The organism is Ruegeria sp. F12 (assembly GCF_056533885.1).
The window spans coordinates 279,594-335,658 of the sequence record NZ_JBQFOV010000005.1; the positions used below are offsets into that span (position 1 = coordinate 279,594).

The window sequence follows — 56,065 nt, forward strand, 5'->3', positions numbered from 1 at the left end:
GAAGGGCTACATGGTCATTCCGGTCAATCCCGGACATGCGGGCAAAGTCTTGTTCGGCAATACGGTGCGGGCGTCCCTGTCTGAAATCGACGAACCGGTCGATATGGTCGATATCTTTCGCCGGTCCGAGGCGGTTCCCCCGATCGTCGACGCGGCGTTGGACGCCTTCCCGAACCTGCGCACGATCTGGATGCAGATCGGCGTAGAACATCCCGAAGCGGCCGCCAAGGCGCAGGCGCGCGGGGTTGATGTTGTGATGAACCGTTGCCCCAAGATCGAATACCAACGCCTGTTCGGAGAGCTGCGTATGGGTGGGTTTGCCACCGGAGTGATCTCATCCAAGCTTTGAACTATTCTCCTGCGTAGGGCAGCAGCGCGCCGTATTCTTCGGCACGTCGTTTTTCCAGAACGGTCTCGCGCGGGACCCAGTCATATCGGGTGTCCTCGGGCAGGGGGGACCAGAACAGGACGCCACCATACCGCCAGGGGTCCAGAATCACGCCGTCATACATCGTCTCGCCCTTGCGGCTGATAATCGACGTGCTGTGGTCGATCCGGAACGGGTTGTCGGCATTCGCAATGGCGCGGTGTATCTCAAGTGTTTGGAACTGTTCCTGATCCAGACGGCGTTCAATGTCTTCGGCCCAGTGCCAGCACAGCCCGCGTGGCTTCAGGCCCTTGTTGACCTTGGCATTGTGGATCAACGGAGGATCGGTGATTTCATATTCCTGCGCCAACTGCGCGGTGTAGGCATAGGCGATCTGCGCCGCACGGTTGGCCTCGTCAGGGTCCACACCGGGGCCGAGCCCGCGTATTTCCGCGGCCAGGCGTTGGACATCATCGGCCGATGGAGGCGGAGCCGACGCGCAAGCGCCCAGTACCGCAAGGGTCAGAACGCACAGCAAGGATCTGATCATCGGTGGGCGCGTCAATCTACGGGTCATACCGGCCATCTTAAAGCCGCAACGGGGCAGGCGTCACCCCTTCGGGCGCGCAGCTTTTTCTGCGATGCCACTGATGCCCTGACGGCGAGCCAGTTCAGCCAGCACATCGTCCAGCGCCACGTCGCGGGCCGCCAGCATGACAAGCAAGTGATACAGCACGTCCGCTGCCTCTGACGTCAACTTTTCCACGTCGCCTTTGGTGGCTTCGATGATCGCCTCGATGGCCTCTTCTCCGAACTTCTCGGCGCATTTCTCGGGGCCCTTCGCCAACAGCTTGGCGGTCCAGCTGCTGTCAGGGTCAGCGTCTTTGCGGGCCTCAATCGTGGCGGCCAGATCGTGCAGGATGCTCATGTCAGCCTCATCGGGATGCCTGCGGCGGCCATGTGTTCCTTGGCCTCGCGGATGGTGTATTCGCCGAAATGGAAGATCGAGGCTGCCAGGACGGCGCTGGCCCCGCCTTCGGTCACGCCTTCGACAAGATGGTCCAGATTGCCGACCCCGCCCGAGGCGATCACCGGCACGTCCACCGCATCGGAAATCGCGCGGGTCAGGGGCAGGTTGAACCCCGCCTTGGTGCCGTCGCGGTCCATCGAAGTTAGCAGAATCTCACCCGCGCCCTTGGCGACAACGGTTTTGGCAAACTCGACAGCGTCAATACCAGTGGGCTTGCGACCGCCATGCGTGAAAATCTCCCACTTGCCGGGGCTGACGGTTTTTGCGTCGATGGCGCAGACAATGCACTGGCTGCCGAACTGGTCCGCTGCTTCGGCGATGACAGCGGGGTTGGCCACGGCGGCCGAGTTGAAGCTGACCTTGTCCGCCCCCGCTAGCAGCAGCGCCCGAACGTCATCCTTGGTGCGCACGCCGCCGCCCACGGTCAGTGGGACAAAACACTGTTCCGCGGTGCGCTGCACTACATCGAACATGGTGCCTCGGTTTTCATGGGTGGCGTGGATGTCCAGAAAACAGATCTCATCCGCACCAGCCTCATCATAGGCTTTGGCCGATTCCACCGGATCGCCGGCATCGCGCAGACCCACGAAGTTTACGCCTTTGACTACGCGGCCATCAGCGACGTCCAGGCAGGGAATGATGCGGGTTTTCAGCATGGCGATGTCCTTTGTTGGCGCACCTGTAACGGCAAAGCCCCGCCGATGCCAGACTTGTGATTGTGATCTGCCGCGAAGCCGTGGAAATTAAGGATGAAATTCATGAAAAGGATTATCGAGATGCGACATCTTATTCTGGCTTCAATACTCACATTCGGAGGGGCACTGTCCGCCATGGCAGACGACATCATCAAAGTTGAAACAGACAAATCCGTGACCGAGGCGCTGGACGCGCTCGAGGCTGCCGTTGGCAATGCAGGCGCAACGGTCTTTGCCCGCGTTGACCACGCCGCAGGGGCCGAGAAGGTGGGCACGCCAATTCCAGCCAATCAGGTGCTGATCTTCGGCAACCCTGCGCTGGGCACGCCCGCCATGCAGATCGATCCGCGCGCCGGGCTGTTCCTGCCGCTGAAGGTTCAGGCTTATGAGGACGCCGAGGGGCAGGTCTGGCTGGCCTATGAGGACCCGAAAGAGACCTTGGACGATTTGAATGGCGTCTCTAACGCGCCCGTCGTCGAAAAGATGCGCGGCGCGCTGGCCAAGCTGACCGCCGCTGCCGCACAGTAAGTCACTTTAGAGCGCGAATGGCCTCGTTCAGGTCAATCGCGCCATCATAGAGTGCACGGCCCGAGATGGCGCCATTCAGCTCAACGCCGCAATCGCGCAGGGCGATCAGATCGTCCAACGAACTGACACCACCCGAAGCGATCACCGGGATCGATACGGCGCGGGCGAGGGCGGCGGTGGCCTCGATATTCGGGCCCTGCATCGCGCCGTCGCGGTTGATATCGGTATAGATGATGGCCGCGACGCCTGCGTCTTCAAAACTGCGGGCAAGGTCTGTGACCTGCACGTCTGTTTCCTCGGCCCAGCCTTTGGTGGCGACCATGCCGTTGCGTGCGTCGATTCCCACGGCGACCTTGCCGGGGAATTCGCGCGCCGCTTCGCGGACCAGATCGGGGTTTTCGACCGCCACGGTGCCCAGAATCACGCGAGCGAGCCCCTTGCTGATCCAGGTTTCGATCGTTTTCAGGTCACGAATCCCACCGCCCAGCTGCGCAGGAACTTTACAGGCGGCCAGAATCGCCTCGACCGGAGCAGCATTGACCGGCTCACCGGCAAAAGCACCGTTCAGATCAACCAGATGCAGCCATTCGCACCCGGCATCGACAAAGGCTTTAGCCTGCGCCGCGGGGTCGTCATTGAACACTGTTGCCTTCTCCATTTCACCGCGCAACAGGCGCACGGCCTGGCCGTCTTTGAGGTCGATGGCGGGGTAAAGGATCATATCGGGCCTTCTTTCACTGTCGTTGTGGCGGGATATCGCACAAGGCAGGTAGGGGATGCAACGCGACGCGGGGTCATAGTTGCTCACAGACCGATATTCGGGACAGACTATGGGGGTAAAAGGGAGATTTCTATGAAACACACGATCCTTGCGGCAGCAGCCCTGACGGCACTGGCAACCGTCGCGTCCGCCGATCCTGTAGATGGCATCTGGAAAACAGAGCCCGGTGATGACGGCGAATATCTGCACGTGTCGATTGCCGAGTGCGGCAGCGCAATCTGCGGCACCATCGATAGCGCTTTTGATGCGTCAGGCAACCAGGTATTGAACTACGAGCATGACGGCAAACAGATGATCTGGGACATGATTCCCGAAGGTGGCGGAGCCTATGACAACGGTAAGATCTGGGCACCGGACCGCGACAAGACGTATAACTCGAAAATGGCGCTGAGCGGCAACTCGTTGACCGTCAAAGGCTGTGTCGCGGGTGGTCTGATCTGCCGCGGCCAGACCTGGTCGCGCGTTCAGTAAGCCCTTATGGGGCCCAGGTTAGGAAGTTTCCGATCATGCGCAGCCCCACATCCTGACTTTTTTCAGGGTGGAACTGCATTCCAACCATTGTGTCACGGCCAATCACGGCCGTGACCTCCTGCCCATAGTCCACATAAGCCAGACGCTGCGCCGGGTCGGTGACCCGGAAGTGGTAGGAATGGACGAAATAGGTGTGATCGCCGGATTCCACTCCGTCAAACACCGGGTGATCGCTTTCCAGCACCAGATCGTTCCAGCCCATATGCGGCACTTTCAGCGCGCTGTCTGACGGCTCAATCCGCACAACATCGCCCGCAACCCAGCCCAGTCCGTCGGTGTCAGTGTATTCGTGGCCCGTTGACGCCATCAGCTGCATCCCTACGCAAATGCCCAGAAACGGGCGACCTTTTTGCTCCACCGCTTCAACCATAGCGTCGTGGATACCCTTGTGCCCACGCAGTTCGGCCGCACAGGCCGGAAAGGCTCCGTCACCGGGCAAGACTAACCTGTCGGCGCGCGCTACGACATCTGCATCCGAAGTCACAACAACCTCACCCGCATCCAATTCCCGCGCCATGCGCTGAAACGCTTTTTCGGCCGAGTGCAGGTTGCCGCTTTCGTAGTCGATGATCGCTGTCAGCATTTACAGCGCGCCTTTCGTGGACGGAATCGCATCCGCCTTACGCGGGTCGGTCTCGACCGCCAGGCGGAGGGCGCGGGCGACGGCCTTGAAGGCGGCCTCGGCGATGTGGTGGCTGTTGAAACCGTGCAGCTGGTCAATATGCAGCGTGACGCCGCCATGGGTGCTGAGCGCCTGAAAGAATTCGCGCACCAGCTCGGTGTCGAACGTGCCGATCTTGGGCGTTGGCAGGTCCACGTTCCAAATCAGGAACGGACGGCCCGACAAATCCAGCGCACAGCGCACCTGCGCGTCATCCATCGGCAGATGGCATTCGCCATAACGCCGGATGCCCTTCTTGTCGCCCAGTGCCTGCGTCAGTGCCTGACCCAGCGCGATGCCGGTATCCTCGACCGTGTGGTGGTCGTCGATGTGATAATCGCCCTTGGCGCGGATGGTCATGTCGATCAGCGAGTGACGCGCCAGCTGATCCAGCATGTGATCGAAGAACCCCACACCGGTCTGATTGTCATAGGTGCCGGTGCCATCCAGATTGACCTCGACGGTGATCTCGGTCTCGGCGGTCTGACGGCTGATCTTTGCGCTGCGCATGGGCGAATTCCTTTTGCTACAGGCGCGCTTATAGACGGGGTAGGGCGGCCATATCCAGAGCGCATGCAGCATTCGCCGCAATCTGTTGCAGGGGATTGCACCCCGGCCCGCCCCGTGCCAGCTTGCGAGCAACTCAAACCAACAAGGTCCGGCCCATGTCCACCTGCGTTTTCATCCAGATCCGCTGCAAACCCGGCACCACTTACAAAGTGGCCGAAGAAATCGCTCTGCGCGAAATCCACTCCGAGCTGTACTCGACCAGCGGCGAATACGATCTGTTGCTGAAGCTTTACATCCCCGAGGCAGAGGATGTGGGCCATTTCATCAACGAAAATCTGCTGGTGATTCCCGGCATCGAACGATCACTGACTACAATGACGTTCAAGGCGTTCTAACCCAGTTCAAACGTTGTCACGCCGAAGATCCGGCTGAGGTCGATATCCGGTTCGTGATCGGAATACATCCGCGCGGTTTCGAACACTTTGTCCAATCCCAATTGCTGGGCCATGGCGAATGCCGCCGCATTTGGTTGGGGCATATCGACAAAGACATCGTGATCGCGATGATCCACGGGAATGGCCGCCAAGAGGCTTGCCAGCAGCGCCTGCGCTATCGCGGCGTCGTCGGCAAATAACGGGCCAACCTTGTAGCCCGTCTTGCAGGGGCGCAGAGTGGCATAGCCCCTGATCTGGCCACTCTCGGTATAAACCCGAGAGATATGGCTGGTGGCCCCTAGCCAGCTTTGCAGGAAGCTGTCGCGCGCCGCTGGAAACAGTTGGCGGTCATAGGCTTTGAGGGCGTCGCTGGCGGTCGACAGCGAGGCTACACCATTGCCCAGAACTTGCCCCAGCTTGGGCAGCACATCCCGAACCCGCGCGCCGAAGCGGTAGTTGTTGTAGGCAAATGTGAAGCCGGATTTGCGATAGTTGTCCTGCTGTTCGACCACTCCATCCAGCCCCATATTGCGGCCTTCGCAATGGGCCAGCGCGTGGCCTGCGATTTCAAGCCCGTGACCATGGCTGCGATATTCCGGTCGGACAATGTAGAACCCCAGAAAGGAAAACGCATCGTCGTAATTCACGGCTGAGACCGAAGCGACCATCTCCCCATCCAGAAAACCGCCCATAAATCCGTCGGGGTCTGTGGGCCTGAAACACTCGGCATCGTGGACCCCGGGGTTCCAGCCTTCGCGGCCAGCCCAGTCCACGGCTTGTTTGACTTCCGCCTCGGTAAGAGGGCGGATGGTGTAGTTGGACATAATAACATCCTGCAATCGTTAACGACCTCAGAATGACGCAACATCCCGCAAGACACCAGTAAAGTTTGAAAAAATGCTGTATCTGGAGCGGGCGAGGCGATTCGAACGCCCGACCCTAACCTTGGCAAGGTTATGCTCTACCCCTGAGCTACGCCCGCATCAGATACATATGTTTTGGTCCGGAGACCTCTCAATGGAGCGGGCGAGGCGATTCGAACGCCCGACCCTAACCTTGGCAAGGTTATGCTCTACCCCTGAGCTACGCCCGCGCCGTTGAGTGAGGAGGGATGTATAAATTCCCACGCGGGGCTGCAAGCGGAAAAATAAAAAAAAAGGAAAAATGTTTCGACGGAAATGCCGGTCTGACGTGTTCAAGTCATAGAGCGTTGCAAAACCAACAGGATGGAGCAGAGGATATGACGCGTATAGCAGACATGAAAATGGCGTTGTTAGCCGCATTGATTGTTTTGACATCTGCATTTTGTGTGCAGGACGGTGACCGGTTGGGCGAGGCGGAACCGGAGCTTATGAAAGCTCCGAAGATTGAAACACGCGTTCTGATGGGATGATCCCAGCGACAGCGGCTAAAGCGCCAGAACAAGGTTCGCGAGAGCGGCGACCAGAAGAGCCGTGAATGTCAGCACCATACCAAGCTGTCGAAAGATAACGATCTGCGGGGTTTTGCCGAACCCATAGACATGCAGGACGCGCCCGGCCAGCAAACTCAGCCCCAGCAGATTGACGAGCAGGCCGCTTGCGCCCTGAAGCTCGACCATGGCGATCAGCAGCAGCGCGAACGGGGTGTATTCGACGAAGTTGGAATGGGTTCGGATCGCCTTGAGCATCTCGCTATTACCGGAATCACCGTAAGAGATCTTGTGGCCACGGCGTTTAGTGATGACCCAACCGCTGAGAGCGATGTAGATGAGCGCCAGGACGGCGGCGTAGATAGGTGTGATGGACAGCATGTTTTTCTCCCTGACGCATGAAAAGGGCCGTCCGGATTTCCGGGCGGCCCTCCAGTTGGAAGCTAAACTAGGTCGTTCATTCCAGTTCGACCAGTAGGTCCTTAGCGTCAATCTGACCGCCTGGCTGGACATGGACGGCCTTCACAACAGCGTCGCGTTCGGCATGGATGCCGGTTTCCATCTTCATCGCTTCGATGGTGAGCAGTAGATCGCCTTCTTTTACCTCCTGACCTGAAGTGACGCTGACAGTGGCCACAACACCGGGCATCGGAGCGCCCACGTGGTTTGGGTTGCCCGCTTCGGCCTTGGGGCGAGCCTGTGTGGACGCGGTCACCAATCGGTTTGGCACGCGGATGACGCGGGGTTGCCCGTTGAGTTCGAAGAAGACTTTGACCTCGCCGTTCTCATCTGTCTCGCCAATGGCCTGACACCGGATTTCCAGCGTCTTTCCGGGGTCGATCTCGGCTGTGATTTCTTCACCCGGATTCATACCATAGAAGAAGGTGCGGGTAGGCAGAGTACGGACTGGACCATATGTGCGGTGGCGGCCCATGTAATCCAGGAAGACCTTGGGATACATCAGGTAGCCGTTCAGGTCCTCGTCATCGACCTCTTTGCCATCCAACTGCTTGGACAGATCTGCACGGGTGGCTTCCAGATCGACCGCAGGAACGTCCTTACCGGGGCGCTGGGTGTTGGGCGATTCGTCCTTTAGCACCTTCTTGATGATCGTGTCCGGGAACCCGCCCGGAGGTTGGCCCAGGTTGCCGCGCATCATGTCCACGACTGAATCAGGGAAGGCCACATCCGTATCCGGGCTTTCCACGTCATCGCGGGTCAGGCCCTGGCTGACCATCATTAGCGCCATGTCACCAACCACCTTGGACGATGGTGTCACCTTGACGATATCGCCGAACATCTGGTTCACGTCGGCATACATCTGGGCGACCTCGTGCCAGCGTTCCTCCAGCCCCAAGCTGCGCGCCTGCGCTTTGAGGTTGGTGAACTGACCGCCGGGCATTTCGTGCAGGTAGACCTCGGAGGCTGGGGCCTGCAGGCTGGATTCGAAGGCGGCGTATTGGCCGCGCACCGCCTCGAAGTAATCGCTGATTTCGCGGATGGCTTTGATGTCCAGACCGGTATCACGCTCGGTATGGCGCAGCGCTTCGACCACGGTACCCAGCGTCGCTTGCGAGGTGTTGCCCGAGAAACTGTCCATCGCGCAATCCACCGCGTCCACGCCCGCCTCGGACGCGGCCAGAATGGTGGCGCTTGCGATGCCAGCAGTGTCGTGCGTGTGGAAGTGGATCGGCAGACCGACCTCTTCTTTCAGCGCGCGGATCAGGATTTTGGCCGAGGCCGGTTTCAGCAGACCCGCCATATCTTTCAGGCCAAGGATATGAGCACCTGCATCGCGCAGCTCTTTCGCCATGCCGACATAGTATTTCAGGTCATACTTCGAGCGATCCGGGTCTAGAATATCACCGGTATAACAAACGGTGCCCTCACAGATCTTTCCGTTCTCAACGACTGCATCCATCGCCACGCGCATATTCTCGACCCAGTTCAGCGAGTCGAACACGCGGAACACGTCGATATTCTGCGACGCCTGACGGACGAATTCCTGCACCACGTTGTCGGGGTAGTTGGTGTAGCCAACACCGTTCGCGCCGCGCAGCAGCATCTGGGTCATCAGGTTCGGCATCGCTTCGCGCAGGTCGCGCAGGCGCTGCCACGGGCATTCCTGCAAGAAGCGGTAGGCTACATCAAAGGTCGCACCGCCCCAGCATTCGACTGAGAACAACTGCGGCAGGTTCGCAGCATAGGTCGGGGCCACTTTGATCATATCGATCGAGCGCATCCGGGTGGCCAACAGCGACTGATGCCCGTCACGCATGGTGGTGTCGGTGATCAGCAGCTGGCGCTGCGCTTTCATCCAGTCGGCAACAGCCTGCGGACCTTTCTGTTCCAGCAGGTTGCGGGTGCCCATCTTGGGCTCACCCTTCAACGCAGGTGGGCGCGCGTCTTTCAGATCGGCGCGTGGCATTGGGCGGTCTTTGGTTTCGGGATGCCCGTTAACGGTGATATCCGCGATATAGGTCAGAACCTTGGTGCCCCGGTCACGGCGTTTCTTGAAGGTGAACAGGTCTGGTGTTTCGTCGATGAATTTGGTGGTGTATTCATTCGACAGGAAGGTCGGGTGTTTCAGCAGATTCTCGACAAACGCAATATTGGTCGAAACACCGCGCACCCGGAATTCGCGCAGCGCGCGGTCCATCCGCGCAATTGCTTTCTCGGGCGTTGGCGCCCAGGCAGTAACCTTGGTCAGCAGCGAGTCATAATACCGCGTGATCACCCCGCCCGCATAGGCCGTGCCGCCATCCAGCCGGATGCCCATACCAGTGGCCGAGCGATAGGCAGTGATGCGGCCATAATCCGGGATAAAGTTGTTCAGCGGATCTTCGGTCGTTACGCGCGTTTGCAGGGCGTGACCGTTCAGTTGTACCTCATCTTGGTTGGCTTTGCCGGTGGCTTCGGCCAGTGTCTTGCCCTCTGCGATCAGGATCTGAGCCTGGACGATGTCGATGCCGGTGACTTCTTCGGTGACAGTGTGTTCGACCTGTACGCGCGGATTCACCTCGATGAAGTAGAACTTGCCGGTATTCATATCCATCAGGAATTCAACCGTGCCCGCGCATTCATAGTTTACATGAGCGCAGATGCGGCGACCCAGCTCGCAGATTTCCGCACGTTGTTCTTCACTCAGATACGGGGCAGGGGCGCGTTCCACGACCTTCTGGTTGCGGCGCTGAACTGAACAGTCACGTTCGTATAGGTGATAAATCTCGCCATGCTTGTCGCCCAGTATCTGAACTTCGACGTGGCGGGCGCGGGTGATCATCTTTTCCAGATACCCCTCGCCATTGCCAAAGGCGGCTTCGGCTTCGCGGCGGCCTTCCAGAACCTTTTCTTCCAACTCGTCTTCCGAGTTGATGGGGCGCATCCCGCGTCCACCGCCGCCCCAGCTGGCTTTCAGCATCAACGGGTACCCGATCTCGGCGGCTTCGGCTTTGATCGCGGCCATATCGTCGCCCAGAACTTCCGTGGCGGGGATAACCGGCACGTCAGCGGCGATGGCAACCTTGCGGGCACTCGCTTTGTCACCAAGGGCGCGCATTGTTTCAGCCTTGGGGCCGATGAAAGTGATGCCGTTCTGCACGCAGGCATCCACGAAGTCCGGATTTTCCGACAGAAGCCCATAGCCGGGGTGGATCGCGTCTGCACCGCATTCCTTGGCAACGCGGATGATTTCGTCAATGCTGAGGTAAGCAGCAACCGGGCCCAGCCCCTCGCCAATGCGATAGGCCTCATCCGCCTTGAAGCGATGCAAGCCCAGCTTGTCTTCTTCTGCAAAGACGGCAACGGTGCGTTTGCCCATCTCATTGGCTGCGCGCATTACGCGAATGGCAATCTCGCCCCTGTTGGCAATCAGGATCTTTTTGAAGTCGGTCATTGTCTGTCCCGGTCTTTGTGGTTTGGCCGTGTTGATAGGCGGACAATACGTGCGCGTATATCAGTCGTTCTGGGTAGAACCGGCATGTTAACGCTCGCAAACGCCCTTTTGTGGCGCTTTCTTCATACACATGCTGCGGTGCAGCATCAATCCAACGTTAAAATTGGTGGGATTTCTTCCAGCGTTCGGGCTCCTAGTTGTCCCATATTGGCCTTCAGATCCTGTCGTAATATGTCGATGACATGCGCTGGTCCCGCAGCACCCAGCGCGGCCAGGGCATACATAAAGCCCCGTCCCAACATGACAAAATCCGCTCCGGAGGCGCGCGCACGCAAGATATCGAGGCCGCCTTCAACGCCGCTGTCGAAGATTAGCGGCAGGTCGGTTGCCGCGCGGATGGTGGGCAGCACGTCTATTCCGGCTGGCGCGCCATCAAATTGCCGCCCCCCGTGATTCGAGACCCACAACGCGTCCACCCCCGCTTGCTTCAACGGCTCGGCATCTTCGGGGCGCATCACGCCCTTGACGATCAGCGGCCCGTCCCACGCATCGCGCAGCCAGTGCACATATTCCATGTCCGGCGAAGTTCTGAGTAGGTAACCCACATGCGCCGTCGGAGGCAGGTTGCTTGAGTTGTCGGTATATTTGTCCAAAGTCCGCATACGCGGAGGCCCGCTGCGTGCCATGGCCATGGCCCAAGCCGGGCGTTGTGCGATCTGAGCCAGTAGCTTTGGTGTAAGCTTCGGCGGATTGGTCAGCCCGGAGCGTGTCTGCCGTTCGCGTCTGGACGCAACCGGAACATCTGCGGTCAGTACAAGGGTTGAGAACCCGGCTTGCCGAACCCGGTCCAACAGGTCGCGCCGGATATCCGGGTCTTTTGGCGGATACAGTTGAAACCACGCGTCATTGCCCAGATGCGGGGCGACATCCTCGGGGCTTTGGGCGGCGACATTCGACAGCGTGAAGGGCAGTCTGGCTGCTGCGGCTGCACGGGCCAGCAGCCCCTCGGCGTCCGGCCAGATCAATCCCGCCATCCCGATAGGCGCGACGCCAACAGGCATAGGATAGGTGCGACCCAGAAATTCCACCTGTGTGTCGCATTCGATTGGGCCGTGCAGGATCGAAGGTGCGAACCCCAGGCGATCTAATCCGACACGATTCCTGCGCAGGGTCGCTTCGACTCCCGTGCCACTGTCCAGATATTCCCATACGAAATGAGGGATACGACGCTGCGCACGGCGTTTCAGGTCGGCTATGCCGGGGTAGAGGCTGTGTAGATCCATGCCGTTTGATCTGACCAAACGGGCGATTCGGCAAGGATTTTAAGGTTTTGCTTTGCCCAAAGCGGTTTTCACGGGACGAAGAGCTTCTGGTGCGTTCTGCGCATCGCCGGCCACCTGCACCTGATTGCGCCCTTTGTCCTTGGCCGCATATAGGGCGTCGTCCGCCGCGCGCATCAGGTCCTGCGGCATTGCCCCATGGGCCGGATAATGGGCCACGCCAACCGAAATCGTGATGCGCGGCAACGCCTTTTCACCGTAGCGAACCGTGACCGCCTCGACCGCCTGACGCAAGTGTTCTGCGCGGGTTACCGCATCCTCTGGGCGATTGTCCGGCAGGATCAACATGAATTCCTCTCCTCCGATCCGGCAGGCGACCTCGTCCCGGTCGCATCCTTGCTCCAGCGCCGAGCCAACCGCCCGTAAAACCATGTCACCCGCATCATGCCCATGGGTGTCGTTAAACTTCTTGAAATGGTCCACATCCACTGCAATCAAGCTCAGCGGGGCACCGGTCTGTTGGCTGCGGTTGATGGACTTGCGCAAAGTCTCTGTCATGTGTCTGCGATTGAAAAGCCCGGTCAGCGGGTCGCGGACAGATTGGTCATGCAGTTGATCACGCATACGCACGTTGGCAATCGCCATACTGATCTGTTCGGCGCAAAGTTGAGCCAATTTCTTGCTGGAATGGAAGCAATCTTTACGCCCCTCCAACGCTCGCAAGTGCAGCAATCCGACGGTTTCGCCATGTGCGAGGATTGGAAAGCAGAAATACGGGCGACCATCATGCGGTTCGGCGTGCTCGCAGACGAAATCAATTTCGGACGCGCCGAACTCATAGGTGCGGCCGCGCCGCAGGCCCCAACAGCCTTCGGGATGAATATGCGCCTTATGCTCTGCCCCGTTCCAACTGGCGCAGCCATCCAGCACATCGCGGGAGTTCGAATAAACATAGACGCTCCCCTCGGCCCCGGGCAGGATATGCGTCATAAACCGTGAAACCATGTCGAAAAGCTCATCTAGAGACTGGCTGGATTGCAGCCACTCGTTCAATTCGCCCAGTAACCGAACTTCGCGGGCCAGGCGGAGTTGTTCATCCATCAATTGGCGCTCTTTCACCGCACGCCCGCGTAGGCTACGCATCTGTCGGCGGTTGCTGCGATAGACAACCAGCGTCACGATACTGAAGGCCAGAAGCGCAACGGCACTTAGAATGAAAAGCGACAAGCGAACGCGATCAATGAACAGATTTCGAACATCGGTGATGTCGGAATAGAATTCGATCGCGCCAAGAAACTCACCGTCGCGGATGATTGGCGTATAGATTTCGGCCACATGACGGGTTTCAGGACCAGAGGCGTGAATGGCCGTTCCTTCATAGTCGTCGACTTCGGTCAGAGGTTTTTCTTCGTGTTTGTAATAGATATTTCCCTGCCGGATAACGGATTGAAAATAGGGCTTGGAATTCACGGTTCCCACGTCCGCAGACCGGGTCGACCAGAACACGCCGCCATCCGCATTGAACAGTTTAAATCGGTAGATGTCCGAAGTCGCCGGCAACAGTTCCAGAAACTCCTGGTCATGAATTCCAATAGATCCCGTCTGGAACGTGGCTTCTACATCATTAAGATGAGAGGTGACTTGTTTGCCCAGTTGCGTTGCTTCTTTACGCAGGTCTGCTTCCAGCATCCGATCAACGACCGGCGTTGGTACCGCATAGATTCCCCAGCCGGACACCGCAGTCAGAGCCATCAAAGTCAATATGATGGCGGCCATTTTCAAGCGGGATGCCCCGGTTGTTTCTGTATTGGTTTCCATTTTCGCGCTCCCACTTCTTTGGCTGGAAGCATCAGGTGCAAGCTTTGACGGAAGGTTAACTTTTGTCTGCGCAAATCAGAGGAGTTGATTAGAATTGATTGGAACCTTCTACAAAACTCTTTGCGAACAAGGGGTGAACAAACTCTTTCCCTCGGGACTGATCCGGCGTAGTTTGCGGGTATGAGCAGTTCCGACGAAATGGACGCCTTCGAGGGCGCATCCCTGTCCGCGCGCGCGATGCCGCGCGTCGCTAAAAGCACTGGGCTTTACTTAGCGGACTTGAACCCGTCCCAATTGGAAGCGGTTCAGCAAGTTGAGGGCCCGTTGCTGATATTGGCTGGGGCTGGAACAGGTAAAACGAAAACCCTGATGGCCCGTGTCGCGCACTTGATCGAGCGATACGGCGTAAGGCCAAATGAGATTCTGGCGGTAACGTTTACCAACAAGGCTGCCAGAGAAATGCAGCGTCGCTTGGAGAAAACTCCTTACTGCATTTCAGAACCTGTAAGGTGGCTAGGGACTTTTCATTCAATCAGTGCGAAATTGCTGCGGCGTCACGCGGAATTGGTCGATCTGAAATCGAACTTCACCATCCTAGATACAGATGACCAGTTGCGACTGCTAAAGCAGTTGATTCAGGCAGCCAATATTGATGACAAGCGCTGGCCCGCGCGAATGCTGGCCGGGATCATCGACGATTGGAAGAACCGCGCGCTGTCGCCCGACAAGGTGCCCACTGCGGATGCGGGGGCCTATAACAACAAAGGCGTTGAACTTTATGCGCAGTATCAGACCCGTCTGCGCGAGCTGAACGCCGTCGACTTCGGCGACCTGTTGCTGCACATGGTCACGATCTTTCAGCAGCACGAGGATGTGTTGAAACAGTACCAACGCTGGTTCCGATACATCCTCGTGGACGAATATCAGGACACCAACGTCGCTCAATATCTGTGGCTACGACTGCTGGCCGGGGGGCACAAGAATATCTGTTGCGTGGGCGATGATGACCAGTCGATCTATGGCTGGCGCGGGGCCGAGGTGGGTAACATCTTGCGGTTCGAAAAGGATTTCCCAGGCGCGTTTGTGGTGCGATTGGAGCAGAATTACCGCTCGACCCCGCATATTCTGGCCGCTGCCTCGAATGTCATTCGCGGCAATGAAAACCGTTTGGGTAAAGAGCTTTGGACGGATGCAGAAGACGGCCACAAGGTCAACCTGATCGGCCATTGGGATGGCGAGGAAGAGGCCCGCTGGATCGGCGAGGAAATCGACGCGCTGCAAGGTGGCACGCGTGGGATTCGTCCGATGAATCTGGATGAAATCGCCATCCTTGTTCGCGCCTCGCACCAGATGCGCGCGTTCGAGGATCGGTTTCTGACCATCGGGTTGCCTTACAAGGTGATCGGTGGCCCTCGGTTCTATGAGCGGATGGAGATACGCGATGCCATGGCCTATTTCCGGCTTGTGGTCAGCCCCGGCGACGATCTGGCGTTCGAGCGGATCGTGAACACGCCCAAGCGTGGTTTGGGCGACAAGGCGCAGCAGACGATCCAGATGACCGCGCGCGAAAATGGCGTGTCGTTGGTCGACGGGGCACGGATTGCGGTCGACAATGGGCTGATCAAGGGCAAAGGCGGCAAGGCGCTGCGCGAATTGATCGAGGGGCTGGCGCGCTGGAATGCGATGACGCGCGGGCCGCGGATCGAGGTCGAGGATGACTCGGTCATCGACGACGGCGCGCCGCTGCGGTTTGGTGAGCCCGAGGTCTCGCATATCGAACTGGCGCAGATCGTGTTGGACGAATCCGGCTATACGGCTCATTGGCAGAATGAAAAGACGCCTGAGGCACCAGGACGGTTGGAGAATCTCAAGGAACTGGTCAACCAGTTGGACAATTTCGAGAACCTGCAGGGGTTCTTGGAGCATGTCAGTCTGGTCATGGACAATGAGCAGGACGGCGACGGGGCCAAGGTCTCGATCATGACGCTGCACGCGGCCAAGGGATTGGAGTTTCCCGCCGTGTTCCTGCCGGGGTGGGAGGATGGTCTGTTCCCCTCGCAGCGGTCGATGGACGAATCCGGCCTCAAGGGTTTGGAGGAAGAGCGGCGGCTGGCCTATGTGGGCATCACGCGCGCTGAAGAGGTCTGTACGATTTCCTTCGCGGCCAATAGGCGGGTGTTCGGGCAGTGGCAGAATGCGATGCCATCGCGGTTCATCGACGAATTGCCCGAGGATCATGTGGAGGTGCTGACGCCTCCGGGGCTTTATGGCGGCGCTCAACCGGCGGCGACCATTGAAACCCGCGCGGTAAAGGCAGATGTCTACAACTCACCAGGCTGGAAGCGGATGCAGGCGCGGCAGGGGCAATATGGGATGTCGCAGCCCCGCGAAAGCCGCAATACGGTGATTGATGCGACCGCAGTGGCCAGTTTCACGCTGGGTGAGCGGGTGTTTCACCAGAAATTCGGCTATGGCGCGGTGATCGGTATCGAGGGCGACAAGGTCGAGGTCGATTTCGACAAGGCAGGCGTCAAAAAGGTGGTTGCGCGTTTCCTGACCGCCAAGGACGACGTGCCGTTTTAGCAGTCACAATCCGTCAACCAGAACTAAATTGGCTGAGGCTGTATTCCGCCTGATTTTGGCCAGCTCGATATAGTCGGGGTCGTCTTTCCATGCCTTTGCGGCTTCGAGGCTGGGAAACTCCATCAGAACGATCCCATCTTTTTCCCAAACGCCTTCGATCACTTCGACCGGTTTTGACGAGACCGTCAGCAGGCGCCCTCCGTGTCGATCAAAGATGGGCATGAAGCCCTCCAGATATTTCTGATACCCGTCCGGGTCGTGGATCGAAATCTGAGCGATGAAATACGCGGCCATGGAATGCTCCTGAACTAAGCCAACACTCCACCACCATACAAAATGGGCCAAAAAAAGAAAAACGGCGGTTCCCAGGGAGGAGGAGGGGAACCGCCGTTCTTTGCAACATCAGGGCAGGGAGGAGGAGAGCCCTGATGTATCTGAACCCGGGTCTGATCCCGGTATGTCTAAGTCGCGGCGACACCAGGGAGGAGGAGAGGTGTCGCCGCGCGCTTTCAACATCAGGGCAGGGAGGAGGAGAGCCCTGATGTATCTTCGTCCGGGTCTGATCCCGGTTTGTTTAAGTCGCGGCGACGTCAGGGAGGAGGAGAGACGTCGCCGCGCGCTTTCAACACCGGGAAAGGGAGGAGGAGAACCCGGTGTATCGCGTTCCGGCGTTCAGGGCCGGTATAATCTGCGGCGACATCAGGGAGGAGGAGAGATGCCGCCGCTGAAATACAGGTCCTAAAGGGAGGAGGAAGGACCTGATCTCGGTATATGGTTGCGCTTAAGTGCGCGCGAATTGCTCTTCGGCCGCTTGCAGCGCAAGGCGCCGGATCATCGAGCGGTGCAGGCCCAAATCAGCCAGCTCTCGGTTCGACAATTCGGACAGTTCATTCACTGTCCGACGGTAGACGCGATAGCGCGCGAACCGGATCTTTGCCGCGTCGATCAATGAAGCTATGCCGGTTGCCGGTGAGCTTTTGAGCGCGGTTTGATGTGTTGCTGCGGCCATGAGTAAAACCTGTGTGTTTCCGTGTTGCCGGGCGTTCCGGCGTTTGCTTGAGATTGAAAATAGGCAAATGCTGCGATTGCACAATGGTCCGCGTCGTCAATGCCGCTATGCAGCAAATGCATGGATATCAACCGGTTGGCGTTTTAGGGAAGAAAGTGCCTTAAAAATAAAGGTTTTCAGCTTTTACACTTTTCGGAAGAAATGTCAGCTTGATCCTTGATGCGGGTTTTCTGCGAAATCTTTGTGCGGAGTTTCCGAAATTTGTGCATCCGTTTAGCGATGCTTTTGTAGTCGCGCTGCTGAACTATTGCCCCAGAAGGGCATGGGAATTCATGGGCGAAGCGTTGTTTGCCCAACGGATCTTATGGAAAGCCCGCGATTCATCGCCATCGATTCGTCCCGAAAATCTGTTGCCTAAATGCCGATTTCCTTGAATTCCTGCTTGATTGGAAAGTTTTTTGGGAATTGATGGGAATTCAGGGAAATGCTCCGGAATGTGTATATATCGGCGTGTTATGGGTTATTATAACAACATATTGTGGTGACATCTTATATTTAATCTCGAATTTTGAGGTTTGACTTTAGAATCGCCAATATTGCAGAGAAATTTTTCATTGCTTTCCATAAATTCCCATGGCATCCCTTATTCATCCGATGAGGACGAGGCACATGGGGCACCAAACGACCCCGAACCAATAAAATACAGGTTTCATACAGGCATCTCGCTTTCATCATTTAAGAGATCCGGCGCGCGGGCGAGCAGACATCCCCCCAGGTGGCGCGCGCAGCTGGACTTCCCGCTCAGCGGGCCAATGCGGCGGGTTGATCAGTGGCAGCAGATCAACCCGCCGTTTTTCATCCGGGGGGAACGTGAAGTTCAAGTGGGGCGCAAGCGAAAGGGACAGTCGTCTTGGCGCGCAGGTTTAGAGGTGAAAGCCACCACAAGGTGGATACGAAAGGCAGGGTCTCGATCCCGGCCTCGTTTCGCCGCGTGCTTGAATCCTCTGATCCGAACTGGCAGCCCGGTGACACACCTGAACTGGTGATCGTCTACGGCGACCATCGCCGCAAATTTCTGGAATGCTATACAATGCAGGCGATCGACGAGGTCGATGCCAAGATCGACGCTTTGCCGCGCGGGTCGATGCAGCGGAAGATGTTGCAGCGCATGTTCCACGGGCAGTCCTTTCCAACAACCGTGGATGAAACCGGACGTCTGGTGCTGCCGGCCAAGCTGCGCAGCAAAATCGGTCTCGAGGGCGAGGCCTTCTTTATCGCCGCGGGCGATACATTCCAAATCTGGAAGCCGGAAACATACGAATCCGAGGAACTCGCCGCCGCCGAAGAGTGGTTGGATGATCAGCCGGACGATTTCGATCCGCTGGAATTCCTAGACGGCGCCGGGGACGCGTAACGGCATGGCCGGCGCTACTCCCTCGTCCGAGAAGCCTCATATCCCTGTTCTGTTGCGCCCATTGCTGGCGGCTGTGGCTCCTGTTTCGGGCATCTGGCTGGATGGGACGTTCGGTGCGGGTGGCTATACGCGCGGTCTGCTGGACGCCGGGGCTGACAAGGTCATCGGCGTTGATCGTGATCCGCTGGCCTTTGAGATGGCAGCCGAATGGGCGGGCGACTATGGTGACCGGCTGGTGATGCAGGCCGGTGTATTCTCGCGCATGGACGAATATGCGCAGGATCTGGATGGCGTCGTGCTGGATTTGGGCGTGTCTTCCATGCAGTTGGATATGGCCGAGCGGGGCTTTTCCTTCATGAAGGACGGCCCTCTGGACATGCGGATGAGCCAGGAGGGCGAAAGCGCTGCAGATCTGGTCAATACCGCAACCGAAGCGCAACTGGCCGATATCCTCTTCCATTATGGCGAAGAACGCGCCAGCCGCCGCATTTCCAAGGCCATTGTCAAGGCGCGTACGGAGGAGGCGATCACGACGACCCTTCGTTTGGCCGAGATCATCGAATCCTGCCTGCCGCGCCCCAAACCGGGGCAGTCGCACCCGGCGACCCGCAGCTTTCAGGGGCTGCGGATCGCGGTGAATGCAGAATATGAGGAACTGTTTCAAGGCCTCATGGCTGCCGAGCGGGCGTTAAAGCCCGGCGGGCAGCTGGCCGTGGTGACGTTTCATTCCATCGAAGATCGCATGGTCAAACGGTTCTTTCAGTCGCGGGCGGGTAAAACCGGGCGCGCCAACCGCTATGCGCCCGAGATGGAACAGGAGCTGCCGCAATTCACGCTGAAAACGCGCAAGGCGGTGGGGCCGGACGAGCAGGAATTGCAAGAAAATCCGCGCGCGCGCTCGGCCAAGCTGCGCGTGGCGGTACGGACTGAGGCTCCGGCGGGGGAAATTGAAGCCCGCGCCATTGGGATGCCGCAACTTGGGGGAAAGGCAAAATGAAAAGCATATTGTATGTATTGACCGCACTTTCGGTTTTTGGGCTGGCCTTGTGGGCATATCAGGAAAATTACCGCACCCAGCAGGTGGTGAAGGAAACGCAGAAATTGCAGCGTGAAATCGGTATGGCGCAGGTACGTCTGGCGGTGTTGAACGCCGAATGGGCCTATCTAAACCGTCCGGACCGCCTTCGCGAACTGGCTGACTTGAACTTTGAGCGCTTGGGCCTGTTGCCCTTGCGTGCCGAGCAGTTTGGGCGCGCCGACCAGGTTTCCTACGCCGAAGACCCGGACTTGCCGGGTGTTGATCCTTTTGAGTTGGAAGCGATCACCAATATTCAGGCGCTGGGCGAGGTGCAGATTCCATGACACGTACGCCCCTCCGTCCTCTGGCCCGTATTCTCGACGCCCGCGCCAAGGGTGAGAACCCCAAAGCCATCGAACGCGAGAATATCCGCCAGCGTCACGAAGACATGAAAGACCGCGCCCGTGCGCGGGCCGAAGGGCGCCTTTTGGTGCTGGGTCTGTTCTTTTTCTGCGCCTTTTCGGTCGTTGGTTTTCGCATGGGGATGCTCGCCACCTCCGAGGCGCAGGAACCGCTGGCCAGTGCCCCCGGTGCTGCAATTGCTATGCAGCGCGCCAATATCGTTGACCGTGAAGGGCGCATTCTGGCGACCAATCTGGACACCTATTCTGTCTATGCCCAGCCGCCTTTGATGATTGACCCGGTGGCGGCTGCGGACCAGTTAGTGGCGATTTTTCCTGATCTGGAAAAAGAACGCCTGATCAAGGACTTCACAGGCGACCGTAAATTCCTGTGGATTAAGAAACGGATCTCGCCCGAGCAGAAACAGGCTGTGCATGACATCGGCGATCCTGGTATCCTGTTCGGCCCGCGTGAGATGCGGCTTTATCCAAACGGTAAGCTGGCCGCGCATATTCTGGGTGGCTCGGGCTTTGGGCGCGAAGGCGTAAGCGCCGCCGAGGTGATCGGTGTGGCTGGTGTCGAGAAACAATTCGACGACTATCTGCGCAACCCTGCCAATGGCAACAAGCCGCTGCAACTGTCGCTGGACCTGACGGTACAGGCGGCGGTCGAACAGGTTCTGTATGGCGGCATGAAGATCATGAACGCCAAGGGCGCGTCCGCCGTTCTGATGAACGCTCATACGGGCGAGGTCGTCTCAGCTGCATCGCTACCGTCTTTTGATCCCAATGACCGACCGCGCCCGCCGACCTCGGGGTTCGATCCTTCGGACAGTCCGCTGTTCAACCGCTATGTGCAGGGCGTGTACGAGCTGGGCTCGGTCTTCAAGATTTTCACGGCGGCTCAGGCGGTGCAGCTTGGCTTGGTGAATTCCAACACGATCATCGACACGTCCGGACCAATGCGGATCGGGCGGTTCCCGATTGGCGAGTTCAACGGCAAGAACTATGGGGAGATCAGCGTTGCGGATGTGATCGTCCACAGCTCGAACCGGGGCACGGGACGGCTGGCTTTGCAGATCGGCGCGCAGCGGCAGCAACAGTTCCTCAAGGCGCTGGGCATGTTCGAGCCCACCCCGTTTGAGATTGTCGAGGCCGCAGGTGGCGAACCGCTGAAACCCAAGAAATGGGGCGAACTTAGCACTGTGACCATTTCCTATGGCCACGGGTTGTCGACGAGCCCGATGCATCTGGCGGCGGGTTATGCGGCAATTGCCAATGGCGGGCACTATGTCAGCCCGACGATCTTGCGGCGCAATGGGCCTCAGTACGGTCCGCGCATTATGTCTGACAGTGCGGCGCGCCAGGCGCAGCAGATGTTGCGCAAGGTGGTCACAGATGGCACCGCCAGCTTTGGCGATGTGGCTGGTTATGACGTTGCGGGTAAGACAGGCACCGCCGATAAGCCCAAACCGCGCGGTGGGTATTACGATGACAAAGTGATCTCGACCTTTGCAACGATCTTTCCGGCTTATGATCCGAAATACGTGCTGATCGTCACGCTGGATGAACCTTCAATCGTGGCATACGGCGAAAAGCGCCGTACGGCAGGGTGGACAGCCGTTCCGGTTGCTGCGGAACTGATCGGACGTGTCGCCCCCTTGCTGGGCCTTCGTCCCCGGCTTGAGCCTGAGGCGCGCGCTGCTATAACGCTCACCTCAAATTAGACCGTCCGGCAAAGGGTAGGGCATGGGCATAAGAACAAAAACACTCAGCCAATTGGCCCTGACCGCACGCGGAGGCGCGAATCCCGAAATCACCGGTCTGGCCGTAGACAGCCGCGAGGTGCAGGAGGGCTTTCTGTTCGCTGCCTTGCCGGGCACGCGGGTCCATGGCGGAGAGTTCATCCAATACGCCCTGCGCATGGGCGCGGCAGCGATCCTGACGGATGCCGAAGGGGCCGAGATTGCAGCCGATGAACTGGCCGCATCAGATGCGGCTTTGGTTGTGGTTGAAGACCCGCGTCAGGCGCTGGCTGGATGTGCGGCGCTGTGGTTCGGCGCGCAGCCGCAGACCATTGTGGCCGTAACTGGAACCAATGGGAAAACCTCGGTCGCCACATTCGTGCGCCAAATCTGGATGGAACTGGGCCACGCCGCCGTCAACTTGGGCACCACCGGGGTCGAGGGCGCATGGACCGCCCCGCTAGCCCACACCACGCCCGAGCCGATCACCCTGCATCGCTGTCTAGCTGAGGCGGCCGCAAATGGCGTGACCCACGCCGCGATGGAGGCGTCCTCGCACGGGTTAGAACAGCGCCGTCTGGACGGAGTGCATCTAGTGGCTGCAGGGTTCTCGAACTTCACGCAGGACCATCTGGACTATCACGAAACGTTCGAGGCGTATTTCGCCGCCAAGGCTGGTCTCTTCGACCGGGTGCTGCCGCAAGACGGCACCGTCGTGATCAATATGAGTGACCCCAAGGGGGCCGAAGTTCGCAAGATCGCCAAGGCGCGCGGACAGGAGGTTCTGACCGTTGGGCTTGGCGATGCAGATCTGTGCCTGATGAACCAGCGTTTTGACGCGACCGGGCAGGATTTGCGGTTCTCATGGCAAGGCAAAGTGTTCCAAACTCGCTTGAACCTGATCGGAGGGTTCCAGGCTGAAAATATCCTGCTGGCCTGTGGTCTGGTGATCGCGGGCGGCGAGGACCCTGAGCGCGTTTTTGAAACTTTGCCGCATCTGACAACCGTGCGGGGCCGGATGCAACTTGCGGCGACACGCCACAATGGAGCGGCGGTGTTCGTCGACTATGCCCATACGCCTGACGCTGTGGCCACTGCGCTCAAGGCATTGCGCCCGCATGTGATGGGGCGGTTGATTGCCATCGTTGGCGCAGGCGGCGATCGCGATGCGACCAAGCGGCCTTTGATGGGGCAAGCGGCCGCAAACCATGCCGACGTGGTTTTTGTCACCGATGACAACCCCCGCAGCGAGGATCCGACCACCATACGCGCCGCCGTTTTGTTGGGCGCGCCTGAGGCGGCTGAGGTGGGCGACCGGGCCGAGGCAATTTTGCGCGGCGTAGACGCGTTGCAACCGGGGGATGCTTTGTTGATTGCGGGCAAAGGGCATGAAACCGGCCAGATTGTCGGCGATCAGGTTCTGCCCTTTGACGATGTGGAACAGGCCAGCATCAGCGTGGCCGCGCTGGACGGGAGGGTGGCATGACGCTCTGGACTGCGGCTGAGGCCGCTGATGCTACAGACGGGCGCGTCACCTGTGACTGGTCTGTGAACGGCGTGTCGATTGACACCCGAACCTTGCAACCCGGCGACCTGTTCGTGGCGCTAAAGGCGGCACGGGACGGGCATGACTTCGTGGCGCAGGCGTTGGAAAAGGGGGCAGGGGCGGCTTTGGTGTCCCGCATCCCCGATGGCGTGGCCGAGGATGCGCCGTTGCTGATCGTCGACGATGTACAGGCCGGGTTGGAGGCGTTGGGCCGGGCAGGCCGCGCACGCACCGATGCGCGCGTGGTGGGTGTGACGGGCAGTGTGGGCAAGACTTCGACCAAGGAAATGCTGGCCAATATTCTGGAAACTCGGGGCAAAACCCACGCCAGCGTCGCCAGCTACAACAACCATTGGGGCGTGCCGCTGACCTTGGCGCGGATGCCGCGCGACACCGAATTTGCAGTGATTGAGATCGGCATGAACCATCCCGGAGAGATTGCGCCTCTGGCCCAACAGGCCCGCCCGCATGTGGCGCTGGTGACGACCGTAGCGGCCGTGCATCTTGAAGCGTTCGACTCGGTGGCCGGTATCGCTCGTGAAAAAGCTGCGATCTTTGAAGGGCTGGAACCCGGTGGGGCGGCCATCGTGAATGCTGATATTGAACATGCGGGTATCTTGCGTGAGACAGCGCAAAGCTGTGGTGCCGGCATTGTGGAATTTGGGCGCGTGGCGGCAGACTACATTCTCACGGATGTTGAGCAGAGCGCAGACTCCGTTCACGCGACGGCTCAGGTGGGCGGTGACGCCGTCCGTTTCGACGTGCAATCGGCGGGCACGCATTTTGCGATGAATGCCCTGGGTGCTCTGGCGGCCTGCGTCGAGATGGGGGTCGATCTGGACAAGGCGATTGCCGGTCTGCGCCGCTGGTCCCCAGTCAAAGGCCGTGGCGTGCGCGAGCAAATCGCGTTGGCTGGTGGTGGTCAGATTGAGCTGCTGGACGACAGCTACAACGCCAACCCGACCTCGATGGCAGCGGCGTTGGACGTTTTGGCAGCCGCCGAAGGTTCCCGCCGCATGGCGTTTCTGGGTGACATGAAAGAGCTGGGTGCGCAGGAATTGCCAATGCACGCGGCTATGGCAGATGTTGCGGCGATGGCCAAGGTCGATCAAGTGCATTGCATTGGTCCGCTGATGAAATCGTTGCACGACGCGCTGCCCGACGACAAGCGCGGGCTTTGGACGGAAACAAGCGCCGAGATGGCCAACAAGCTGCCTGACCTGATCCGGTCGGGGGATGTAGTTCTGGCCAAGGGCTCGCTGAGTATGGCATTGGCACGGATTGTTGACGGGCTGCGTGAAATGGGGCAAGGGAGCGCGCTTGAGCCATGATCGCCGCATCAGAAAGGTACTAGGATGCTCTATTGGTTGACCGGCCTATCGGATGGCGGGGATTTCTTTAACCTCTTTCGCTATATCACCTTCCGTGCGGGTGGTGCCTTTATGACAGCGCTGATCTTTGGGTTTATCTTCGGCAAACCGCTGATCAATGTGCTGCGTCGCAAGCAGGGCAAGGGTCAGCCGATCCGTGACGATGGTCCCGAGGGGCATTTTTCCAAGGCGGGAACGCCAACGATGGGGGGCTTGCTGATCGTGGGTGCTCTGGTCACGTCGACGCTGGTCTGGGCGCGGTGGGACAACCCCTATGTGTGGATGGTTTTGTTCGTGACACTGGGCTATGCGGCGATTGGCTTTGCGGATGACTATGCCAAGGTCTCCAAGCAGAACACCAAGGGCGTGTCGGGCAAGATGCGACTGGCTTTGGGTATACTGATTGCGGTTTTGGCTTCGGGCTGGGCAACGCTGCACCACCCAGAGGCGTTGCAGAACCAATTGGCGGTGCCGGTGTTCAAGGATACGCTGGTTAATCTGGGTATTTTCTATATCCCGTTTGCGATTGTTGTGATCGTGGGGGCTGCGAATGCGGTGAACCTGACCGACGGGCTGGACGGGTTGGCGATTATGCCTGCGATGATTGCAGCCTCGACTTTGGGTGTGATTGCCTATGCGGTTGGGCGGGTCGACTTTACCGAATATCTGGACGTGCATTATGTGCCGGGGACTGGCGAGATTTTTATCTTTACCTCGGCGCTCTTCGGCGCGGGACTTGGGTTCCTGTGGTACAATGCACCCCCGGCGGCGGTGTTCATGGGTGACACGGGGTCGTTGGCCTTGGGCGGTGCTTTGGGGGCGATAGCGGTGGCCACGAAGCACGAACTGGTGCTGGCTGTTGTTGGCGGCCTGTTCGTGGTCGAGGCGCTGAGTGTTATCATTCAAGTGCTGTATTTCAAACGGACCGGGCGACGGGTGTTTTTGATGGCGCCGATCCATCATCACTATGAGAAAAAAGGCTGGGCTGAGCCGACGATTGTGATCCGGTTCTGGATCATCTCGCTGATCCTGGCGATGATCGGGTTGGCGACGCTGAAGGTCCGGTAACGCTCCCGCCTGGTTCGGAGGGCCTGCGGCCCGCCTGCCACCAGTTGGGCCCGGCTCGCGCTGACGCGCGAGCCTTTTGCGTCTCTTGCCAATGCTGGTTTCTTCTGCGCAGTGTGGCGGCGCATTTGGCGGCAGAAGAAGGTGGGCGGCATGATCCCGGTCAAAGGGTGTTCAGGACAGAAAATTGCAGTTCTGGGGCTGGGGCGATCCGGGTTGGCGACCGCGCGGGCCCTGCGGGCCGGGAAGGCTGAACCGATCTGTTGGGATGACAACCCAGCAGCCCGAGAAAAGGCCGAAGCCGAGGGGTTCACTTGCGCTGATCTGCGGCGGCAAGGTGCGTTTGACGATATCGTGAGCCTGATCGTTTCCCCCGGCATTCCGCATCTCTACCCTGAGCCGAACCCGGTTGTTGCGGCGGCATTGGAGGCCGGAGTGCCGGTGGACAATGATATCGGCCTGTTTTTTCGGTCTTTCGCCGGGCCGGAGTGGAACAATTACGACATCCCTCCGCGGGTCATAGCGGTCACCGGGTCAAACGGTAAATCAACGACCGCCGCGCTGATCCATCATATTCTGACTGCGGCCGGGCGAGAAACGCAACTGGCGGGCAATATCGGACGCGGTGTGCTGGATATCGAGCCCGGGGGCGATGGCTCGGTCGTCGTGCTGGAACTGTCGAGCTATCAGACCGAACTGGCGCGTGCGCTGACGCCGGATGTGGCGGTTTTTACCAACCTGTCGCCCGATCATCTTGATCGGCATGGCGGGATGGGCGGCTATTTCGCGGCCAAGCGCCGCCTGTTCGCCGAAGGCGGGCCCGACCGCGCGGTGATCGGAGTGGATGAGAAAGAAGGTACGTTTCTGGCAGGCCAACTGGCCGAGGGGCCCGCGGATGACCGGGTCATGCGGATTTCGGTCACGCGCAAGCTGACGGGGCCGGGGTGGCAGTTTTTTGCGCGCAAGGGGTTTCTTTCGGAATACCGCAAAGGCCGCCAAACCGGCGCGATTGACCTGCGTGAGATCAAGGGTCTGCCGGGTGCCCATAACCATCAAAACGCCTGTGCCGCCTATGCAGCGTGCCGCGCGTTGGGGCTGGCCCCGCGCGTGATCGAAGATGCGCTACACAGCTATCCGGGCTTGCCGCATCGTAGTCAGATCATCGCCGAAGTGAATGGTGTGACCTATGTGAACGACTCGAAGGCCACCAATGTGGACAGTGCGCTCAAGGCGTTGCGCGCGTTCAAGAAGATTCGCTGGATTTGCGGCGGGCTTGAGAAGGAGGGCGGGCTCGATGCCCTAAAAGGCGCGAAAGACCATGTTGTCAAAGCCTACGTCATCGGGCGTGAGGCTGCTGGTTTTGCCATGCAGCTTGAGACTGAGGCGCAGGTTTGCACCACCATGGGCGCAGCCGTGGCGCAGGCCTTCGCCGATGCCCAACCGGGTGAGACGGTCTTGTTGGCCCCGGCGGCGGCCAGCTTCGACCAATATGACAACTTTGAAAAACGTGGCGATGACTTCACGGCTGAGGTTCAGAAGCGGCTGGCGGACTAAGGATTTGCAATAGACCGCCGGTTGCGCCAAGCTGCGGTGCCATCTGCTTGACGCACCAGCATTTTTGGTTTTGCGTGCCACCAAATTCAATGTGAGGTTAAGATTATGTCCTACCGTAAAGTCTCTTTAATCCTGCCCGCTCTGCTTGTTGCGGGGGCTTGCACCAATGTGGGTGCCAATTACCAGCCCGTGGTCGATGGGCCCGTGGGTCCGAACTACAACGCGGATCTGGCCCAATGTCAGGCGCTGGCCCGGTCGCAACCGGTGGTGGATGGTAACACGGCAGGGGCTGCGGCGATTGGCGCTGCAGGTGTCGCAGGCACCAAGGCTATCATCGACGACAGCGCCAGTGATCTTGGCCGCGCGGCAGTTGCTGGTGCCATTGTCGGGGCAGGGGCCAGCGCGATCAGCAATACTCAGAACCAGGAAGTCATCGTGCGCAACTGCATGCGCAACCGTGGCTATGCAGTCGTCGGCTAAATCGGCGCAAACTGAAGTGACGGTTATCGCCCTGCGATAGCCGTTGCGGCCGCGTGGCCCGAGGACCACGCCCACTGGAAGTTATAGCCGCCCAGCCACCCTGTGACATCCACCGCTTCACCAATCGCATAGAGGCCGGGGACATCCCTGGCCTCCATTGTTTTGGACGACAGATCATCTGTGTCGATCCCACCCAATGTGACCTCGGCGGTGCGATAGCCTTCGGTGCCCGACGGAGTCAGGGGCCAGTCGGACAGAGCCGCTGTGAGATCGGTCAGGGCGGCGTCGGACTGATCGGCCAAGTTTCCGCTCATCGGAATGTGGTGCTTCAGGTACTCCACCAATCGCGCGGGCAGGTGGCGTGCCAGTTCGGTGGTCAGGGCCTTGCGCCCTCCGACCTGACGCTGATCGCGTAGCAGGTCGAACAGGGGCAAGCCCGGGATCAGGTTGACGCAGATCGCCTCGCCTTCACGCCAATAGGACGACAGTTGCAGCACTGACGGTCCGCTGAGGCCACGATGGGTGAACAACAACGCCTCATCAAAGCTGGTGCGCGCGTTCGACAGGCGCGCAGGTACGGACACGCCTGACAGCTCTTTGAACCGGCCATCCGAGAAGGTGAAGGGCACCAGCGCCGCGCGGGTATCCGTGACCCGCAGGCCGAATTGTCGCGCGATGTCATAGGCCAGCCCGGTCGCGCCCATCTTGGGGATGGACTTGCCACCGGTAGCCAGCACCAGATTGCGGCAGGTCAGGTCGTGACGCTGGCCTTCCCGCTCGACCTCCAACGCGAACTCAGCTTCGGTCTTGCGCAGATCGCGAAGACTAGTTTGCACCCACAGCTCGGCCCCGGCGCGCGCCATCTCATCCAGCAACATCTGGATGATCTGCTTCGACGAGCCGTCGCAAAACAACTGCCCCAGCGTTTTCTCGTGCCATGCGATGCCATGGCGACCAACCAGATCAACGAAATCCCACTGCGTGTAACGTGCCAGCGCGGATTTGCAGAAATGAGGGTTCTGCGACAGGAAATTGCCCGGCCCCGCATGCATATTGGTGAAATTGCATCGCCCACCGCCCGAGATGCGGATCTTCTCACCCGGCGCTTTGGCGTGGTCGATCACCAGAACCCGCCCGCCACAATTGGCCGCGCACATCATGCCAGCAGCACCGGCACCCAGGATGATCGTGTCATAGCTCATGCGCGGGGGATGGCTTGGATCAGGGCGAAAGACAAGGCCCCATACGCTGTGTTGATCCGTGCAGGCTTGCAAATCGCCTGCGAGTTCTCGAATGATATGGGATATTTCCCTGTCATCGCACTCCGGATGGAACCGAAATGAACCCGATCAACCTGCAAGAAAAGCTGGCGCAATTCTCAACACATTGGGACCCGCACGTCGTCGCAGACTACAACCAGAATGATGTCATGGTGGTGAAATTCCAGGGCGAGTTTCCGTTCCACAAACATGACACCACCGATGATTTCTTTCTGGTGCTCGAGGGTGAGATGATCATGGATATCGAAGGCCAGCCCTCGCAAACCGTGCGGGCCGGAGAGATCTTTGTGGTTCCCACAGGTGTCGTGCACCGTCCGCGTGCAGAGCGCGAGGTCAAGGTGCTGCTGATCGAACCGAAGGGAGAGCCGAATTCGGGCGATTCCGACCAGCCCGCGGCACCCAAGCCAAGGCTGTGACATTGGTCGTTTTGCCGATCTGCTGGCGTCTCCGCGCTAAGCGGAGATTTTCCTATCTTTCCCTTATTTCCCTAGCCCAAACGGCAAAACCGCTGTAGAGTCTCAATCAGACCCCGAAAACGGGGCGTGAACGAGGCAGAGAGTGGCGGTATCTCATGACTGAGATGGTGTATGGCGCGGTCCAGGACACGCGCGGCGAACCGATTCTACCAAAGTGGTGGCGCACGATTGATCGCTGGACCATGTCCTGCGTTTTGATCCTGTTTGTCATTGGCTTGTTGCTGGGGCTGGCTTCATCGCCGCCGCTGGCTGGGCGCAACGGGTTCGATCCGTTCCACTATGTCGAACGGCAGGCGCTCTTTGGCGGGTTGGCGCTGGTGGCGATGCTGCTGACCTCGATGATGTCGCCCACACTGGTGCGACGTTTGGCGGTACTGGGTTTTCTGGGCGCGTTTGTGGCGCTGGCTTTCCTGCCGGTCTTCGGGACCGATTTCGGCAAGGGCGCGGTGCGCTGGTATTCGCTGGGATTTGCCTCGTTGCAACCTTCTGAGTTTCTGAAGCCCGGCTTCATCGTTGTCGCCGCGTGGCTGCTTGCGGCTTCGCAAGAGATTAACGGCCCTCCGGGGCGATTGTGGTCCTTTGCGCTCTGTATGGCGATTGTGGCTATGCTGGTGCTGCAACCGGATTTCGGGCAGGCCTGCCTTATCCTGTTTGGCTGGGGCGTGATGTATTTCGTCGCCGGTGCGCCGATGCTGTTGCTGGTCGGCATGGCGGGGGCCGTCGTGTTGGGCGGGATGTTCGCCTATTCGAATTCCGAACACTTTGCCCGCCGCATTGACGGTTTCCTGAACCAAGAGGTCGATCCGACCACGCAGCTTGGCTATGCCACCAACGCGATCCGCGAAGGCGGTCTGTTCGGCGTTGGCGTGGGGGAGGGGCAGGTGAAGTGGTCCTTGCCCGATGCGCATACCGATTTCATCATCGCTGTCGCGGCCGAGGAGTATGGGCTGATCCTGGTGCTGATCATCATCGCGCTTTATTCGCTGATCGTCGTGCGCTCGCTGCTGCGGTTGATGCGCGAGCGTGACATGTTCATCCGTCTGGCAGGCACCGGTCTGGCCTGCATGTTCGGCGTTCAGGCGATGATCAACATGGGCGTGGCGGTGCGCTTGTTGCCCGCCAAGGGCATGACGCTGCCGTTCGTCAGTTATGGCGGCTCGTCCCTGATTGCGGGCGGCATCGCCGTGGGCATGTTGCTGGCCTTCACCCGAACCCGCCCGCAGGGTGAGCTGGGTGACATTCTACGCGGTCGCGGCTGATGCCTTATCTTCTGATCGCGGCAGGCGGCACCGGGGGGCACATGTTCCCCGCGCAGGCGCTGGCCGAGGCGATGCTGCAGAAAGGCTGGCGGGTGCGCCTGTCCACTGATGCGCGCGGTGCGCGCTATACCGGCGGCTTTCCGCATTCGACCGAGATTGTTGAGGCGACTTCGGCCACTTTCGCGCGTGGCGGGCTGGCGGCCAAGGCGCTGGTCGGGCCAAAGATCGCGGGCGGCGTGACCAGCATGGCGATGCAAATGATGCGCGACCGCCCGGACGTGGTGGTTGGCTTCGGTGGCTATCCTTCGATCCCGGCGCTGGGGGCCGCGACGCTGCTGAACATTCCGCGCATGATCCATGAGCAGAACGGCGTGTTGGGTCGGGTGAACCAGCTGTTTGCCAAGCGCGTGGCGCAGGTGGCCTGCGGGGTCTGGCCCACGGATTTGCCCGACGGCGCAAAGGGCGTCCATACCGGAAACCCGGTGCGCGGCGCGGTGCTGGAACGTGCCGCGGCAGGCTATATCCCGCCCGGAGACTACCCGATGTCAGTTCTGGTGATGGGTGGCAGCCAGGGTGCGCGTATCCTCAGTGATGTGGTGCCCGGCGCGCTTGCGGCGCTGCCGGAAGACCTGCGTGCCTATATCCGCGTGGCGCATCAGGCCCGCGACGAAGACGGCGAACGCGTCACCGCGTTTTACGCCGACCATGGCATCAGGGCCGAGGTTCTACCCTTTTTCGATGATGTCCCCCGGCGGATGTCGGATGCGCAGCTGGTAATCAGCCGCTCGGGCGCGTCCAGTGTGGCCGATATCTCGGTCATCGGGAGACCCTCGATCCTTGTCCCCTTTGCCGCCGCTGCGGGCGACCATCAAACCGCCAATGCGCGCGGGCTGGTGCAGGCGGGTGGCGCGATCATGATCCCCGAAAACCTGCTTGACGTTGCCGCGCTGACCGAGCAAATCACCGCCGTTCTGACAAACCCCGAGGCCGCACAAAAGATGGCCCGTGCCGCCCTATCGACCGGAGCCCCGGACGCGACCGAGCGTCTGGTTCACCTTGTCGAAGAGCTGGCGCAAAAGGAGACCCCATGAATCCAGCCACCAAACTGCCGCAAGACGTAGGGCCGATCCACTTCGTTGGCATCGGCGGAATTGGGATGTCGGGCATTGCCGAGGTGCTGCTGAATCTGGGCTACCGGGTGCAAGGCTCGGACCTGAAAGCTTCCAAAATCACCGACCGTCTAGCTGGTCTGGGGGCCGAGATTTTCGTGGGCCAGCGCGCCGAAAACCTTGAAAACGCAGCCGTCGTTGTGGTCTCCACCGCGATCAAGCCGGGTAACCCTGAATTGGACGGCGCCCGCGCGCAGGGCCTGCCGGTGGTGCGCCGCGCCGATATGCTGGCCGAGTTGATGCGCCTGAAATCCAACATCGCCATCGCCGGAACTCATGGCAAGACCACCACAACCACCATGATGGCCGAGCTTATGGTGGCAGGCGATTTCGACCCCACCGTGATCAATGGTGGCATCATCCATGCCTATGGGTCCAACGCGCGAATGGGGCAGGGTGAATGGATGGTGGTCGAGGCCGACGAATCCGACGGCTCGTTCAACCGCCTGCCTGCAACCATTGCCATCGTCACCAATATCGACCCGGAGCATATGGAGCATTGGGGTGATTTCGACCGGCTGCGGGACGGCTTTTACGAGTTCGTCTCGAACCTGCCCTTCTATGGTCTGGCTGTGTGCTGCACCGACCACGCCGAGGTGCAGACGCTGGTGGGCCGCATCAGCGACCGCCGGGTGCGCACCTATGGGTTCAACGCGCAGGCCGATGTGCGGGCCGTGAACCTGACCTATAAGGGCGGCGTCGCGCATTTTGATATCCAACTTCAATACGAAGACACGGTGATCGAGGGCTGCACACTGCCTATGCCCGGCGACCACAATGTCTCGAACGCTTTGTCCGCCGTGGCTGTGGCCCGCCATCTGGGCATGAAAACCGCTGAAATCCGCGATGCTCTGGCCAATTTCGGTGGCGTCAATCGCCGCTTTACCAAGGTCGACGAGGTCGATGGTGTTACCATCATCGACGACTATGGCCACCACCCGGTTGAGATTGCCGCCGTGCTGAAAGCCGCACGCCAAGCCAGTGATGGGCGTGTGATCGCCGTTCACCAACCGCACCGCTATTCGCGCCTGTCGAACCTGTTCGAGGATTTCTGCACCTGTTTCAACGACGCCGACGTGGTCGCAATCGCTGATATTTTCGCTGCGGGTGAAGACCCGATCGAGGGCGCATCCCGCGATGATCTGGTGCAGGGCCTGATCCGCCACGGTCACCGCCACGCCCGTGCTCTGCTGGATGAAAACGATCTGGAACGTTTGGTCCGCGAACAAGCCCGCCCTGGTGACATGGTCGTTTGCCTCGGGGCCGGGACAATCAGCGCCTGGGCCAACGGTTTGCCGGACCGTTTGCAACGTAAACAAGCTGTGTGACGCAGGGAACCAACTTGACGCTCGACTGATTTGAGCGTTTGCAGCCGCGAAACAACGTCCTCGGAGGGGCGCATGGTAAATTCAGTGGTGTTTGCGGGACTTTGGGTGATTGCCTCGACCATCGTGGCGATGTTGCCGTTGCGCCTGCAGTTTCCGCCGGGTGTTGTGCTGTTCGTCAGTGCCCCTGCGCTGATCGTCTGGTTGGGCCATGATTTCGGCTGGTTCGTTTCAGTGCTGGCCTTCGCGGGGTTTGCATCCATGTTCCGTAGACCGATCCGCCACTACTGGCACCGTTGGACCGGGCAGGAGGTTCAGGAATGAATTGGTCAATCGCTCTGGCTGCGTTGTGGGGAATCGCCGCGAATGTGCTGGCGATGATCCCCAGCAAAGACAACCACTGGACCCGCGCCTATGTCCTGATTGCGGTGGGGATTCCGATATTGGGCTATGTCACCTTGCAGAACGGCCCGTGGATCGGACTGTTGGTGCTGGCGATGGGTATGTCCGTGCTGCGTTGGCCGGTGATTTATCTGGGGCGCTGGATACGTCGGATGCTCGGTTCGGCTCAGTGACAGATACGGCTTGCGCGGAGGAAGTAAATCCGCGAAGGAACCCGAATGACATCTCTTCCAGAACCCCGTGGCAAGGTGACCCAGAACCGAGCGTTGAACGACCTGACATGGCTTCGTGTCGGCGGTCCAGCAGATTACTTGTTCCAACCTGCGGATATCGACGATCTGAAAGGGTTTCTGCGCGACCTGCCCGCAGATTTCGACGTGTTCCCCATGGGTGTTGGGTCAAACTTGATCGTCCGGGATGGCGGCTTGCGCGCCGTGGTGATCCGGCTAGGGCGCGGGTTCAACGGGATCGAGATCGCAGGTAACACCGTTACAGCAGGTGCCGCGGCGCTGGATGCGCATGTGGCGCGCAAAGCGGCAGATGCGGGGGTGGACCTCACGTTTTTGCGGACCATTCCGGGCTCGGTCGGTGGGGCGGTGCGGATGAACGCGGGCTGCTATGGCAGCTACACGGCGGATGTGCTGCGCAGAGCCACCATTGTCACGCGCCAGGGCGAGGTCGTGGACCTGACGCCGCAGGACCTGAACTTCCGCTATCGGCAGTCGGATTTGCCCGATGGGGCGGTGCTGATTTCGGCCACGTTCGAGGGACCCGCGGGTGATCCACAAGCGCTGCATGACCGGATGGCGGCGCAATTGCAAAAACGCGATGAGACCCAACCCACAAAAGACCGCAGCGCAGGTTCGACCTTTCGCAACCCAGCTGGGTTTTCCTCGACCGGACGGGCGGATGACGTGCATGATCTAAAGGCGTGGAAAGTGATCGACGATGCCGGAATGCGCGGGGCCACCAAAGGTGGCGCACAGATGAGCGAGAAGCACTCCAATTTCCTGATCAACGCTGGCGGTGCCACTGCCGCTGACCTTGAAGGTCTGGGCGAAGAGGTGCGAAAAAAGGTTTACGAAACAAGCGGCATCACGCTAGAGTGGGAAATCATGCGGGTCGGAGATCCGTTGAAAGAATAAAGCCCCAACCGTCAGACCAAAACAGGCAAATTCAGGCGACGGATCAAAGGCATAAACGCAGTACGGACCACCACATAAGGTCCGGAGACATTGAGGCGCTAAGTGGGTAAGTCGAGCAGGACACACCCCAAAGTGGCGGTATTGATGGGCGGCCCCTCGGCGGAACGCGAGGTGTCTCTCAGCAGCGGGCGCGAATGCGCAGCCGCCCTTAGGGGAGAAGGCTTTAAAGTGGTCGAACTGGACGCGGGTCCCGACCTTTCTGCGCGCCTGTCGGAAATCAAGCCAGATGTGGTTTTCAACGCGCTGCATGGGCGCTGGGGCGAAGACGGCTGTGTGCAGGGCTTGTTGGAATGGATGCGCCTTCCGTACACGCATTCCGGGGTGCTGGCCTCGGCCTTGGCGATGGACAAACAACGCAGCAAAGAGATCTACCAGACCGAAGGCTTGCCGATCGTTCCCAGCGTGATCCTACCCAAGCAACAGGTCGCGGCATCCCACGCGATGGAGCCGCCCTATGTGGCCAAACCGAACAACGAAGGTTCCAGCGTTGGGATCTATATTGTCTCGGAAGGTGCGAATTGCCCGCCTCGTCTGTCCGACGACATGCCAGATCATGTGATGGTCGAGAAATACATCGCAGGGCGCGAGTTGACTGTTACCGTGATGGGCGACCGCGCCTTGACCGTGACCGAGATCATGACCGATGGCGGCTGGTATGACTATGACGCCAAGTACAAGCCCGGCGGCTCGTGGCATGTGCTGCCTGCCGACATCCCGCAGGATATCTTTGACCGCTGCATGGACTATGCACTGAAGGCCCATAGTGCCTTGGGGTGTCGGGGTGTCAGCCGCACCGACTACCGCTGGGATGACAGCATGGGTGCGGACGGTCTGTTCCTGCTGGAAACCAACACCCAGCCGGGCATGACACCGACCTCGCTGGTGCCCGAACAGGCCGAGCATTGTGGCATGAGTTTCGGACAGCTTTGCGCCTGGATGGTGGAGGACGCCTCATGCGACCGCTAAGAGCCACCCGTGCCCCCGTCATTCGTCGGACCACGCAGCCGTCCGGCCCTGATGCTGATTTTGCATCGGGCGAACGGCACGATACGCAGCCCAAGCTGCGGCTGGGCGGGGTTAAGCTGTTTGGCCGTAAATCGCAGAGGTTTGATCCGGCGCCATCGCGGCTGAGCTACCGGATACAACGTTGGATGCTGACACCGAGTATTCGGCGCGGGTTGAAGTACGGCCTGCCTGTATTTGCAATCTGCTCGGCCACTACGCTCTATTTCAGTGCTGAAGATCGGCGCGAGGCCGTTGTGGCCTATGTCAACGACATCAAGACCTCGATCGAGCAGCGACCGGAATTCATGGTCAATCTTATGGCGATCGACGGGGCAGGGACCAACCTGTCCCAAGATATCCGCGAGGTCGTGCCGCTGGATTTTCCGATCAGTTCCTGGGACTTGGATGCCGAACAGATCCGCGACACGATTACCGGGCTTGATCCGGTTAAATCTGCGACCGTTCGGATCCGCCCCGGCGGTATCTTGCAGGTGGATGTGGTCGAACGTCAGCCCGTCGTGGTTTGGCGCACCCGCAGCGGGACCGAGTTGCTGGACGAAACCGGCGCACATGTGGAGCGGATCGCCTCGCGCAAGGATCATGCGCATCTGCCGCTAATTGCAGGTAAGGGCGCGGATGGGCATGTCGACGAGGCGCTCGAACTTCTGACAACCGCTCGCAGCCTTGGCGCGCGTGTGCGCGGGTTGGTACGCATAGGCGAGCGTCGCTGGGATTTGGTTCTGGATCGCGGCCAGCGCATCATGCTGCCCACCGAACGCCCCGTGCGCGCGCTGGAGCATGTGTTGGCGGTGAACGAAGTGCAGGACCTTTTGGAACGCGACGTGGCCGTTGTAGACATGCGCCTCGGCCAGCGTCCGACGATACGAATGACCAAAGCCGCCAGCGAAGACTGGTGGGGCACTAAAACCGATGTGAGTAGCAGGCAGTAACGACCATGATGACCGATCTTTATCAGTCCCAACGGGCCATGCGGCAGATGCGCAGGCAGGCAATGCAGCGCGGTGTCGTGGCCATTCTGGATGTTGGCAGCTCGAAGATTTCCTGCCTTGTGCTGCGGTTCGACGGTGCTGGTCGTCTGCATGAAGATAGCGGGATCGGGTCGCTGGCCGGCCAGACCGGGTTCCGGGTGATCGGCGCGGCGACGACTCGGTCACGCGGGGTGCAATTCGGTGAAGTCACCGCAATGCAGGAAACTGAACGGGCCATTCGGACCGCCCTGCAAGCGGCGCAGAAAATGGCTGAAATTCGTGTCGATCATGTGATCGCCTGTTTCTCTGGCGCGAACCCTCGGTCCTACGGTCTGGATGCGCAGGTCGATCTGGAAGGGCAGGTGGTCAGCGAGGCCGAGGTCGGTCGGGTGCTGAACGCCTGCGATGTCCCTGACTATGGTGCCGGCCGCGAAGTGTTGCACGCGCAGCCTGTGAATTTTGCCTTGGACAACCGCTCGGGTTTGATTGATCCGCGTGGCCAGATGGGGCAGTCGCTGGCCGTCGATATGCATATGCTGACCGTGGATGCGGTTGCGATCCAGAACATCGTGCGCTGCATAAAGCGGTGTGACTTGGAACTGGCAGGGATTGCGAACTCGGCCTATGTGTCGGGGATTTCTGCGCTGGTCGAGGATGAGCAAGAGCTGGGCGCGGCCTGTATCGACATGGGCGGCGGCACGACCAGCGTGTCCATCTTCATGAAAAAGCACATGATTTTCGCCGATTGCGTGCGCATGGGTGGGGATCACGTGACCAGCGATATCTCGATGGGTCTTGGCGTACCTGCGAATGTGGCCGAACGGATCAAGACCTTCAACGGCGGCGTTCACGCGACCGGGGCAGATGACCGCGACCTGATCGACATCGGTGGCGATACCGGCGATTGGGAACATGACCGCCGCACCGTCAGCCGGGCCGAGTTGATCGGCATCATGCGTCCCCGAGTCGAAGAAATCCTCGAGGAAGTCCGCATTCGTCTGGACGCCGCTGGGTTCGACCATCTGCCAAGCCAACAGATCGTTCTGACCGGTGGCGGTAGTCAGATCATGGGGCTGGATGGGCTGGCGACTCGAATTCTGGGCCAGCGCGTGCGTTTGGGCCGCCCATTGCGCGTACACGGCTTGCCGCAATCGGCGACGGGGCCAGGATTCTCATCCGTGGTGGGGCTCAGCCTGTTTGCGGCGCATCCGCAGGATGAATGGTGGGATTTCGAGATTCCCGTCGATACCTATGCCGCACGCCCGTTCAAACGCGCCGTGCGCTGGTTCCGTGACAATTGGTAAACTCCTGATCGCGGCGCTGGTTGCCGCGATTCCGGCGTCTGTCCGCGCGCAGACCCTGATAACGCCCGAGGCGTTTCTGGATGCAGTGCAAGGCAAGACGGTCCGATTCCATCTTCTGCCCGGCGGTGGCCTGGTCGGCACCGAAGAGTTCCTGAGTCCGAGTCTCTCAGTCTGGCGGATGGAGGGTAGAGGTTGTGTCTACGGTCAGATTACCACCCCTGATGGTAAGGTTTGTTTCCTATATGACGACGATCCTGATGGTCTCCCCGTGTGTTGGTGGCCGTTTGTCTACAATGATCGTCTGATGGTGCGTTTGGCGGAAATTACGAACGGTGAAATTCAAGAGGTGCGTAGCATCTCGGACGACAGTCTGAATTGTCCAAGTACTCCTATTGGTTGAAGAATTCCCTTGCGGTGAGGCGTCGAATCCAGCAAGATATCCACAAGGCCCGTCAGAGGCCCTATGCGAGGACCCGAGCAGGTTTCCGCACCCTAAAAAAACGATTCAATCGCAGTCCGCGCAACCGCCTGCGACCCTTGGGCAGGGGTATGCTTTGTGCTGGATTGAGTTCATTCCGCAACATCTGGCAAACAATACGAAATACCGGCGGATTATGCCTTAATTCCTCCATATTTTGTGGAGTCTGACGATTTTTGGCGTGACCTTTGCGGTTTCGGTCGGTAGGATTGTTTAAGGATAGGTAAGAAAAACACCGCGTTGGCGGAGCATATAAACAGGCGGACAGAAGTATGACATTGAATCTTTCGATGCCCGGGCACGATGAACTGAAGCCTCGGATTACGGTATTTGGCGTAGGCGGCGCAGGTGGTAACGCCGTCAATAATATGATTGAAAAAGAGTTGGATGGCGTGGATTTCGTCGTCGCCAACACTGATGCGCAAGCTTTGCAGCAAAGCCAATCCTCGGCACGCGTGCAGCTTGGCGTGAAAGTCACCGAAGGTCTGGGAGCAGGGGCGCGCCCGACCGTTGGCGCAGCTGCCGCCGAAGAGAGCATCGAGCAGATCGTCGATCATCTGGCAGGCGCGCATATGTGCTTCATCACTGCCGGTATGGGCGGCGGCACCGGTACAGGTGCGGCTCCGATCATCGCGCAGGCCGCGCGTGAGCTGGGCGTTCTGACGGTGGGTGTTGTGACCAAACCCTTCCAGTTCGAAGGGGCCAAGCGGATGCGTCAGGCCGAAGACGGTGTTGAGGCGCTGCAAAAGGTTGTCGACACGCTGATCATTATCCCGAACCAGAACCTGTTCCGTCTGGCGAATGAAAAGACAACATTCACCGAGGCATTCTCGATGGCCGATGACGTTCTGTATCAGGGCGTTAAAGGCGTAACCGACCTGATGGTGCGTCCGGGCTTGATCAACCTCGATTTTGCCGATGTGCGCGCCGTGATGGACGAGATGGGCAAGGCGATGATGGGCACTGGCGAGGCCACCGGCGAAGATCGCGCGGTTCAAGCCGCCGAGAAGGCGATTGCCAACCCGCTGCTGGACGAGATCAGCCTCAGGGGTGCCAAAGGCGTGCTGATCAACATCACCGGCTCGCACGACCTGACCCTGTTCGAACTGGACGAAGCCGCCAACCGCATCCGCGAGGAAGTGGACCCCGAGGCCAACATCATCGTCGGCTCGACACTGGATACCGCAATGGAAGGTGGCATGCGCGTGTCGGTCGTGGCCACTGGCATCGACGCCACTGAGAAATCCGAGGACGTGCCGGTTGCGCGCCGTTCGATGTCGGCTCCGCTGACCCGCACGGTTTCAGCCGAAGAAGAAGCGGCTGAAGAAGAAGCCCCGGCAGCGGTTGCCGAACCGATTGAGGCCGAGCCCGTGCGTGAACCGTCGCTGTTCGAGGCGACAGAGGAGCCATCCGAGCCCCGTTTCCAACCTCAGGCTGAACAGGACGATGATGGCCTGCCGCCTCCGGCTTATCAGCCACGTGTCGCCGAATTCGAGCCGACGCCCGAGCCGGTTGAGCCTGCTCCGGAAAGCTATGCGCCGCAGCCTCAGCCTGCAGCAGGCACTCCGTCGCCCGAAGCATTGCAGCGTCTGCAAGCCGCTGTACAGAACGTCCCTACGGGGGATCGCAGCCATATGGCATCGCGTCCGCAGCCCGCTCCGGCGCCGCAATCCGAGGCGGATCGCCCGCGGTTTGGCTTCAACCGTCTGATCGACCGGATGACCGGTCATGCGGCGGATACACCGGCCCAACCGCAGCGTCAGCAGCCCGTGATGCGCCAGTCTGACGCCACGGCTCCGGCCCATGATCAGGCCGATCCCGAGCAGGAACGGATCGAAATTCCGGCCTTCTTGCGCCGTCAAGCCAACTGATCGCGGTAACAAAATACGTAAAAAGGGTCGTCTAGTGGCGGCCCTTTTTCATTTCAAAACAACAGCATGCCCTGATGTAAGCAGGGTTTTGCCGATCTGTTACATTCATGTTTCATTCGGTTACAAAGAGTGAGTTGAGCCTTTCGCCTGCGTTCCTTAACTGAATGCCCAACACGGCTAAAGCAGGCCGGACACCACTCACCGAGGCCCACATTGCAACATACGCTCAAATCTCCGATCACGTTTACCGGTGTCGGGCTGCACAGCGGCAAGCCTGCAAACATGGTTCTCAAACCGGCAGCCGCCGGTCATGGCATTTGGTTCAAACGGACGGATATTGATCTGGGCAATGCGCTGATCCCTGCGATTTACGACGTGGTGGAGCGGACCCCGCTGTGTACGCGTCTGGTGAACGAGGCGGGTGTGTCGGTATCGACGGTCGAACATATCATGGCAGCGCTGGCGGGTTGTGGTGTTCACAACGCACTGATCGAGATTGACGGTCCCGAAGTGCCGATCATGGATGGGTCTTCGATCGAATTTGTACGCGGGATCATGACCAAGGGTGTGCGCCGTCAGGCCAGCCCGGTGTTGGCCTATGAGGTGCTCAAGCCCGTTACTGCCTCGCGTGAGGGGGCCAGTGCGTCGATTGCGCCTGCGGACGGTCTGATCATTGACTTCCACATCGACTTTGAAGATGGCGCCATTGGCCGTCAGACCAAAACGCTGGACATGCGCAACGGATCGTTTGCGCGGGAACTCAGCGATTGCCGCACCTTCTGCCGTCGCATAGATGTTGAAGCGATGCGCGAAAACGGTCTGGCCCTGGGTGGCACGCTAGAAAACGCCGTGGTGGTTCAGGGGAACGAGGTTCTGACGCCGGGCGGGTTCCGTCGCGCAGATGAGGCTGTGCGCCACAAGATGCTGGACGCGTTGGGGGATCTCTACCTCGCGGGCGGTCCGATTCTGGGTCGTTTCACCGGCGACAAGTCCGGCCACTCGTTGACCAACACATTGCTGCGCACCCTCTTCGAGACACCTGGTGCAGTGCGACCGATCCTGTGCACGGCCGAACAAGCCGCGCGTTTGCCCGGTCAGGGCCTGATCTGGGACGAAATCCCGGCTGTCGCCTGATTGGATCAACTCTGCGTACAATTCCGGTGCTGGCTTTACTAAGGCGTTTTGCCCCGGAATTATATGTGCTAAACCAAGCCTAAATCCGGGGTTCGCTCCGACAAGTAATACAACAAGGATAGGCGGAATGGGTGGCACCAGGGCGGCGGTCAGATTCGCGGGCGCGATTCTTCTGACAGCAGTTTTGTCAGCATGTGGCGGCCAAGGGGCCGACCGCAGCCAGAACCTTGAGGGGTTTACCCCCGAGCAAATTTTTACACGCGGTGAGTTTGAGCTGTCGCAGAATCGCTCGGACGATGCGGCGTGGTATTTCTCGGAAGTCGAGCGTCTTTATCCCTATTCGGATTGGGCGAAGCGCGCGCTGATCATGCAGGCGTTCTCGTATCACTCGGACAAGAACTACGAAGAAAGCCGCGCTGCTGCGCAGCGCTTCATCGACTTCTATCCGGCGGATGAAGATGCGGCCTATGCGCAGTACCTTCTGGCGCTTAGCTACTATGATCAGATTGACGAGGTCGGGCGCGATCAGGGTCTGACCTTTCAGGCATTGCAATCTCTGCGCACGGTGATCGAAGTCTATCCGGACAGCGAATACGCGACCTCTGCCGTTCTGAAATTCGATCTGGCCTTTGATCACCTGGCGGGCAAGGAGATGGAGATCGGGCGTTATTATCTACGTCAGGATCACTATACGGCGGCAATCAACAGGTTCCGCGTTGTGGTCGAGGATTTCCAGACCACCTCTCATACCGCCGAGGCGCTTTATCGTCTGATCGAGTCCTACCTGTCCTTGGGGCTGGTGGATGAGGCGCAGTCGGCCGGTGCGATCCTTGGGTTCAACTACCGCTCGTCGGAATGGTATGATGCGGGCTACAAGCTGCTGACATCGCGTGGGCTGAAACCCAGAAGCCTGGGCAACAACTGGCTGAGCCAGATCTACCGCCAGACCGTCAAAGGTGAGTGGTTGTAATCGTCATGACGAACGGCGTGGGACGCTAAGACCCGATGCTGCGCGCCCTTGATATCCGCGACATGCTAATCATCGACCGGTTGGAACTGACCTTCCAACCGGGCCTGAACGCGTTGACCGGTGAAACCGGTGCGGGAAAGTCAATTCTTCTGGATTCGCTGGGCTTTGTGCTGGGCTGGCGCGGTCGCGCCGAATTGGTCCGTCAGGGTGCTGCGCAGGGCGAGGTTGTGGCCGAGTTCGAGCTATCGGACGATCATCCCGCCCACGCCATTCTGGCCGAGGCCGGATTGCCCAGCGGCGAGGAATTGATCCTGCGCCGCGTGAACACCGCCGAGGGGCGCAAGACCGCGTGGGTCAATGACCGCCGCTGCTCGGGCGAGGTGTTACGGACGTTGTCTGAGACATTGGTTGAGTTGCACGGTCAGCATGATGACCGAGGCCTGTTGAACCCGCGCGGGCATCGGGCGATGCTGGATGACTATGCCGGGGTCGCGGATGATCTGGCCTCGGTTCGTGCGGCCTGGAACGGGATGTCGCGCGCGCGGAAAGCGTTGGCCGAGACCGAGGCTGCCTTGGCCGCTATGCGCGCGGAAGAGGAATTCTTGCGTCACGCCGTGGCAGAGTTAGACAAGCTGGACCCACAACCGGGCGAAGACGCCGAACTGGACGCCCGCCGCCGCATGATGCAGGGAGCCGAGCGCATACGAGACGACGTGGTGCGGGCCTTTGACCTGCTGGGCGGAGACGGGGCTGAAGGCGCCATGTCCGACGCAGTCCGTTGGCTGGAAGGCGTATCCGACAACGCGGGCGGTCAGTTAGAGGAACCCATCGCCGCGCTTGGCCGCGCCCTGATCGAACTGGGCGAGGCGCAGGATGGCGTCAATGTCTGCCTACAAGCTTTGGACTTCAACCCCGCAGAATTGGAGCAGGCCGAGGAGCGTCTGTTCGCCATCCGCGCACTTGGCCGCAAACATGACGTGGCCCCCGATGATCTGGGCGCGTTTGCCGATACGCTACGTGAGCGTCTGCACAAACTGGACGCAGGTGATGCCGATCTGGCTGATCAGCGTGCTGCGGTTGAGGCTGCGCAGGCTGCCTATGACAGGGCTGCGACAGCGCTTAGTAATGCGCGCCGGCAGGCAGCGGGGCAGTTGGATGCGGCTGTGATGGCCGAGCTTGCGCCGCTCAAGATGGAACGAGCGGTGTTTCAGACCGAAATATCTCCCACTGATCCCGGCCCCGAGGGCGCCGACGCAGTGGCCTTTACCGTTGCCACCAACCCCGGCGCACCTTCGGGTCCGCTGAACAAGATCGCCTCGGGTGGAGAGCTCAGCCGCTTCCTGCTGGCGCTCAAGGTCTGTCTGACCGGCGAAGATAGCGCCCGCACGATGATCTTCGATGAAATCGACCGCGGTGTCGGCGGGGCAACTGCCGATGCGGTGGGCCGCCGTCTGGCCTCGCTTGCGCAGGGCGGGCAGGTTCTGGTCGTGACGCACTCGCCTCAAGTAGCTGCGCGTGCGGCACATCACTGGCGGGTTCAAAAACAAGTCACCGAGGGGCAAACTCTGTCGACCGTCATCCCGTTGGCTGACCCGGACCGGGTGGATGAGATCGCCCGCATGGTTGCAGGCGACACCATCACGGACGAGGCGCGCGCCGCCGCGCGTGCCCTGTTAGACGCATAGACCTTCTCACCTGCGCGATCCCGCTTTTATCCGTGCCGCCCGTAGCTTAGTAAGGGGTAGGTACTGATCCCCCGAGGGCACATGAGCCAATCAACCCGCACCGTTTTGCGCAACCAGCTGCATCAGGCTTTGGCCGCCATAAAGGATGCATGGCGGGTGATGCGGCGACGCGGACCCAGCCAGTTTCAGTTCTGGCTTATCGCGCTTGTGATCGGGATCGCAGCCGGGTTCATGGCGCTTGGATTTCGCAAGGCGATCCGCGCCTTGCAAGCCTGGGTCTATGATACGGAAAACATCCTACTACTCCACAGCCACGCCGAGATGTTGCCTTGGTTCATGATCCTGATCACCCCCATTGTCGGGGGTCTAATCGTGGGGATCATCCTGCACAGGTTCACCGATGACGGGAGGGTGCGCTCGGTCGCGGACGTGATCGAAGGAGCGGCGCTGACCGATGGTCGGGTCGAGCGGAAGGCCGGAGTCGCGTCTCTGTTTGCCTCGCTGATCACGCTTAGCACTGGTGGCTCGTCAGGGCGAGAAGGGCCAGTTGTGCACATGGCCGGGGTGATCTCGACCTGGGTCAGTAATCGTATCCATGCCGACGGGATCACCGGTCGTGACCTGCTGGGCTGCGCAGTGGCGGCGGCGGTTTCAGCCAGCTTCAACTCACCCATCGCCGGCGCATTGTTTGCGCTCGAGGTCGTGCTGCGGCACTTTGCTGTGCATGCGTTTGCGCCCATCGTGATTGCTTCGGTTGCGGGGACGGTGATCAACCGGCTGGAATATGGCGACGTGACCGAGTTTACTTTGGACACGCCCGGAACGCTGCAATTCTATGTGGAACTGCCCGCCTTTTTGATCCTGGGCCTTGTGTGCGGGCTGGTGGCGTTGCTGCTGATGCGATCGATCTTTTTCGCTGAGGATATCGGCAACCATATCCAAAATCGCCTATCCCTTCCGGGATGGCTGCGCCCTGCGGTGTCTGGGGCGATGCTGGGTCTGATTGCGATCTGGTTTCCCCATATCATTGGCGTTGGATATGAGACCACGATCCGCGCTTTGGCCGGGGATCTGACTTTGTCTGCCGCGATCCTGTTTGCCGTTATCAAAACTGTCGCCTTGGCGATCACAATGGGCGGACGTATGGGCGGAGGGGTCTTTTCGCCCTCATTGATGGTAGGAGCATTAACCGGGTTGGCCTTTGGCTGGATTGCTACGGGGGTGTTGCCGGATGTGTCGGGGACACCGTCGCTTTATGCTTTTGCCGGGATGGGCGCGGTGGCCGCTGCTGTGTTGGGCGCGCCGATCTCGACCACGTTGATTGTGTTTGAATTGACCGGTGAATGGCAGATCGGACTGGCGGTGATGGTCTCGGTCTCGATGTCCACCGCACTGGCCTCGCGCCTTGTGGACCGGTCATTCTTCCTGACACAGTTGGAACGCCGTGACGTGCATCTGGCCGCGGGGCCACAGGCCTATCTGCTGGCGATGCTGCGGGCGGGGGCGGTGATGCGCCCGATTGGCGATCCGCGCTCGATCACCAGGGAAGAGGCGCAGGCGCTGATCCAACAAGGCCTTTGTGTCAAGGCCAGCGCCACGCTTGAGGCGGCGATGCCCTATTTCGACCGGGACGACATTCCCTGTATCCCGGTCGTGATCATTGACGAAGACGGCTGCGAAAACCCGGTCGGCGCGCTGTTCCACATTGATGCGCTGAAAGCCTATAACCGCGCGCTGGCTGCCACGGCGGCCGAGGAACATTCCTAGCCGCGATAGACCGTCGCTGTGTCACCCAGATAATTGTCCCACGCAAACCAGTACGAGATATGTCCGGCCACGCGCGGCAATTCTGTGTCGTCTGGCCCGACCAGCGCCTCTTCGGTCAGGCGCCACTTTCCGCCCTTCTGGTCGACCAGCCCACCATCTGACGCGGTAAAGTGGTTGGACTTGCGCTCATAGGCGCGAACGGCGCGTTTGTCGGGGTTGCCGATCAGCACCAAGGGCCGGTTGGCAATCGCGTCATTGATCACCCGCGTGTTGCTGAACGCATCCAGCGGCCATGCGCGCGCCGCACCGAACTGGCGGATGGCGAAGACATAGTCCTTCTGCCGGTGCTGCGACTGATCGACCAGCGCCGGAAACATCAACTCGGACGAGGCGAAATAGTCGCGATATACCACACCCGACCCATAGTTGCGCCGGTGGCCGGTGCTGAGCGACAGAACCTGGGTCTTGGGATGCGACGCCTTCCAGCTTTGCCATGTGGTGATGACCACAGGGCGCTGTTTCAACTCGATCCCGCTGTCGACCAGAGGGCCGACGACCGGTTTGCCGGTGTATTGGTTCCACAACGAATGGGTCTCGCGGTCAAACATCAGCTTGTTCGAACGGTACAGGAAGCCCGATGAACCAAAGACAAAGGGCTTCCGCCGTCCTTCAACCTGGGTCTCAAACAAGATACCCGACCCGCAGAGCGTACAATAGGCCAGCGCGACCGGGACGCCTCCGATCACTTCGTTGAACATTTCGTGCCAGCCCATAATGCGCAGCGGATAGGCGCGCTCATCCCCGTTGATAGAAACACCAAAGACCAGATCGCCGTCCTTCAGATAATCCGCATCCGAGGCAGAGATCAGCTTGGGATTGTCCAACGAAGGGATGCCGTCCTTTTGAACACCGCCCCATGTGATTTCTTCCAACCGGATCTTCATCTTGTCGCGTTGCAGATATTCGGGCCGCAGGAATTCGTCGAAATTCTGGTCGATGCCCAGCAACACTTCGCGCTTGAACGGGATAAGCGAGGGGTGAGGCACGACTTGCGGGTTCTTTTCCTGCCAGATCATCCAGTCGAACCAGTCGGTACCAATATCTTCGCCGGTGAGGGTGCGCATGACCTGGGTGATGTCATCGCTGCGGCGACGGCCATAGCGCATGGCGGTCAGCAGGGCGGGCACGACGTCAGGGCTGCCGCGCTCGACCAGAAATTTCATGCTTTTCTCGAAATCCGTGCGACTGCTGTACAGCGTGGACCGAACCGCGTCCAGCACAGGGTCCGTTTGCGCAGACAGGGCACCGGGCATGGCCGTTGCGGCCCCAAGTAATCCTACAAAATTGCGGCGCGTTATTGACATTGCATCCTCCGGCTGATGATCGCGCGTATTCTGCCTTGCCGCGACCTAAAATGCATTCAACAGGCGCGTGAACCGGGCGTGAGCGGCGGCTTCCTTGATCGAAAACCGGTTTTGTCGGTAAGATTACGGAAAGCGACCCGGTTTCGATTTGAGAAATACAACCTGATTATTTCCGGGTTTTTGGTGAATTGACGACGCAGAAGTTTGCGCCACCTGATACGACTGATCTGATTTTGTGCCTAAACTCATATAGTTGGAGGCAATACGCGAATGAATTTGAAGAACCTCTCTTTGCGGGTCCCCGTGGCCCCTAACGCACACGTGCGTTGGTTCCGCGATAGTGTGTGCAACCCCTGCTTGTTGTCCGGTCCCTTTGCTGGTGCGCGATGTGTAAGTCCACAGTGATCAGCCCCATCGGCAGAAATTTGCTTGTGATCTTGGGCGGTTGCCCGGTTTCTGTTCCGGGCTGTGATTGTGGTTTGCACCGCTGGGGGCAAGCAGATGCGCGTGTTTGATGTTGCCGTCATAGGGGCGGGACCCGCCGCCTACGCCGCGCTGACCGCAATGCGCGGGCAGGCTTTATCTATAGCGGTCATAACCGGCGCAACCAAACGCTCCAATGTCGAAGGTCCGCCCAAAATTGTTTCGGTCGCCTATGAGCGCCAACAACCTGCGCACCTGACGGAACGCACCGTTGTGTCCGAGGGAGCACCACCACTGTTTTCTTCAGCCGAGATTGGGGGATTGGCCAATTATTGGGGCAAGCAGTTGCAGCTCTATGACAGCGGTGATCCCTGGGGCGACGGCCCTTTTCTTGAAAGCTGGAAGGATTACAGCGCCGCCTGCGATACGGTGCAGGCCGACCTCGAAATAACTGGCGGTGTCCGGCGAGAGCATTTGGATAACGGATTTGAAAAAAGCGCTCCACGGTTGTTGACCGGAACCGCGCAGGCACCGGGGTCCGGGCTTGATGCCATGGCCCTGGCATTCAAGGCGCGTCTGAATGAGCTTGAGCAAGCCGAACCTATTGATGGGCGGGTGCATCGGATTGAGGCCCGCGAGGGGCTGGTCTCAATAGAACTGGACGGAGGCGATGTGCTTCAGGCACGCTGTGTCTTTCTGGCGGCAGGTGTGTGGGGCACGGCCAGCTTGCTGATGCGCAGCGTATCGCAACTCAACCGACTAATGTTTCGCGACCACGCGCCCTACACGATCAACTGCTTTCGACTGGATCGCGCTTTGGGCTCGGCCCGCAGCTACGCGGATCGGGGGAATTTCAATGCGCTGACGTTGAAACACAAGGTGGATGGGCGCTGTGATATGTTCGCCTCAGTCTACGCGGTGTCACAGGCGCCGATCAGTTTGTTGACGGCCACTTTCGGACTGGGGCCGCATCTGAGGGGCAAGCGCATCGGTCGCCTGATCGACTTCGTCCAACCCGTTCGGATATGGACCCCCAGAACACAGGTTCAATTGCGCTATGATCTGCACCATACAACGGTCGAAGCTGTTCGACTACCTGACCCTGACGGTGACACGCAGCTGCAGCGCCTGTTGGATTGGCTGTCAGCGCATAGGGTGCGCCACACGCTTGGGACAACTGCACCGGGTCAAGGGTTCCACTACCACGACCTGACTTTCGGCCCGAAAGAAGACCCAGTCGATGATGTGGTGCGATCGGCATTTAGCGGTTTAGTTCGGGTTGTCGACGCCTCATGTTTGCAAAGGATCGGATGCCCTCCGCATACATTGACGTCGATGGCACAAGCTTTTGCACGGGTACGGCACGACCTTCAGGCAAACCAAGCAATGCGGAGGGCGATTTAGCCCGGTCGTCCTAGATTTGTTCGACCTTGACTGACTCGAGGCGATAGAACGCGATGTGATCCTTGATCTCGGCCACGGCTTGGATTGGGTCCTCATAGCTCCAAGCCGCGTTTTCTGTAGTTGAGGACTTATTGACGATCGAGAAATGCGTGGCGTCGCCCTTATGCGGGCAATGGGTGCTTTTGTCCGTGCGGTCCAGAAAGGCCATGGCGATATCGCTGCGGGGGAAGTAGATGACCGGTTCCAAATCACCTTCCAGCAGTTCAAGCGCATTGGTGGTTTCGCCCAAAATGGCACCGCCCGAACGTACGCTCCACTTGCCAGACGCTTTGCTGATGGTGATCTCGGTCATAGATATTCCTTCCCCTTAAGTTGTTTCGGGCCTCTCCTCTGCCCTGTGAGTGTGACAGTCTTGTGTCAGATCGGCGCGGTTGCGGCATCCAACCACAGTTGCGCGGCTGGGCCCAGCCTGGGTCGGATTTTTTCCGTAACGTCGCGGTGATAGGCGTTCAGCCAGTCGCGCTCAGCCGCGCTGAGCATTTCGACCACAATCAACCGACGGTCGATGGGCACAAATGTCAGCGTTCGCCAGTTCAACATTGCCCGCTCGTCGTCGCCACCGGGTAGGGCAGGGGCCTCTTGCACCACCACGAGGTTTTCGATGCGGATGCCAAAAGCCCCTTCGCGGTAATAGCCCGGCTCGTTTGACAGGATCATGCCCGGCTTCAACGGCACATGGCTGACGCGCGACAGGCGCTGAGGGCCCTCGTGCACGCTTAGATACGCGCCCACGCCGTGGCCGACGCCATGGTTGAAATCCTGCCCCGCCGCCCACAAGGGCGTTCGCGCCACGCATTCGATATCTCGTCCGGCCAAGCCCACGGGCCAGCGCAGCATCGACATGTCGATCATGCCTTTCAGAACGCGGGTAAAGCAGGCTTTCTCTTCGTTCCCAACCTCGCCAATGGCGATGGTCCGGGTGATATCGGTGGTGCCATCAAGATACTGACCGCCGCTGTCCAGAACCAGAATATGGCCGTTTTCCAGCAGGGTATCGGTTTCTTCGGTCACGCGGTAATGCATGATCGCCCCATTGGGACCGGTGCCCGCGATGGTGTCGAACGAGATATCCTGAAGCGCGTTGTCCTTGCGGCGGTTGTCCTCCAGCCGCGTCACCACCTGCGTTTCGGTCACACTGCCGGGGTGCTGCGTGTCCAGCCAGCACAATGTCTCGACTACTGCAACGGCATCGCGCAGATGCGCCTCGGCGCTGCCCGCGATCTCGGCTGGGTTCTTGCAGGCTTTGGGCAGGGCACAGGGGTCGCCACCATCGACGACCTTGTCCTGCACCGCATCAGCCACGATCTGCGGCAGCGTTCCCAAATCGACCTGAACCGGCCCCTCTAGCGCGGCAACAGCGTCAAGAAACGCCTCGGGCGCGTGTAGCCGAACCTGAGGCTCCAAGGGCGCAGACAGTTTCTCTGCCGCCATGAACAGATCGACACCTCCATCTGCATGCAAAATGGCAAACCCATGGGCCACGGGGTTATATCCGATATCCGAGCCACGTACGTTCAGCAGCCACATGATCGAATCCGGTAAAGTGATCACGGCTGCCCCACATCCCGCGTCACGCAGTGCGGCGGCCAACCCAGCGATCTTGCTGTCCGAGGTCTCGCCCGCAAATTCAAGCGGGTGCTCCTTGACTGGGTTCATCGGCGGGGCAGGCTGATCGTCCCAAATGCTGTCAACCAGATTGGCAGAACGCACCAGCTCAATCCCGGTACCTGCCAGATCCTTTTGCGCGCCGGCGATCTGAGCCGCCGCGTGCAGCCAGGGATCGAACCCCACCTTGCCACCTTGGGGCAACTGATCCTTCAACCACGCGCTCAGGGTGGTTTCGGGCCAGTTGACCGGAGTATATTCCGGCGCGACCTGTGCCTTGACCTGCGTGCGATAGCGCCCATCGACGAACACCCCGGCGACATCGGTCAACGCAACACAAAACCCGGCCGATCCTGTGAAGCCTGTCAACCACGCCAAACGCTCATCCCGAGGGGCCACATATTCGCCCTGATGCGCATCCGAGCGAGGGACCAAAAACCCGTCCAATCCAGCCTGAGCCATCTCTGTGCGCAAAGCGGCCAACCGGGGTGGCCCTTGTTCGGGGCGCGCGGTTACGGCAAAGGATTGGAACATTTATTACCTCATCACTTCAGGGCCGCGCCCTTCGATTTATGACAACGACCGGCCAAAGCCGCGTTCAACCGACCTTGCGCATACCCATCACACGGGCGCGCGCCCTTGGGTCATTGTCGAAGAGGGCGGCAAGCTGTTCGGTCATTGCACCGGCAAGCTGTTCGACATCGGTAATCGTGACGGCACGGTCATAATACCGTGTCACGTCATGGCCGATCCCAATGGCCAGCAGTTCGACCATATTGCGCTTTTCCACCATGGCGATGACGTCGCGCAGATGCTTTTCCAGATAGTTCGCCGGGTTCACGCTGAGCGTTGAATCATCAACCGGCGCCCCGTCCGAGATCACCATCAGGATCTTGCGCTGTTCGCGCCGCATCATCATCCGGCGATGGGCCCATTCCAGTGCCTCACCGTCGATGTTTTCCTTCAGCAGGCCTTCTTTCATCATCAGGCCCAGATTTGGGCGTGCCCGCCGCCAGGGCGCATCGGCCCCCTTGTAGATGATGTGGCGCAGATCGTTCAAACGCCCCGGCTGCTGCGGGCGACCGTCGTTCAACCACGCCTCGCGTGCCTGCCCACCCTTCCATGCACGGGTGGTAAAGCCCAGAATCTCGACCTTGACGTTGCAGCGTTCCAGCGTCCGCGCCAGAACATCGGCACAGATCGCAGCGATTGAGATCGGACGCCCGCGCATCGAGCCGGAGTTATCCAGCAGCAACGTCACCACGGTGTCGCGGAACTCGGTGTCCTTTTCCATCTTGAAGCTCAGCGGCGTGGTCGGATTCGCCACCACCCGAGCCAAACGACTGGCGTCCAGAATGCCTTCTTCCAGATCGAATTCCCAACTGCGGTTCTGTTGCGCCTGAAGGCGGCGCTGCAACTTGTTGGCCAGCCGGCTCACTGCGCCCTTTAGCGGCTCTAGCTGTTGATCCAGATAAGCGCGCAACCGTTCCAATTCGGCCGGTTCGGCCAGATCTTCGGCCGCGATCTCCTCGTCATGGGTGTTCAGATAAACCTTATAATCCGGGTCCGCATCCGAAGCTGGCGGTGGCGCCGGGGGCTCCAGCGGAGCCTCCCCTTCGGGCATCTCAGCCTCGTCGCCCATCTCTTCATCAGCCATCTCATCCATCGAGACCTGGGCCTGCGACTGATCCTGCTGCTCTTCCTGGCTCTGTTCCGGCGTGGCGTCAGCGTCCTGCTCGTCTTGTTCATCCTGACCGGTGCTGTCGGGGTCAGGCTGCTCTTCAGTGTCCTCTTCGGCCTGATCTTCCTGCTCGTCATCCAACTCATCCGGGTCATCGCCCAGCTGGTCACCATAGCCCAGGTCTTTGATCACTTGACGCGCGAATTTGGCAAACTCGGCTTGATCCGAAAGAACCTCACCAATGTTCTCGAGAACGCCACCAGCCTGTTCCTCGATGAACCCGCGCCACAGGTTCATGATGTTTTCCGCCGCCGGAGGCAGATCGCGCCCCGTGGCCAGATGCCGGATCAGATACCCTGCCGCAACCGACAAGGGCGCATCGGCAGGTTGCTTGCATTGGTCATAGCCGCGCCGGATCGCCTCATGCGCGATCTTGACGTCGATATTGCTGGCGGTGCCGGGCATATCGCGCGCGCCCATTGCCTCGCACCGGGCGGTCTCCATTGCTTCGTACAGGTCCCGCGCCATATCCCCCGGAGGCGCATAGCGTGCGTGTGTCGCGTCGTCATGATACCGACGCTGCAAGGCCAAGGCATCCGCCGTGCCGCGTGCCAGCAAGACCTCTTCACGGGTCATGCGGCGGCTGACCTGCGGCAGGCGCATCGCTTCGCCCGACAAGCCCGAGGGGTCAACAGTGTAGGAAACGCTCAACTCCGGATCGTCGGCCATGACCTTGGTGGCCTCGGCCAAGGCCTTCTTGAACGGATCAGCAGGATTGTCGTTCTTCTGCACCATGTTCGGACGCCCTCTATTCTATGCAAACCCAGAGGCATAAAGCGCACCGGGATCCACCTTCATATGGCCAAAAATATCCCCGCCGGAGGCATTGCGCCCGATATGGGCGCAATTCTCAGCTTATCCGACACTGGCAGACGCTGCGCTTTCAGGCAATTCCTCGTCAAAACAACGCTGGTAGAACTCAGCAACGGTCTGACGTTCCAATTCGTCACACTTGTTCAGGAACGAAAGGCGGAACGCGTAGCCAACATTGCGGAAAATCTCGGCGTTTTGGGCCCAGTTAATCACTGTCCGCGGGCTCATGACCGTGGACAGATCGCCATTCATGAAAGCGGTCCGGGTCAGGTCAGCCACAGTCACCATCTGGCTGACGATCTTGCGGCCTTCGGCGGTGTTGTAATGCGGAGCCTTCGACAAGACGATCATCGTCTCGGCGTCGTGGCTCAAGTAGTTCAGCGTTGCGACCAAAGACCAGCGGTCCATCTGCGCTTGGTTGATCTGTTGGGTGCCGTGGTAAAGACCGGTGGTGTCGCCCAGGCCAACGGTGTTGGCGGTGGCGAACATGCGGAAATAGCGGTGCGGTGTCAGAATCTCGTTCTGGTCCAACAAGGTGAGGCTTCCGTTCGCCTCAAGCACACGCTGAAGTACGAACATGACGTCGGCTCGCCCGGCATCGTATTCGTCGAAGACGATCGCAACCGGGTTGCGCAAAGCCCAGGGCAGGATGCCCTCGCTGAATTCGGTGATCTGAACGCCGTCGCGCAGTTTGATTGCGTCCTTGCCGATCAGGTCGATCCGGCTGATGTGACTGTCGAGGTTGACCCGCACTGCAGGCCAGTTCAGGCGTGCAGCGACCTGTTCAATATGGGTCGACTTACCTGTACCGTGATAGCCTTGGATCATCACCCGGCGGTTATGGGTAAAACCTGCCAAAATCGCGAGGGTCGTATCGGGATCAAACTTGTAAGTCGAGTCAATCTCGGGAACCCGTTCGGTTGTTTCGTAAAAGCGTTTGACCTGCATATCGGTGTCGATGCCGAACACTTCGCGGACCGAAATCTCTTCTGAAGGATGTGCATTTGCGTCAATCGGCCAATCCATGCCTGTCGTCCTTATCTTGATACCTCAGCCTCGCGCGGGCTTTCGAACCTGTGTGTGGTGCAACATATTCCGTGGAAGGGCAAGGAAAAGCCGCTCGGTTCGTGTGTCCTGCTGGATTTTCCCCAAAAAACGTCGTGATACCCAAATGCACAGATTTCGATTCAAGCCCATGCAATAGGCTGAACGGCTGTTGGAATGCCGAAGATCGGGGCCTTACTCTCCAGTTTTTGTTTGCCTCAATTCGATGCAGGATCACATTGCTATGTTGTGATATGATTGGCATACTAACCTTATGTTTGGGCAAAACTTGTGTCCGTTGTTGTGTTTAGCGGTAAAGATCTAGATGGCGCTTTCGATAATCGGCCCCTCTTCGCTTTCGATTCCCAGTGGATCGTCCACTGTGATGCAGCAATATTTTGCGACGAAATCTGGAGCATCCTGGAGTGTGGTCGTTTCTGGGACCGGTGGATTAGACCCGATGGATTACACCGTTTCGATTTCATCAAGCGGAGTTTTGACTGTCGAGCTAACCGAAGGGGCCGTTATCCCACCGAACACGTCACTCACTCTTGAAATATTCGCTTCGACAGGACCCGGAAATGGAAACAACGACTCGCTCATTGTCACAGTTGCGCTGCCGGCAGGTACAGTTCCCTGTTTCGTAAAAGGCACTTTGATTGAGACCGAACATGGTCCTTGTCTCGTCGAAGACCTTGTTGTTGGGGACAAAGTCCGAACATCAAGCGGTGAACTATTGCCCATAGTATGGATTGGCCAAAAAACCCTTGGCGCAGAAGTATTGAAACGAACCCCCCATATGCGCCCGGTTTGCATTCAAGAAGGATCATTCGGAGACGGCTTACCGAACCGCGACTTGTACGTCTCACCACAGCATCGCATTGTTTTGGAGGGATGGCGTGCTGAACTGCTTTACGGAGAACCTCAGGTATTCGCAGCGGCCATTCATCTGGTCAACGACAAGACCATACGTCAGGTGCAATTGGATCAGCCTGTTACGTACTTTCACGTCGCATGTAGTCGCCACACGATCCTGACATCGAACGGTTTGCCAACAGAAAGCCTGTTTCTGGGCGAAATCGCTTTAATGTCATTCGATCGTGAAGACGTGCAGGAACTGGTGTCGCTGTTCCCAGAACTCCGTAGTGATGCTTTCGGATGGAAGC

General features: G+C 59.4%; 53 protein-coding genes and 2 tRNA genes (2 of these 55 only partly in view). 34 read left to right on the forward strand and 21 right to left on the reverse strand.

The window, feature by feature from the left end:
- On the forward strand, positions 1 to 349 hold the 3' portion of the coding sequence (locus tag ACR0CA_RS09785; RefSeq protein WP_170784074.1) for a CoA-binding protein. Its footprint begins 122 nt before the window's first position; only the last 349 of its 471 coding nucleotides appear in the window; the start codon falls outside the window, past its left edge; the stop codon is at positions 347 to 349.
- Between the two features lies 1 nt (position 350).
- Here the strand turns inward: ACR0CA_RS09785 and ACR0CA_RS09790 are convergent, their stop codons facing one another.
- Genes ACR0CA_RS09790 through hisF form a run of 3 tightly spaced genes read right to left on the reverse strand, consistent with a single transcriptional unit; the run spans position 351 to position 2,053 of the window.
- On the reverse strand, positions 351 to 917 hold the full coding sequence (locus ACR0CA_RS09790; RefSeq protein ID WP_170784670.1) for a hypothetical protein: 567 nt from the start codon (positions 915 to 917) through the stop codon (positions 351 to 353).
- A 60-nt stretch (positions 918 to 977) separates the two neighbouring features.
- Complete coding sequence (locus ACR0CA_RS09795) at positions 978 to 1,295, reverse strand: phosphoribosyl-ATP diphosphatase (RefSeq protein WP_480898653.1); 318 nt, start codon at positions 1,293 to 1,295, stop codon at positions 978 to 980.
- The gene (gene hisF, locus ACR0CA_RS09800; protein ID WP_170784078.1) at positions 1,292 to 2,053 is read right to left on the reverse strand and encodes an imidazole glycerol phosphate synthase subunit HisF; all 762 of its coding nucleotides are present in this window, start codon (positions 2,051 to 2,053) and stop codon (positions 1,292 to 1,294) included. Before hisF ends, ACR0CA_RS09795 begins: the two co-directional genes overlap by 4 nt.
- A gap of 174 nt (positions 2,054 to 2,227) precedes the next feature.
- Between hisF and ACR0CA_RS09805 the strand changes: the two genes are divergently transcribed.
- Complete coding sequence (locus tag ACR0CA_RS09805) at positions 2,228 to 2,620, forward strand: DUF302 domain-containing protein (RefSeq protein WP_170769827.1); 393 nt, start codon at positions 2,228 to 2,230, stop codon at positions 2,618 to 2,620.
- 1 nt (position 2,621) lies between these two features.
- Here ACR0CA_RS09805 and hisA read toward each other — a convergent pair whose 3' ends face one another.
- Positions 2,622 to 3,341: a 1-(5-phosphoribosyl)-5-[(5-phosphoribosylamino)methylideneamino]imidazole-4-carboxamide isomerase gene (gene hisA, locus ACR0CA_RS09810; RefSeq protein ID WP_170788311.1), complete on the reverse strand. Its 720-nt coding sequence runs from the start codon at positions 3,339 to 3,341 to the stop codon at positions 2,622 to 2,624.
- Positions 3,342 to 3,473: 132 nt separating this feature from the next.
- On the opposite strand from hisA, the gene ACR0CA_RS09815 reads away from it, so the two are divergent.
- Positions 3,474 to 3,872 (forward strand): DUF2147 domain-containing protein, encoded by a 399-nt coding sequence (locus ACR0CA_RS09815; RefSeq protein WP_170784082.1) that lies wholly within the window; start codon positions 3,474 to 3,476, stop codon positions 3,870 to 3,872.
- Between the two features lie 4 nt (positions 3,873 to 3,876).
- Here ACR0CA_RS09815 and hisH read toward each other — a convergent pair whose 3' ends face one another.
- Complete coding sequence (hisH, locus tag ACR0CA_RS09820) at positions 3,877 to 4,515, reverse strand: imidazole glycerol phosphate synthase subunit HisH (RefSeq protein ID WP_480503180.1); 639 nt, start codon at positions 4,513 to 4,515, stop codon at positions 3,877 to 3,879.
- Positions 4,516 to 5,103 carry an imidazoleglycerol-phosphate dehydratase HisB gene (gene hisB / locus ACR0CA_RS09825; RefSeq protein WP_480898658.1) on the reverse strand — a complete coding sequence of 196 codons (588 nt, stop codon included), beginning with the start codon at positions 5,101 to 5,103 and terminating at the stop codon, positions 4,516 to 4,518.
- A 155-nt stretch (positions 5,104 to 5,258) separates the two neighbouring features.
- Here hisB and ACR0CA_RS09830 point away from each other — a divergent pair, with 155 nt between their 5' ends.
- A complete protein-coding gene (locus tag ACR0CA_RS09830; protein WP_170769191.1) occupies positions 5,259 to 5,498 on the forward strand; it encodes an Lrp/AsnC family transcriptional regulator in 240 nt (79 codons plus the stop codon).
- On the opposite strand, the gene ACR0CA_RS09835 is transcribed toward ACR0CA_RS09830, so the two are convergent.
- The 3 genes from ACR0CA_RS09835 to ACR0CA_RS09845 all read right to left on the reverse strand — a co-directional run bounded on the left by ACR0CA_RS09835 (position 5,495) and on the right by ACR0CA_RS09845 (position 6,630).
- Entirely contained in the window at positions 5,495 to 6,361 is an 867-nt protein-coding gene (locus ACR0CA_RS09835) for a GNAT family N-acetyltransferase (protein WP_480898662.1), read from the reverse strand. The genes ACR0CA_RS09830 and ACR0CA_RS09835 overlap by 4 nt on opposite strands.
- Positions 6,362 to 6,444: 83 nt before the next feature.
- A tRNA-Gly gene (locus ACR0CA_RS09840) sits at positions 6,445 to 6,519 on the reverse strand.
- A gap of 36 nt (positions 6,520 to 6,555) precedes the next feature.
- Positions 6,556 to 6,630, reverse strand: a tRNA-Gly gene (locus ACR0CA_RS09845).
- Positions 6,631 to 6,648: 18 nt separating this feature from the next.
- Here ACR0CA_RS09845 and ACR0CA_RS09850 point away from each other — a divergent pair.
- Positions 6,649 to 6,930 (forward strand): hypothetical protein, encoded by a 282-nt coding sequence (locus tag ACR0CA_RS09850; protein WP_170784088.1) that lies wholly within the window; start codon positions 6,649 to 6,651, stop codon positions 6,928 to 6,930.
- Between the two features lie 15 nt (positions 6,931 to 6,945).
- Here ACR0CA_RS09850 and ACR0CA_RS09855 read toward each other — a convergent pair whose 3' ends face one another.
- From ACR0CA_RS09855 to ACR0CA_RS09870, 4 genes are all read right to left on the reverse strand, one after another.
- On the reverse strand, positions 6,946 to 7,329 hold the full coding sequence (locus ACR0CA_RS09855) for an MAPEG family protein (protein WP_480898666.1): 384 nt from the start codon (positions 7,327 to 7,329) through the stop codon (positions 6,946 to 6,948).
- A 76-nt stretch (positions 7,330 to 7,405) separates the two neighbouring features.
- Complete coding sequence (locus ACR0CA_RS09860; RefSeq protein WP_480898668.1) at positions 7,406 to 10,843, reverse strand: pyruvate carboxylase; 3,438 nt, start codon at positions 10,841 to 10,843, stop codon at positions 7,406 to 7,408.
- Between the two features lie 146 nt (positions 10,844 to 10,989).
- Positions 10,990 to 12,126 (reverse strand): alpha-hydroxy acid oxidase, encoded by a 1,137-nt coding sequence (locus ACR0CA_RS09865; protein ID WP_170769196.1) that lies wholly within the window; start codon positions 12,124 to 12,126, stop codon positions 10,990 to 10,992.
- Positions 12,127 to 12,165: 39 nt separating this feature from the next.
- Complete coding sequence (locus ACR0CA_RS09870) at positions 12,166 to 13,941, reverse strand: sensor domain-containing diguanylate cyclase (RefSeq protein WP_480898672.1); 1,776 nt, start codon at positions 13,939 to 13,941, stop codon at positions 12,166 to 12,168.
- Between the two features lie 180 nt (positions 13,942 to 14,121).
- Here ACR0CA_RS09870 and ACR0CA_RS09875 point away from each other — a divergent pair, with 180 nt between their 5' ends.
- Positions 14,122 to 16,524 (forward strand): ATP-dependent helicase, encoded by a 2,403-nt coding sequence (locus ACR0CA_RS09875; protein ID WP_480898674.1) that lies wholly within the window; start codon positions 14,122 to 14,124, stop codon positions 16,522 to 16,524.
- Positions 16,525 to 16,527: 3 nt separating this feature from the next.
- Here ACR0CA_RS09875 and ACR0CA_RS09880 read toward each other — a convergent pair whose 3' ends face one another.
- Together ACR0CA_RS09880 and ACR0CA_RS09885 are read right to left on the reverse strand one after the other, a co-directional pair.
- Complete coding sequence (locus ACR0CA_RS09880) at positions 16,528 to 16,818, reverse strand: DUF1330 domain-containing protein (protein WP_480898677.1); 291 nt, start codon at positions 16,816 to 16,818, stop codon at positions 16,528 to 16,530.
- Between the two features lie 487 nt (positions 16,819 to 17,305).
- On the reverse strand, positions 17,306 to 17,533 hold the full coding sequence (locus ACR0CA_RS09885; RefSeq protein WP_480898680.1) for a DUF1127 domain-containing protein: 228 nt from the start codon (positions 17,531 to 17,533) through the stop codon (positions 17,306 to 17,308).
- Between the two features lie 209 nt (positions 17,534 to 17,742).
- On the opposite strand from ACR0CA_RS09885, the gene ACR0CA_RS09890 reads away from it, so the two are divergent.
- From ACR0CA_RS09890 to ACR0CA_RS09935, 10 genes are all read left to right on the forward strand, one after another.
- Positions 17,743 to 17,967, forward strand: coding sequence for a hypothetical protein (locus ACR0CA_RS09890; RefSeq protein WP_480898682.1), 225 nt, complete (start codon positions 17,743 to 17,745; stop codon positions 17,965 to 17,967).
- A gap of 512 nt (positions 17,968 to 18,479) precedes the next feature.
- Positions 18,480 to 18,947 (forward strand): division/cell wall cluster transcriptional repressor MraZ, encoded by a 468-nt coding sequence (gene mraZ / locus ACR0CA_RS09895; protein ID WP_480898685.1) that lies wholly within the window; start codon positions 18,480 to 18,482, stop codon positions 18,945 to 18,947.
- A 4-nt stretch (positions 18,948 to 18,951) separates the two neighbouring features.
- Positions 18,952 to 19,944 carry a 16S rRNA (cytosine(1402)-N(4))-methyltransferase RsmH gene (gene rsmH / locus ACR0CA_RS09900; RefSeq protein ID WP_480898688.1) on the forward strand — a complete coding sequence of 331 codons (993 nt, stop codon included), beginning with the start codon at positions 18,952 to 18,954 and terminating at the stop codon, positions 19,942 to 19,944.
- Positions 19,941 to 20,309, forward strand: a complete 369-nt coding sequence (gene ftsL, locus ACR0CA_RS09905) for a cell division protein FtsL (protein WP_170769203.1) — start codon at positions 19,941 to 19,943, stop codon at positions 20,307 to 20,309. The genes rsmH and ftsL overlap by 4 nt, the downstream gene beginning before the upstream one ends.
- Entirely contained in the window at positions 20,306 to 22,093 is a 1,788-nt protein-coding gene (locus ACR0CA_RS09910; RefSeq protein WP_480503169.1) for a peptidoglycan D,D-transpeptidase FtsI family protein, read from the forward strand. Before ftsL ends, ACR0CA_RS09910 begins: the two co-directional genes overlap by 4 nt.
- Positions 22,094 to 22,115: 22 nt before the next feature.
- Entirely contained in the window at positions 22,116 to 23,597 is a 1,482-nt protein-coding gene (locus ACR0CA_RS09915; RefSeq protein ID WP_480898692.1) for a UDP-N-acetylmuramoyl-L-alanyl-D-glutamate--2,6-diaminopimelate ligase, read from the forward strand.
- Positions 23,594 to 24,988, forward strand: coding sequence for a UDP-N-acetylmuramoyl-tripeptide--D-alanyl-D-alanine ligase (locus tag ACR0CA_RS09920; RefSeq protein WP_480898694.1), 1,395 nt, complete (start codon positions 23,594 to 23,596; stop codon positions 24,986 to 24,988). Before ACR0CA_RS09915 ends, ACR0CA_RS09920 begins: the two co-directional genes overlap by 4 nt.
- Positions 24,989 to 25,012: 24 nt before the next feature.
- Positions 25,013 to 26,095, forward strand: a complete 1,083-nt coding sequence (mraY, locus tag ACR0CA_RS09925; RefSeq protein ID WP_170769207.1) for a phospho-N-acetylmuramoyl-pentapeptide-transferase — start codon at positions 25,013 to 25,015, stop codon at positions 26,093 to 26,095.
- Positions 26,096 to 26,245: 150 nt separating this feature from the next.
- On the forward strand, positions 26,246 to 27,646 hold the full coding sequence (murD, locus tag ACR0CA_RS09930) for a UDP-N-acetylmuramoyl-L-alanine--D-glutamate ligase (protein WP_480898697.1): 1,401 nt from the start codon (positions 26,246 to 26,248) through the stop codon (positions 27,644 to 27,646).
- 105 nt (positions 27,647 to 27,751) lie between these two features.
- The gene (locus ACR0CA_RS09935) at positions 27,752 to 28,126 is read left to right on the forward strand and encodes a glycine zipper family protein (RefSeq protein WP_480549423.1); all 375 of its coding nucleotides are present in this window, start codon (positions 27,752 to 27,754) and stop codon (positions 28,124 to 28,126) included.
- 23 nt (positions 28,127 to 28,149) lie between these two features.
- On the opposite strand, the gene ACR0CA_RS09940 is transcribed toward ACR0CA_RS09935, so the two are convergent.
- The gene (locus tag ACR0CA_RS09940; RefSeq protein ID WP_480898700.1) at positions 28,150 to 29,328 is read right to left on the reverse strand and encodes a BaiN/RdsA family NAD(P)/FAD-dependent oxidoreductase; all 1,179 of its coding nucleotides are present in this window, start codon (positions 29,326 to 29,328) and stop codon (positions 28,150 to 28,152) included.
- 137 nt (positions 29,329 to 29,465) lie between these two features.
- Here ACR0CA_RS09940 and ACR0CA_RS09945 point away from each other — a divergent pair, with 137 nt between their 5' ends.
- The 16 genes from ACR0CA_RS09945 to ACR0CA_RS10020 all read left to right on the forward strand — a co-directional run bounded on the left by ACR0CA_RS09945 (position 29,466) and on the right by ACR0CA_RS10020 (position 46,445).
- The gene (locus ACR0CA_RS09945) at positions 29,466 to 29,822 is read left to right on the forward strand and encodes a cupin domain-containing protein (protein WP_170784119.1); all 357 of its coding nucleotides are present in this window, start codon (positions 29,466 to 29,468) and stop codon (positions 29,820 to 29,822) included.
- Positions 29,823 to 29,977: 155 nt separating this feature from the next.
- Positions 29,978 to 31,141 (forward strand): putative lipid II flippase FtsW, encoded by a 1,164-nt coding sequence (gene ftsW / locus ACR0CA_RS09950; protein WP_170788327.1) that lies wholly within the window; start codon positions 29,978 to 29,980, stop codon positions 31,139 to 31,141.
- A complete protein-coding gene (locus ACR0CA_RS09955; protein WP_170352555.1) occupies positions 31,141 to 32,232 on the forward strand; it encodes a UDP-N-acetylglucosamine--N-acetylmuramyl-(pentapeptide) pyrophosphoryl-undecaprenol N-acetylglucosamine transferase in 1,092 nt (363 codons plus the stop codon). The genes ftsW and ACR0CA_RS09955 overlap by 1 nt, the downstream gene beginning before the upstream one ends.
- Positions 32,229 to 33,638, forward strand: coding sequence for a UDP-N-acetylmuramate--L-alanine ligase (gene murC, locus ACR0CA_RS09960; protein WP_480898703.1), 1,410 nt, complete (start codon positions 32,229 to 32,231; stop codon positions 33,636 to 33,638). Before ACR0CA_RS09955 ends, murC begins: the two co-directional genes overlap by 4 nt.
- A gap of 72 nt (positions 33,639 to 33,710) precedes the next feature.
- On the forward strand, positions 33,711 to 33,959 hold the full coding sequence (locus ACR0CA_RS09965; RefSeq protein WP_170769215.1) for a DUF2484 family protein: 249 nt from the start codon (positions 33,711 to 33,713) through the stop codon (positions 33,957 to 33,959).
- Entirely contained in the window at positions 33,956 to 34,210 is a 255-nt protein-coding gene (locus ACR0CA_RS09970; protein WP_170784125.1) for a DUF2484 family protein, read from the forward strand. Before ACR0CA_RS09965 ends, ACR0CA_RS09970 begins: the two co-directional genes overlap by 4 nt.
- A 45-nt stretch (positions 34,211 to 34,255) precedes the next feature.
- Positions 34,256 to 35,182, forward strand: coding sequence for a UDP-N-acetylmuramate dehydrogenase (gene murB, locus ACR0CA_RS09975; RefSeq protein WP_480898706.1), 927 nt, complete (start codon positions 34,256 to 34,258; stop codon positions 35,180 to 35,182).
- 102 nt (positions 35,183 to 35,284) lie between these two features.
- A complete protein-coding gene (locus ACR0CA_RS09980) occupies positions 35,285 to 36,208 on the forward strand; it encodes a D-alanine--D-alanine ligase (protein ID WP_480898708.1) in 924 nt (307 codons plus the stop codon).
- Positions 36,196 to 37,197, forward strand: a complete 1,002-nt coding sequence (locus tag ACR0CA_RS09985; RefSeq protein ID WP_480898710.1) for a cell division protein FtsQ/DivIB — start codon at positions 36,196 to 36,198, stop codon at positions 37,195 to 37,197. Before ACR0CA_RS09980 ends, ACR0CA_RS09985 begins: the two co-directional genes overlap by 13 nt.
- 8 nt (positions 37,198 to 37,205) lie before the next feature.
- The gene (gene ftsA, locus ACR0CA_RS09990) at positions 37,206 to 38,540 is read left to right on the forward strand and encodes a cell division protein FtsA (protein WP_170769828.1); all 1,335 of its coding nucleotides are present in this window, start codon (positions 37,206 to 37,208) and stop codon (positions 38,538 to 38,540) included.
- Entirely contained in the window at positions 38,527 to 38,940 is a 414-nt protein-coding gene (locus tag ACR0CA_RS09995; RefSeq protein ID WP_331252066.1) for a hypothetical protein, read from the forward strand. Before ftsA ends, ACR0CA_RS09995 begins: the two co-directional genes overlap by 14 nt.
- Before the next feature lie 350 nt (positions 38,941 to 39,290).
- Positions 39,291 to 40,889, forward strand: a complete 1,599-nt coding sequence (ftsZ, locus tag ACR0CA_RS10000) for a cell division protein FtsZ (RefSeq protein ID WP_170769221.1) — start codon at positions 39,291 to 39,293, stop codon at positions 40,887 to 40,889.
- 213 nt (positions 40,890 to 41,102) lie between these two features.
- On the forward strand, positions 41,103 to 42,023 hold the full coding sequence (lpxC, locus tag ACR0CA_RS10005) for a UDP-3-O-acyl-N-acetylglucosamine deacetylase (RefSeq protein WP_170769222.1): 921 nt from the start codon (positions 41,103 to 41,105) through the stop codon (positions 42,021 to 42,023).
- Between the two features lie 127 nt (positions 42,024 to 42,150).
- Positions 42,151 to 42,993 carry an outer membrane protein assembly factor BamD gene (locus ACR0CA_RS10010; RefSeq protein ID WP_170769223.1) on the forward strand — a complete coding sequence of 281 codons (843 nt, stop codon included), beginning with the start codon at positions 42,151 to 42,153 and terminating at the stop codon, positions 42,991 to 42,993.
- A 35-nt stretch (positions 42,994 to 43,028) separates the two neighbouring features.
- Positions 43,029 to 44,678, forward strand: coding sequence for a DNA repair protein RecN (gene recN / locus ACR0CA_RS10015; protein WP_480898714.1), 1,650 nt, complete (start codon positions 43,029 to 43,031; stop codon positions 44,676 to 44,678).
- Positions 44,679 to 44,759: 81 nt separating this feature from the next.
- A complete protein-coding gene (locus tag ACR0CA_RS10020) occupies positions 44,760 to 46,445 on the forward strand; it encodes a chloride channel protein (protein ID WP_170788335.1) in 1,686 nt (561 codons plus the stop codon).
- Here the strand turns inward: ACR0CA_RS10020 and ACR0CA_RS10025 are convergent.
- The gene (locus tag ACR0CA_RS10025) at positions 46,442 to 47,809 is read right to left on the reverse strand and encodes a DUF3179 domain-containing protein (protein ID WP_480898718.1); all 1,368 of its coding nucleotides are present in this window, start codon (positions 47,807 to 47,809) and stop codon (positions 46,442 to 46,444) included. The genes ACR0CA_RS10020 and ACR0CA_RS10025 overlap by 4 nt on opposite strands.
- A 501-nt stretch (positions 47,810 to 48,310) precedes the next feature.
- On the opposite strand from ACR0CA_RS10025, the gene ACR0CA_RS10030 reads away from it, so the two are divergent.
- Positions 48,311 to 49,636: a hypothetical protein gene (locus ACR0CA_RS10030; RefSeq protein ID WP_480898720.1), complete on the forward strand. Its 1,326-nt coding sequence runs from the start codon at positions 48,311 to 48,313 to the stop codon at positions 49,634 to 49,636.
- A 10-nt stretch (positions 49,637 to 49,646) separates the two neighbouring features.
- Here ACR0CA_RS10030 and ACR0CA_RS10035 read toward each other — a convergent pair whose 3' ends face one another.
- From ACR0CA_RS10035 to cobS, 4 genes are all read right to left on the reverse strand, one after another.
- Positions 49,647 to 49,988 (reverse strand): DUF427 domain-containing protein, encoded by a 342-nt coding sequence (locus ACR0CA_RS10035; protein WP_170784145.1) that lies wholly within the window; start codon positions 49,986 to 49,988, stop codon positions 49,647 to 49,649.
- A 65-nt stretch (positions 49,989 to 50,053) separates the two neighbouring features.
- Entirely contained in the window at positions 50,054 to 51,835 is a 1,782-nt protein-coding gene (locus ACR0CA_RS10040) for an aminopeptidase P family protein (protein ID WP_480898724.1), read from the reverse strand.
- A gap of 64 nt (positions 51,836 to 51,899) precedes the next feature.
- The gene (gene cobT, locus ACR0CA_RS10045; RefSeq protein ID WP_480898727.1) at positions 51,900 to 53,777 is read right to left on the reverse strand and encodes a cobaltochelatase subunit CobT; all 1,878 of its coding nucleotides are present in this window, start codon (positions 53,775 to 53,777) and stop codon (positions 51,900 to 51,902) included.
- A gap of 120 nt (positions 53,778 to 53,897) precedes the next feature.
- Positions 53,898 to 54,881: a cobaltochelatase subunit CobS gene (gene cobS / locus ACR0CA_RS10050; RefSeq protein WP_170769231.1), complete on the reverse strand. Its 984-nt coding sequence runs from the start codon at positions 54,879 to 54,881 to the stop codon at positions 53,898 to 53,900.
- A 478-nt stretch (positions 54,882 to 55,359) separates the two neighbouring features.
- On the opposite strand from cobS, the gene ACR0CA_RS10055 reads away from it, so the two are divergent.
- Positions 55,360 to 56,065, forward strand: the 5' portion of a protein-coding gene (locus ACR0CA_RS10055) for a Hint domain-containing protein (RefSeq protein WP_480898730.1). The gene runs 65 nt beyond the window's last position; the window shows 706 of its 771 coding nt (coding positions 1–706); its start codon is at positions 55,360 to 55,362; its stop codon lies beyond the right edge, outside the window.

What these genes read in the sequence shown, in the direction of transcription:
- ACR0CA_RS09790 (WP_170784670.1), bottom strand. Translation starts at nt 917, where the DNA reads ATGATCAGATCCTTGCTGTGCGTTCTGACCCTTGCGGTACTGGGCGCT.
- ACR0CA_RS09795 (WP_480898653.1), bottom strand. Translation starts at nt 1,295, where the DNA reads ATGAGCATCCTGCACGATCTGGCCGCCACGATTGAGGCCCGCAAAGAC.
- hisF (WP_170784078.1), bottom strand. Translation starts at nt 2,053, where the DNA reads ATGCTGAAAACCCGCATCATTCCCTGCCTGGACGTCGCTGATGGCCGC.
- ACR0CA_RS09805 (WP_170769827.1), top strand. Translation starts at nt 2,228, where the DNA reads ATGGCAGACGACATCATCAAAGTTGAAACAGACAAATCCGTGACCGAG.
- hisA (WP_170788311.1), bottom strand. Translation starts at nt 3,341, where the DNA reads ATGATCCTTTACCCCGCCATCGACCTCAAAGACGGCCAGGCCGTGCGC.
- ACR0CA_RS09815 (WP_170784082.1), top strand. Translation starts at nt 3,474, where the DNA reads ATGAAACACACGATCCTTGCGGCAGCAGCCCTGACGGCACTGGCAACC.
- hisH (WP_480503180.1), bottom strand. Translation starts at nt 4,515, where the DNA reads ATGCTGACAGCGATCATCGACTACGAAAGCGGCAACCTGCACTCGGCC.
- hisB (WP_480898658.1), bottom strand. Translation starts at nt 5,103, where the DNA reads ATGCGCAGCGCAAAGATCAGCCGTCAGACCGCCGAGACCGAGATCACC.
- ACR0CA_RS09830 (WP_170769191.1), top strand. Translation starts at nt 5,259, where the DNA reads ATGTCCACCTGCGTTTTCATCCAGATCCGCTGCAAACCCGGCACCACT.
- ACR0CA_RS09835 (WP_480898662.1), bottom strand. Translation starts at nt 6,361, where the DNA reads ATGTCCAACTACACCATCCGCCCTCTTACCGAGGCGGAAGTCAAACAA.
- ACR0CA_RS09850 (WP_170784088.1), top strand. Translation starts at nt 6,649, where the DNA reads ATGTATAAATTCCCACGCGGGGCTGCAAGCGGAAAAATAAAAAAAAAG.
- ACR0CA_RS09855 (WP_480898666.1), bottom strand. Translation starts at nt 7,329, where the DNA reads ATGCTGTCCATCACACCTATCTACGCCGCCGTCCTGGCGCTCATCTAC.
- ACR0CA_RS09860 (WP_480898668.1), bottom strand. Translation starts at nt 10,843, where the DNA reads ATGACCGACTTCAAAAAGATCCTGATTGCCAACAGGGGCGAGATTGCC.
- ACR0CA_RS09865 (WP_170769196.1), bottom strand. Translation starts at nt 12,126, where the DNA reads ATGGATCTACACAGCCTCTACCCCGGCATAGCCGACCTGAAACGCCGT.
- ACR0CA_RS09870 (WP_480898672.1), bottom strand. Translation starts at nt 13,941, where the DNA reads ATGGAAACCAATACAGAAACAACCGGGGCATCCCGCTTGAAAATGGCC.
- ACR0CA_RS09875 (WP_480898674.1), top strand. Translation starts at nt 14,122, where the DNA reads ATGAGCAGTTCCGACGAAATGGACGCCTTCGAGGGCGCATCCCTGTCC.
- ACR0CA_RS09880 (WP_480898677.1), bottom strand. Translation starts at nt 16,818, where the DNA reads ATGGCCGCGTATTTCATCGCTCAGATTTCGATCCACGACCCGGACGGG.
- ACR0CA_RS09885 (WP_480898680.1), bottom strand. Translation starts at nt 17,533, where the DNA reads ATGGCCGCAGCAACACATCAAACCGCGCTCAAAAGCTCACCGGCAACC.
- rsmH (WP_480898688.1), top strand. Translation starts at nt 18,952, where the DNA reads ATGGCCGGCGCTACTCCCTCGTCCGAGAAGCCTCATATCCCTGTTCTG.
- ftsL (WP_170769203.1), top strand. Translation starts at nt 19,941, where the DNA reads ATGAAAAGCATATTGTATGTATTGACCGCACTTTCGGTTTTTGGGCTG.
- ACR0CA_RS09910 (WP_480503169.1), top strand. Translation starts at nt 20,306, where the DNA reads ATGACACGTACGCCCCTCCGTCCTCTGGCCCGTATTCTCGACGCCCGC.
- ACR0CA_RS09915 (WP_480898692.1), top strand. Translation starts at nt 22,116, where the DNA reads ATGGGCATAAGAACAAAAACACTCAGCCAATTGGCCCTGACCGCACGC.
- ACR0CA_RS09920 (WP_480898694.1), top strand. Translation starts at nt 23,594, where the DNA reads ATGACGCTCTGGACTGCGGCTGAGGCCGCTGATGCTACAGACGGGCGC.
- mraY (WP_170769207.1), top strand. Translation starts at nt 25,013, where the DNA reads ATGCTCTATTGGTTGACCGGCCTATCGGATGGCGGGGATTTCTTTAAC.
- murD (WP_480898697.1), top strand. Translation starts at nt 26,246, where the DNA reads ATGATCCCGGTCAAAGGGTGTTCAGGACAGAAAATTGCAGTTCTGGGG.
- ACR0CA_RS09935 (WP_480549423.1), top strand. Translation starts at nt 27,752, where the DNA reads ATGTCCTACCGTAAAGTCTCTTTAATCCTGCCCGCTCTGCTTGTTGCG.
- ACR0CA_RS09940 (WP_480898700.1), bottom strand. Translation starts at nt 29,328, where the DNA reads ATGAGCTATGACACGATCATCCTGGGTGCCGGTGCTGCTGGCATGATG.
- ACR0CA_RS09945 (WP_170784119.1), top strand. Translation starts at nt 29,466, where the DNA reads ATGAACCCGATCAACCTGCAAGAAAAGCTGGCGCAATTCTCAACACAT.
- ftsW (WP_170788327.1), top strand. Translation starts at nt 29,978, where the DNA reads ATGACTGAGATGGTGTATGGCGCGGTCCAGGACACGCGCGGCGAACCG.
- ACR0CA_RS09955 (WP_170352555.1), top strand. Translation starts at nt 31,141, where the DNA reads ATGCCTTATCTTCTGATCGCGGCAGGCGGCACCGGGGGGCACATGTTC.
- murC (WP_480898703.1), top strand. Translation starts at nt 32,229, where the DNA reads ATGAATCCAGCCACCAAACTGCCGCAAGACGTAGGGCCGATCCACTTC.
- ACR0CA_RS09965 (WP_170769215.1), top strand. Translation starts at nt 33,711, where the DNA reads ATGGTAAATTCAGTGGTGTTTGCGGGACTTTGGGTGATTGCCTCGACC.
- ACR0CA_RS09970 (WP_170784125.1), top strand. Translation starts at nt 33,956, where the DNA reads ATGAATTGGTCAATCGCTCTGGCTGCGTTGTGGGGAATCGCCGCGAAT.
- murB (WP_480898706.1), top strand. Translation starts at nt 34,256, where the DNA reads ATGACATCTCTTCCAGAACCCCGTGGCAAGGTGACCCAGAACCGAGCG.
- ACR0CA_RS09985 (WP_480898710.1), top strand. Translation starts at nt 36,196, where the DNA reads ATGCGACCGCTAAGAGCCACCCGTGCCCCCGTCATTCGTCGGACCACG.
- ftsA (WP_170769828.1), top strand. Translation starts at nt 37,206, where the DNA reads ATGACCGATCTTTATCAGTCCCAACGGGCCATGCGGCAGATGCGCAGG.
- ftsZ (WP_170769221.1), top strand. Translation starts at nt 39,291, where the DNA reads ATGACATTGAATCTTTCGATGCCCGGGCACGATGAACTGAAGCCTCGG.
- ACR0CA_RS10010 (WP_170769223.1), top strand. Translation starts at nt 42,151, where the DNA reads ATGGGTGGCACCAGGGCGGCGGTCAGATTCGCGGGCGCGATTCTTCTG.
- recN (WP_480898714.1), top strand. Translation starts at nt 43,029, where the DNA reads ATGCTGCGCGCCCTTGATATCCGCGACATGCTAATCATCGACCGGTTG.
- ACR0CA_RS10020 (WP_170788335.1), top strand. Translation starts at nt 44,760, where the DNA reads ATGAGCCAATCAACCCGCACCGTTTTGCGCAACCAGCTGCATCAGGCT.
- ACR0CA_RS10025 (WP_480898718.1), bottom strand. Translation starts at nt 47,809, where the DNA reads ATGTCAATAACGCGCCGCAATTTTGTAGGATTACTTGGGGCCGCAACG.
- ACR0CA_RS10030 (WP_480898720.1), top strand. Translation starts at nt 48,311, where the DNA reads ATGCGCGTGTTTGATGTTGCCGTCATAGGGGCGGGACCCGCCGCCTAC.
- ACR0CA_RS10035 (WP_170784145.1), bottom strand. Translation starts at nt 49,988, where the DNA reads ATGACCGAGATCACCATCAGCAAAGCGTCTGGCAAGTGGAGCGTACGT.
- ACR0CA_RS10040 (WP_480898724.1), bottom strand. Translation starts at nt 51,835, where the DNA reads ATGTTCCAATCCTTTGCCGTAACCGCGCGCCCCGAACAAGGGCCACCC.
- cobT (WP_480898727.1), bottom strand. Translation starts at nt 53,777, where the DNA reads ATGGTGCAGAAGAACGACAATCCTGCTGATCCGTTCAAGAAGGCCTTG.
- cobS (WP_170769231.1), bottom strand. Translation starts at nt 54,881, where the DNA reads ATGGATTGGCCGATTGACGCAAATGCACATCCTTCAGAAGAGATTTCG.